The organism is Flavitalea flava (assembly GCF_054461575.1).
Genome location: NZ_JBTLQH010000011.1, coordinates 1 through 55,999 on the forward strand (window position 1 = coordinate 1; position 55,999 = coordinate 55,999).

The 55,999-nt window shown below is 44.2% G+C and carries 59 protein-coding genes and 1 pseudogene (1 of these 60 cut by a window edge); 22 read left to right on the top strand and 38 right to left on the bottom strand.

Going from position 1 to position 55,999, the window contains the following annotated elements; all coding sequences use genetic code 11:
- Window positions 1-13: 13 nt before the first annotated feature.
- Together ACX0G9_RS12315 and ACX0G9_RS12320 are read right to left on the bottom strand one after the other, a co-directional pair.
- Window positions 14-643, bottom strand: a complete 630-nt coding sequence (locus tag ACX0G9_RS12315; protein ID WP_459065210.1) for a hypothetical protein — start codon at window positions 641-643, stop codon at window positions 14-16.
- A 645-nt stretch (window positions 644-1,288) separates the two neighbouring features.
- A complete protein-coding gene (locus tag ACX0G9_RS12320; RefSeq protein WP_459065211.1) occupies window positions 1,289-2,452 on the bottom strand; it encodes an ATP-binding protein in 1,164 nt (387 codons plus the stop codon).
- Between the two features lie 281 nt (window positions 2,453-2,733).
- On the opposite strand from ACX0G9_RS12320, the gene ACX0G9_RS12325 reads away from it, so the two are divergent.
- Complete coding sequence (locus ACX0G9_RS12325) at window positions 2,734-2,871, top strand: hypothetical protein (protein ID WP_459065212.1); 138 nt, start codon at window positions 2,734-2,736, stop codon at window positions 2,869-2,871.
- A gap of 164 nt (window positions 2,872-3,035) precedes the next feature.
- Here ACX0G9_RS12325 and ACX0G9_RS12330 read toward each other — a convergent pair whose 3' ends face one another.
- The 7 genes from ACX0G9_RS12330 to ACX0G9_RS12360 all read right to left on the bottom strand — a co-directional run bounded on the left by ACX0G9_RS12330 (window position 3,036) and on the right by ACX0G9_RS12360 (window position 8,241).
- Window positions 3,036-3,734: a hypothetical protein gene (locus ACX0G9_RS12330; protein WP_459065213.1), complete on the bottom strand. Its 699-nt coding sequence runs from the start codon at window positions 3,732-3,734 to the stop codon at window positions 3,036-3,038.
- 758 nt (window positions 3,735-4,492) lie between these two features.
- Window positions 4,493-4,924 (bottom strand): VOC family protein, encoded by a 432-nt coding sequence (locus tag ACX0G9_RS12335; protein WP_459065214.1) that lies wholly within the window; start codon window positions 4,922-4,924, stop codon window positions 4,493-4,495.
- Window positions 4,925-4,975: 51 nt separating this feature from the next.
- On the bottom strand, window positions 4,976-5,176 hold the full coding sequence (locus ACX0G9_RS12340; protein ID WP_459065215.1) for a helix-turn-helix transcriptional regulator: 201 nt from the start codon (window positions 5,174-5,176) through the stop codon (window positions 4,976-4,978).
- Between the two features lie 2 nt (window positions 5,177-5,178).
- Window positions 5,179-5,613 (bottom strand): hypothetical protein, encoded by a 435-nt coding sequence (locus tag ACX0G9_RS12345; protein ID WP_459065216.1) that lies wholly within the window; start codon window positions 5,611-5,613, stop codon window positions 5,179-5,181.
- An 83-nt stretch (window positions 5,614-5,696) separates the two neighbouring features.
- Window positions 5,697-6,251 carry a dihydrofolate reductase family protein gene (locus tag ACX0G9_RS12350; RefSeq protein ID WP_459065217.1) on the bottom strand — a complete coding sequence of 185 codons (555 nt, stop codon included), beginning with the start codon at window positions 6,249-6,251 and terminating at the stop codon, window positions 5,697-5,699.
- Window positions 6,252-6,606: 355 nt separating this feature from the next.
- Complete coding sequence (locus tag ACX0G9_RS12355; RefSeq protein WP_459065218.1) at window positions 6,607-7,365, bottom strand: SDR family NAD(P)-dependent oxidoreductase; 759 nt, start codon at window positions 7,363-7,365, stop codon at window positions 6,607-6,609.
- 105 nt (window positions 7,366-7,470) lie between these two features.
- Window positions 7,471-8,241 carry an SDR family oxidoreductase gene (locus ACX0G9_RS12360; RefSeq protein ID WP_459065219.1) on the bottom strand — a complete coding sequence of 257 codons (771 nt, stop codon included), beginning with the start codon at window positions 8,239-8,241 and terminating at the stop codon, window positions 7,471-7,473.
- 152 nt (window positions 8,242-8,393) lie between these two features.
- Between ACX0G9_RS12360 and ACX0G9_RS12365 the strand changes: the two genes are divergently transcribed.
- On the top strand, window positions 8,394-8,705 hold the full coding sequence (locus tag ACX0G9_RS12365) for a winged helix-turn-helix transcriptional regulator (protein WP_459065220.1): 312 nt from the start codon (window positions 8,394-8,396) through the stop codon (window positions 8,703-8,705).
- 8 nt (window positions 8,706-8,713) lie between these two features.
- Here the strand turns inward: ACX0G9_RS12365 and ACX0G9_RS12370 are convergent, their stop codons facing one another.
- Complete coding sequence (locus ACX0G9_RS12370) at window positions 8,714-9,598, bottom strand: NmrA family NAD(P)-binding protein (RefSeq protein ID WP_459065221.1); 885 nt, start codon at window positions 9,596-9,598, stop codon at window positions 8,714-8,716.
- A 96-nt stretch (window positions 9,599-9,694) separates the two neighbouring features.
- On the opposite strand from ACX0G9_RS12370, the gene ACX0G9_RS12375 reads away from it, so the two are divergent.
- Complete coding sequence (locus tag ACX0G9_RS12375) at window positions 9,695-10,666, top strand: GlxA family transcriptional regulator (RefSeq protein WP_459065222.1); 972 nt, start codon at window positions 9,695-9,697, stop codon at window positions 10,664-10,666.
- Between the two features lie 96 nt (window positions 10,667-10,762).
- Here the strand turns inward: ACX0G9_RS12375 and ACX0G9_RS12380 are convergent, their stop codons facing one another.
- The 3 genes from ACX0G9_RS12380 to ACX0G9_RS12390 form a co-directional block, all read right to left on the bottom strand.
- Window positions 10,763-11,059 (bottom strand): DUF416 family protein, encoded by a 297-nt coding sequence (locus ACX0G9_RS12380; RefSeq protein ID WP_459065380.1) that lies wholly within the window; start codon window positions 11,057-11,059, stop codon window positions 10,763-10,765.
- Window positions 11,060-11,447: 388 nt separating this feature from the next.
- A complete protein-coding gene (locus tag ACX0G9_RS12385; RefSeq protein ID WP_459065223.1) occupies window positions 11,448-12,044 on the bottom strand; it encodes a UPF0158 family protein in 597 nt (198 codons plus the stop codon).
- 33 nt (window positions 12,045-12,077) lie between these two features.
- Window positions 12,078-12,278 carry a DUF4241 domain-containing protein gene (locus ACX0G9_RS12390; RefSeq protein WP_459065224.1) on the bottom strand — a complete coding sequence of 67 codons (201 nt, stop codon included), beginning with the start codon at window positions 12,276-12,278 and terminating at the stop codon, window positions 12,078-12,080.
- Window positions 12,279-12,576: 298 nt separating this feature from the next.
- On the opposite strand from ACX0G9_RS12390, the gene ACX0G9_RS12395 reads away from it, so the two are divergent.
- On the top strand, window positions 12,577-13,527 hold the full coding sequence (locus ACX0G9_RS12395) for a T9SS type A sorting domain-containing protein (RefSeq protein ID WP_459065225.1): 951 nt from the start codon (window positions 12,577-12,579) through the stop codon (window positions 13,525-13,527).
- Window positions 13,528-13,608: 81 nt separating this feature from the next.
- Entirely contained in the window at window positions 13,609-15,156 is a 1,548-nt protein-coding gene (locus ACX0G9_RS12400) for a c-type cytochrome (RefSeq protein ID WP_459065226.1), read from the top strand.
- A 47-nt stretch (window positions 15,157-15,203) separates the two neighbouring features.
- Here ACX0G9_RS12400 and ACX0G9_RS12405 read toward each other — a convergent pair whose 3' ends face one another.
- From ACX0G9_RS12405 to ACX0G9_RS12430, 6 genes and pseudogenes are all read right to left on the bottom strand, one after another.
- Entirely contained in the window at window positions 15,204-15,419 is a 216-nt protein-coding gene (locus tag ACX0G9_RS12405) for a hypothetical protein (protein ID WP_459065227.1), read from the bottom strand.
- Between the two features lie 153 nt (window positions 15,420-15,572).
- On the bottom strand, window positions 15,573-15,737 hold the full coding sequence (locus tag ACX0G9_RS12410) for a hypothetical protein (protein WP_459065228.1): 165 nt from the start codon (window positions 15,735-15,737) through the stop codon (window positions 15,573-15,575).
- A 253-nt stretch (window positions 15,738-15,990) separates the two neighbouring features.
- A complete protein-coding gene (locus ACX0G9_RS12415) occupies window positions 15,991-17,319 on the bottom strand; it encodes a vanadium-dependent haloperoxidase (protein ID WP_459065229.1) in 1,329 nt (442 codons plus the stop codon).
- Window positions 17,320-17,466: 147 nt separating this feature from the next.
- A complete protein-coding gene (locus tag ACX0G9_RS12420; RefSeq protein ID WP_459065230.1) occupies window positions 17,467-18,363 on the bottom strand; it encodes a helix-turn-helix domain-containing protein in 897 nt (298 codons plus the stop codon).
- A 63-nt stretch (window positions 18,364-18,426) separates the two neighbouring features.
- Window positions 18,427-18,858 (bottom strand): annotated as a pseudogene (locus ACX0G9_RS12425) (3-keto-disaccharide hydrolase); the annotation flags it as partial.
- Window positions 18,859-18,903: 45 nt separating this feature from the next.
- On the bottom strand, window positions 18,904-19,785 hold the full coding sequence (locus tag ACX0G9_RS12430) for a LysR family transcriptional regulator (RefSeq protein ID WP_459065231.1): 882 nt from the start codon (window positions 19,783-19,785) through the stop codon (window positions 18,904-18,906).
- A gap of 87 nt (window positions 19,786-19,872) precedes the next feature.
- Here ACX0G9_RS12430 and ACX0G9_RS12435 point away from each other — a divergent pair, with 87 nt between their 5' ends.
- The 4 genes from ACX0G9_RS12435 (at window position 19,873) to ACX0G9_RS12450 (ending at window position 24,556) form a co-directional block, all read left to right on the top strand.
- Window positions 19,873-20,592 (top strand): M24 family metallopeptidase, encoded by a 720-nt coding sequence (locus tag ACX0G9_RS12435; protein ID WP_459065232.1) that lies wholly within the window; start codon window positions 19,873-19,875, stop codon window positions 20,590-20,592.
- Between the two features lie 257 nt (window positions 20,593-20,849).
- Window positions 20,850-22,376 carry an alpha-L-arabinofuranosidase C-terminal domain-containing protein gene (locus ACX0G9_RS12440; RefSeq protein WP_459065233.1) on the top strand — a complete coding sequence of 509 codons (1,527 nt, stop codon included), beginning with the start codon at window positions 20,850-20,852 and terminating at the stop codon, window positions 22,374-22,376.
- A 48-nt stretch (window positions 22,377-22,424) separates the two neighbouring features.
- A complete protein-coding gene (locus ACX0G9_RS12445) occupies window positions 22,425-23,543 on the top strand; it encodes an alpha/beta hydrolase-fold protein (protein ID WP_459065234.1) in 1,119 nt (372 codons plus the stop codon).
- A gap of 50 nt (window positions 23,544-23,593) precedes the next feature.
- The gene (locus ACX0G9_RS12450) at window positions 23,594-24,556 is read left to right on the top strand and encodes a glycoside hydrolase family 43 protein (protein ID WP_459065235.1); all 963 of its coding nucleotides are present in this window, start codon (window positions 23,594-23,596) and stop codon (window positions 24,554-24,556) included.
- Window positions 24,557-24,643: 87 nt separating this feature from the next.
- On the opposite strand, the gene ACX0G9_RS12455 is transcribed toward ACX0G9_RS12450, so the two are convergent.
- Entirely contained in the window at window positions 24,644-25,066 is a 423-nt protein-coding gene (locus ACX0G9_RS12455; protein ID WP_459065236.1) for a VOC family protein, read from the bottom strand.
- A gap of 299 nt (window positions 25,067-25,365) precedes the next feature.
- Here ACX0G9_RS12455 and ACX0G9_RS12460 point away from each other — a divergent pair, with 299 nt between their 5' ends.
- Window positions 25,366-26,268 carry a GlxA family transcriptional regulator gene (locus ACX0G9_RS12460; protein ID WP_459065237.1) on the top strand — a complete coding sequence of 301 codons (903 nt, stop codon included), beginning with the start codon at window positions 25,366-25,368 and terminating at the stop codon, window positions 26,266-26,268.
- A gap of 36 nt (window positions 26,269-26,304) precedes the next feature.
- Here ACX0G9_RS12460 and ACX0G9_RS12465 read toward each other — a convergent pair whose 3' ends face one another.
- The 8 genes from ACX0G9_RS12465 to ACX0G9_RS12500 form a co-directional block, all read right to left on the bottom strand.
- Window positions 26,305-28,794 (bottom strand): T9SS type B sorting domain-containing protein, encoded by a 2,490-nt coding sequence (locus ACX0G9_RS12465; protein WP_459065238.1) that lies wholly within the window; start codon window positions 28,792-28,794, stop codon window positions 26,305-26,307.
- Between the two features lie 192 nt (window positions 28,795-28,986).
- Complete coding sequence (locus ACX0G9_RS12470; protein ID WP_459065239.1) at window positions 28,987-29,529, bottom strand: hypothetical protein; 543 nt, start codon at window positions 29,527-29,529, stop codon at window positions 28,987-28,989.
- A 68-nt stretch (window positions 29,530-29,597) separates the two neighbouring features.
- Complete coding sequence (locus ACX0G9_RS12475) at window positions 29,598-30,239, bottom strand: beta-xylosidase family glycoside hydrolase (protein ID WP_459065240.1); 642 nt, start codon at window positions 30,237-30,239, stop codon at window positions 29,598-29,600.
- Window positions 30,240-30,278: 39 nt separating this feature from the next.
- A complete protein-coding gene (locus ACX0G9_RS12480; protein ID WP_459065241.1) occupies window positions 30,279-31,247 on the bottom strand; it encodes a glycoside hydrolase 43 family protein in 969 nt (322 codons plus the stop codon).
- Entirely contained in the window at window positions 31,244-32,443 is a 1,200-nt protein-coding gene (locus ACX0G9_RS12485) for an FG-GAP repeat domain-containing protein (protein WP_459065242.1), read from the bottom strand. The genes ACX0G9_RS12480 and ACX0G9_RS12485 overlap by 4 nt, the downstream gene beginning before the upstream one ends.
- A gap of 107 nt (window positions 32,444-32,550) precedes the next feature.
- Window positions 32,551-33,009 (bottom strand): ABC transporter permease, encoded by a 459-nt coding sequence (locus ACX0G9_RS12490; protein ID WP_459065243.1) that lies wholly within the window; start codon window positions 33,007-33,009, stop codon window positions 32,551-32,553.
- Window positions 33,010-33,029: 20 nt separating this feature from the next.
- A complete protein-coding gene (locus ACX0G9_RS12495; protein WP_459065244.1) occupies window positions 33,030-33,608 on the bottom strand; it encodes an alpha/beta hydrolase in 579 nt (192 codons plus the stop codon).
- Window positions 33,609-33,629: 21 nt separating this feature from the next.
- Window positions 33,630-34,319, bottom strand: coding sequence for a 3-keto-disaccharide hydrolase (locus ACX0G9_RS12500; RefSeq protein ID WP_459065245.1), 690 nt, complete (start codon window positions 34,317-34,319; stop codon window positions 33,630-33,632).
- A gap of 93 nt (window positions 34,320-34,412) precedes the next feature.
- Here ACX0G9_RS12500 and ACX0G9_RS12505 point away from each other — a divergent pair, with 93 nt between their 5' ends.
- From ACX0G9_RS12505 to ACX0G9_RS12515, 3 genes are all read left to right on the top strand, one after another.
- Window positions 34,413-35,960, top strand: a complete 1,548-nt coding sequence (locus ACX0G9_RS12505) for a carboxylesterase/lipase family protein (protein WP_459065246.1) — start codon at window positions 34,413-34,415, stop codon at window positions 35,958-35,960.
- 553 nt (window positions 35,961-36,513) lie between these two features.
- Window positions 36,514-37,008 (top strand): glycine zipper 2TM domain-containing protein, encoded by a 495-nt coding sequence (locus tag ACX0G9_RS12510; protein ID WP_459065247.1) that lies wholly within the window; start codon window positions 36,514-36,516, stop codon window positions 37,006-37,008.
- A 58-nt stretch (window positions 37,009-37,066) separates the two neighbouring features.
- Window positions 37,067-37,513, top strand: coding sequence for a PepSY-like domain-containing protein (locus tag ACX0G9_RS12515; RefSeq protein ID WP_459065248.1), 447 nt, complete (start codon window positions 37,067-37,069; stop codon window positions 37,511-37,513).
- A gap of 62 nt (window positions 37,514-37,575) precedes the next feature.
- Here the strand turns inward: ACX0G9_RS12515 and ACX0G9_RS12520 are convergent, their stop codons facing one another.
- Window positions 37,576-38,391 (bottom strand): CPBP family intramembrane glutamic endopeptidase, encoded by an 816-nt coding sequence (locus tag ACX0G9_RS12520; protein WP_459065249.1) that lies wholly within the window; start codon window positions 38,389-38,391, stop codon window positions 37,576-37,578.
- Between the two features lie 355 nt (window positions 38,392-38,746).
- On the opposite strand from ACX0G9_RS12520, the gene ACX0G9_RS12525 reads away from it, so the two are divergent.
- From ACX0G9_RS12525 to ACX0G9_RS12535, 3 genes are all read left to right on the top strand, one after another.
- Window positions 38,747-40,858 (top strand): T9SS type A sorting domain-containing protein, encoded by a 2,112-nt coding sequence (locus tag ACX0G9_RS12525; RefSeq protein ID WP_459065250.1) that lies wholly within the window; start codon window positions 38,747-38,749, stop codon window positions 40,856-40,858.
- Between the two features lie 42 nt (window positions 40,859-40,900).
- The gene (locus ACX0G9_RS12530; protein WP_459065251.1) at window positions 40,901-43,945 is read left to right on the top strand and encodes a ligand-binding sensor domain-containing protein; all 3,045 of its coding nucleotides are present in this window, start codon (window positions 40,901-40,903) and stop codon (window positions 43,943-43,945) included.
- 165 nt (window positions 43,946-44,110) lie between these two features.
- The gene (locus ACX0G9_RS12535) at window positions 44,111-44,731 is read left to right on the top strand and encodes a response regulator (protein ID WP_459065252.1); all 621 of its coding nucleotides are present in this window, start codon (window positions 44,111-44,113) and stop codon (window positions 44,729-44,731) included.
- A gap of 124 nt (window positions 44,732-44,855) precedes the next feature.
- Here ACX0G9_RS12535 and ACX0G9_RS12540 read toward each other — a convergent pair whose 3' ends face one another.
- The 4 genes from ACX0G9_RS12540 to ACX0G9_RS12555 all read right to left on the bottom strand — a co-directional run bounded on the left by ACX0G9_RS12540 (window position 44,856) and on the right by ACX0G9_RS12555 (window position 48,070).
- Window positions 44,856-45,245: a nuclear transport factor 2 family protein gene (locus ACX0G9_RS12540; protein WP_459065253.1), complete on the bottom strand. Its 390-nt coding sequence runs from the start codon at window positions 45,243-45,245 to the stop codon at window positions 44,856-44,858.
- Window positions 45,246-45,311: 66 nt separating this feature from the next.
- Entirely contained in the window at window positions 45,312-46,202 is an 891-nt protein-coding gene (locus ACX0G9_RS12545; RefSeq protein WP_459065254.1) for an MBL fold metallo-hydrolase, read from the bottom strand.
- Window positions 46,203-46,288: 86 nt separating this feature from the next.
- Window positions 46,289-46,870: a Crp/Fnr family transcriptional regulator gene (locus tag ACX0G9_RS12550; RefSeq protein WP_459065255.1), complete on the bottom strand. Its 582-nt coding sequence runs from the start codon at window positions 46,868-46,870 to the stop codon at window positions 46,289-46,291.
- Window positions 46,871-47,092: 222 nt separating this feature from the next.
- Window positions 47,093-48,070 carry an energy transducer TonB gene (locus ACX0G9_RS12555; protein WP_459065256.1) on the bottom strand — a complete coding sequence of 326 codons (978 nt, stop codon included), beginning with the start codon at window positions 48,068-48,070 and terminating at the stop codon, window positions 47,093-47,095.
- Window positions 48,071-48,207: 137 nt separating this feature from the next.
- Here ACX0G9_RS12555 and ACX0G9_RS12560 point away from each other — a divergent pair, with 137 nt between their 5' ends.
- Window positions 48,208-48,855, top strand: coding sequence for a hypothetical protein (locus ACX0G9_RS12560; protein ID WP_459065257.1), 648 nt, complete (start codon window positions 48,208-48,210; stop codon window positions 48,853-48,855).
- Window positions 48,856-48,963: 108 nt separating this feature from the next.
- Here the strand turns inward: ACX0G9_RS12560 and ACX0G9_RS12565 are convergent, their stop codons facing one another.
- The gene (locus ACX0G9_RS12565) at window positions 48,964-49,476 is read right to left on the bottom strand and encodes a GNAT family N-acetyltransferase (protein WP_459065258.1); all 513 of its coding nucleotides are present in this window, start codon (window positions 49,474-49,476) and stop codon (window positions 48,964-48,966) included.
- A 44-nt stretch (window positions 49,477-49,520) separates the two neighbouring features.
- Entirely contained in the window at window positions 49,521-49,961 is a 441-nt protein-coding gene (locus ACX0G9_RS12570) for a MarR family winged helix-turn-helix transcriptional regulator (RefSeq protein ID WP_459065259.1), read from the bottom strand.
- 261 nt (window positions 49,962-50,222) lie between these two features.
- On the opposite strand from ACX0G9_RS12570, the gene ACX0G9_RS12575 reads away from it, so the two are divergent.
- Entirely contained in the window at window positions 50,223-50,672 is a 450-nt protein-coding gene (locus ACX0G9_RS12575; protein ID WP_459065260.1) for an SRPBCC family protein, read from the top strand.
- A 6-nt stretch (window positions 50,673-50,678) separates the two neighbouring features.
- Here ACX0G9_RS12575 and ACX0G9_RS12580 read toward each other — a convergent pair whose 3' ends face one another.
- Complete coding sequence (locus tag ACX0G9_RS12580; protein ID WP_459065261.1) at window positions 50,679-52,175, bottom strand: flavin monoamine oxidase family protein; 1,497 nt, start codon at window positions 52,173-52,175, stop codon at window positions 50,679-50,681.
- Between the two features lie 141 nt (window positions 52,176-52,316).
- On the opposite strand from ACX0G9_RS12580, the gene ACX0G9_RS12585 reads away from it, so the two are divergent.
- Together ACX0G9_RS12585 and ACX0G9_RS12590 are read left to right on the top strand one after the other, a co-directional pair.
- Window positions 52,317-52,610, top strand: coding sequence for a helix-turn-helix domain-containing protein (locus ACX0G9_RS12585; protein ID WP_459065262.1), 294 nt, complete (start codon window positions 52,317-52,319; stop codon window positions 52,608-52,610).
- Between the two features lie 5 nt (window positions 52,611-52,615).
- The gene (locus ACX0G9_RS12590) at window positions 52,616-53,887 is read left to right on the top strand and encodes a type II toxin-antitoxin system HipA family toxin (RefSeq protein WP_459065263.1); all 1,272 of its coding nucleotides are present in this window, start codon (window positions 52,616-52,618) and stop codon (window positions 53,885-53,887) included.
- 99 nt (window positions 53,888-53,986) lie between these two features.
- Here the strand turns inward: ACX0G9_RS12590 and ACX0G9_RS12595 are convergent, their stop codons facing one another.
- Entirely contained in the window at window positions 53,987-54,460 is a 474-nt protein-coding gene (locus ACX0G9_RS12595) for a CYTH domain-containing protein (RefSeq protein WP_459065264.1), read from the bottom strand.
- A 377-nt stretch (window positions 54,461-54,837) separates the two neighbouring features.
- Between ACX0G9_RS12595 and ACX0G9_RS12600 the strand changes: the two genes are divergently transcribed.
- On the top strand, window positions 54,838-55,239 hold the full coding sequence (locus tag ACX0G9_RS12600; protein ID WP_459065265.1) for a RidA family protein: 402 nt from the start codon (window positions 54,838-54,840) through the stop codon (window positions 55,237-55,239).
- Between the two features lie 9 nt (window positions 55,240-55,248).
- Here the strand turns inward: ACX0G9_RS12600 and ACX0G9_RS12605 are convergent, their stop codons facing one another.
- A complete protein-coding gene (locus ACX0G9_RS12605; RefSeq protein ID WP_459065266.1) occupies window positions 55,249-55,629 on the bottom strand; it encodes a winged helix-turn-helix transcriptional regulator in 381 nt (126 codons plus the stop codon).
- A 122-nt stretch (window positions 55,630-55,751) separates the two neighbouring features.
- Here ACX0G9_RS12605 and ACX0G9_RS12610 point away from each other — a divergent pair, with 122 nt between their 5' ends.
- Window positions 55,752-55,999: the 5' portion of an NADP-dependent oxidoreductase gene (locus ACX0G9_RS12610; protein ID WP_459065267.1), read on the top strand. The gene runs 709 nt beyond the window's last position; 248 of the gene's 957 nt are visible here — the first part of the coding sequence; the start codon lies at window positions 55,752-55,754; its stop codon lies beyond the right edge, outside the window.

Genomic DNA, 55,999 nt, shown 5'->3' on the forward strand with positions numbered 1-55,999 from the left:
TTTCTTACCTCACTTACTGTCCTGAGGCAAATGTAAGCCCTCCAACGTTCCATTCAAAGATGCTCCGGATCGTATGCCTACGCGGATAGATACCCAGTCCGTCGAAGGATTTTGCCCAGGCGATACTGCCCTGCTGAGTATATTTTACGAGATAGGGGAAGGTATAAGGGGGAGTACCGGAACTCCAGCGATAGCCGGGAGCAAGGACGCCGCCGTCACGGGTCTTGGTGATATAGTCGACTCCCAGCCCGGTGTTATTTGTCTCGCTGGTCAATATGTGTCCCATGGTGTCGATGCAAGCCGATGCCCCGAGCGGGCGAGCCGATCTCCCGGTCACCAGTTTCCCCGCCACCGCTTTACCGACTGCCACGGCCTTTCCCATTGCGAAGGCGCCAGTTTGTGCAGGCTTTGGCCGTCTTAGTGCGGAAGCCGCATTTTGAGCAGGCATCGGCTGCCGTCCGGCAGCAGGTTGCACCGGCCGGCCGCCGTTCTCGTTAGCTCCCATCGTCTTCTGGAAATAGGCGGCACTATCTCCTCGAATAGGTGAAAAGAAAGGTCTTGGCCTATTGACAGGTGGCGCCTGTGCAAGACAGGACAGGGTAAGCAACAAAATGGCACCAAGGATAAGCCAGGGTTTGGTCATTGTACGATTGGTTCAGGGTAACAGCGCCCAAAATAGTATAAATCAATGAAAGTTCGACATTTGTCCATCTTTCCCGATCATATTTTACCTTTTTTTACGAAACCGGCTACCAGAGCGGTTTTTACGGTTCGAAAAGTTAATTTCCTTCGCAGAGGCTTCCGTTCAACGCAGGCTGTGAAGTCTTCTTCTACAAATCGTTTTTTAGCTCGGTCTATCATTCGCATGCTCACTTTTAATACCCGGCAGATCTCCTTATAAGATATCTTTTCCCCATACTTCCCCTCGCCGATAATTAACCAAAGAAATGTGGGGTATCTATTAAATGATGTATGTCTGGGTCTGACCCTGATGCGCCTACTTTCTTCATTTAAAATAAGGTACTTACGCTAGCATAGGGCATTAAGAAGTCATCTATGACGACGTTTGAAAAGTCGGTTGACTCTTTACAAATCGCACGTAACTGGGTGAAATTTGGCATGGAACTTATTCTTATTTGGGTGCCAAGTTAAGGATAACGAATAACTTATATTCTAATTATTTAATCTGCTGTTGTTTATAGTAGGAAGGCGAGAAAAAAACGCCACCAACTTATCTAGTTCGGTAATAAAATGGTTCGATGTGATCGGCAATTACGACTCAGTTATTTTAATCTGAAATATTTTTCCAGCTAACTATATTGTACTGTGACCTTTTCTCATTTTCTGTTCCGCCATAGATCAGTGTTTTACTTACATTAGCGGGCTCAGCGAGTTTTTCAAAGTGGTTCAGTTGTTTAAACAAAGCTGTACTTATGGTCTGAGTCGACTTTATTTCGAAAATCGAAAAGCCTGGTGTCTCTTTTATCAATAGATCAACTTCATGAGCACTGCTATCTTGCCAGAAATAATAATCCTGGTGAAGGTATAAATGATGATTCTTTTTCTGGTATTCAGCCACGATCATGTTTTCAAATACATGGCCTTTCAGACTGGTTTCTTCTAATTCAGCAGATGTTCTTATTCCCAGTAAATAATTCAGTAGGCCTGTATCATAGAAGTAAAGCTTGGGAGTTTTGATTAACCGCTTGTTGAAATTTTGATGATAGGGCTGTAAAAAGAAAATAATGTAACTGCTTTCCAAAAGCGATAACCATGCTTTTGCTGTATTGTGAGAAATATCGCATTCATTGGCCAACGCACTATAATTTACTAATTGGCCAGCTCTGCCAGCACATAAGCCTACGAATGTCCTGAATAATTTCAAATCCCGTATATTCAATAATTCAGTTACATCCTTTTCAATGTAGGTTTGAATATAGTTGGAATAGAAAACCACGGGGTCTATATCCCTGTCAAAAATGGCCGGATAAAAGCCCTTAAGGCTGGCTAACGTAGGTGTAGCCTGCAACAAATCGACAGATTTTAGTTCAGTGAAATCTAAAGGAAGCAGCTTGAACAATGCGACCCTTCCTGCCAGGGTTTGAGTGATGTTATTGAGCAGGTGGAAGTTTTGTGAACCTGATAATATAAATTGTCCCATCTGTCCGGATTCATCCACTCTGCTCTGTATATATGAAAACAGTTCCGGTACCCGCTGAACTTCATCGAAAATAACTTGTCTATCATACAGGTTTAGAAAACCAATGGGGTCTTCGGATGCGAATGAACGAGTGTTGGGGTTTTCAAGTGAAACGTATCTGTAATCCTTAAAGAGCGTTTTTAACAAAGTTGTTTTCCCGGATTGCCTGGGTCCGGTAACGGCAAGCACCGGAAACTTTGATTGCTGAGCTTCAATGATGGGGGCTATCCGTCTGTGAATAAATCTGCTCATTTGGGACCAAATTGTATGTGAAATCCGATTAAAAATTGCCAATTTGCATATAAAATATATGCAATTTACACATAAAAAATTGCCAATTTACATGAATTTTATTGCCAATTTACATACAATTCAACGCGACATTATTATTCTTTAATAATCAATCAGTTATGATACAAAATTTGAAAAACTCGGCCACCCCATTTTAGGATCACTGGAGGCTTGAGGCTGGAAGTAATCTTTCTTTCTTTCAAAAAATTACGGACGTACTTGATCAAGACGAGATACCCTACATGCTCTCGGGCAGTATAGCATTGGGTATATACACTGTTCCGAGAATGATCAGGGATATCGATTTTGTCATTCACCTGGAAGCGAAAAACCTCGATCTTTTTGTGGATAGTTTCAAGGAAGCTTCGATGGCTGCTTAGACCATACCATAGGGGCTCCCGATAAGGAATTATTTGATTTTTATATCAACAGTAGAATATAAAAGAAAATGGTCACTCTATTTTTTACTCTGTTTTTTGAAACCCGCTTTCACAGCGGGTTTATTTAGTTCGAAATACATCCCTTACATGTCAAAGTTTGGTGGTCAACAGATCATCAACAACCTATTCTGTCCGGATTTTTCCTTTGGTGCACGGTGAAGACAAGGAGAAACTTGACTTTCAGGATGATCAACCGCCAACCTCCATAGGTGACCAAGGCCTAAGCTTATTGGACGTGCATCAGGTTTAGCTTGATAGTGTAGATCAAAGAAATGTTCACTTAAGAATGATTCAAAACCTTCATCTGCTCCATGATATAGTTTTTTAAGTTCATCACGTATCTCTGGAATAAGTACTTTTTTTTTGCCTTGTGAATTTGGCAATATTTCACTCGACTCGCCATAGTAGGTGCATAAAAAGGTATCAATTGGTATGGGGGAGCGATCTACATGAAAAGAATAAACATCTGTTGGAAAAAATGGGTAGGTGTCATCCCGATCATAGTAGTTAATCACATTAAGGATTGGCGATGCGCCATGATCTTTCAATACTTTAAAGTCATTTAAAAGAATTTCACGTGCAAGTTGCCCTTGTACACTTAACTGAAGTTCACGAAGTTCCTCTTGTTCAATTGCTGTTATATTTCCGCTTAGCTTTACCTTTTTAACAATCTCAGAAAAATCACCTATCAGTTTACGAGTCCAACAAATCGCATTTATTTTTCCATTAAAAGGCGTAGAAACAAGGTCTTGAAAATTCGTGACATAGTAAATTTGTTTCTCAGCATGAGATAAATCCATCATAATAGTTAATGTAAACTCATTTGATAACGAAGTATGGGAATTGAAGCCGGTCAAGCATTTTTTCTCTCACTGTTTAACGTAGTGAAGAACAACACATCCTGACTTGAGAGTCTTTGACTCAACAAGTTTCAATGGTAATTTCGCCTGAATTACGCGAAATCGTCGATCTTTTGTCTTCAACCTTATCCAGCGAACGGGAAAAACACTTATCGGTGGAGGCAAATACCTGCGCAAATTCGATTTCCTCTGCATCTCCGGACTTATTTTTTGCGATATCAGGCCAATAGGGAACCATCAATTGATAGGTGGTGATGCGGGTTCCGACGAAGTCGGGACGAGGCTTTTTGGGTAACCGAGCGAAGCGATGGTTACGACCGAGATGGGCCGTGGCAAAGCAGGCCCACTGAAGGTCAGCAGAGCTACAGGATCACAGGAGGCCGGGGGCCGGAAGTAATCCTCTCTTCCCGACACATAGATTGGCAAAGCCTCCGCGACAGCGGAGGTTTTTGCTTTTTGAGAAGGGCGCGTCGCTTGCTCGAAAGGGGACGGCGAAAAAAAGCAAGACATCCCGAAAGACGCTAAATCGTATGGCTCTAAAGGATAAATCGGTACTGGTTGAATGTAGTTAAGTATATGCATTGTCTAAAACTATAAAGAAAGGTCCTGGGAAATTGAATGTGTGTTTTTCTCCCAATGATCCTGTAGGTTTTTCGTGACACATTGTAAAGTGCCATATTTCAATTACTTATGGCCTTTTATTATTTCTGTTTTTTAGTCAAAAAATTATCCAAAGCTTCCTTGCTTAATAGCTTTTCAATAAGCCAATGATGTCCAAACGGGTCTTTGATCTCTCCCTGCCGATAACCATACTCATAATCGGTAACCGTCGACAACAACGTGGCCCCAGCAGTCACCGCTTCAGCAACTACCGCATGTACATCCTGTACGCTCAAGCCGATTGTCACCGTGGTACAGCCTGCTTTATCCGGGCTTAAATGTCGGCCGTCTTTACTTTCTTCATGCAGACGAAACACAAGGTCGTTAATAGTAAATGCTGCCACATGCACAGAGCCATCCGGGTTGTCAAGCCGCCACAATTGAATGGCCCCAAAAGCTGTTTTATAAAATTCAATATCCGTTACGCCACTGCCAATTGATAGCACTGGCACAAATTTGGTTTTTGATTCCATTTGGATTATCCTCCATTTTTAGTGATTCGCTGTTTTAAAATCAGGACTGCTTTAATCTCCTTCTTCCAATATAAAAATTGTTTCCAAAGGCTTGCTGAATATCCTTGCTATTTTTAACGCCAGCACGGTTGAGGGTATATATTTATTGCTTTCAATCGAATTGATAGTTTGCCGGGATACTCCAACCTGGTCGGCAAGCTCTGCTTGTGTTATGTTTTTTACAGCACGTTCTATGCGAATAGTATTCTTCATTTCTACTCCTCCTGGCTTAATGATCGATTCAGACGAAAAATAGCCCACCTGAAGCAAATGATAAAAAAGATAAGCGGAACCCATAAGTTGAGCTCCAGAATATGCGCGGTATCATTGAAAAAAACAAGACTAATGATTAGGATCAGGTAATTGATACAGATGGCCCAACGCAGGCAATAAAGCCGTATATATCCTATTTGTTCGTCTTCAATCCTATCCCTGGCAAAGGCAACAAAAAATAAGCCCAGTGTCATTAGTAGGGTGGTACCTGTAAAAAAGAGATGTTCGCCGCTAAAAAGGCCGCTGCTTCCTGCAGGATTGTCAAGTGGGTTGATCATTCCATTCTTTCTGCCGATTATCGTTATAGGAACATGGGCAATGACCATCCCCCAACCCAGATAACGACACCAGTAGGGAAATAAGATATGCCGTTTCATTTTATGTAAAGTTTAGTTTACTAAATGTAAAACAAACTTTACATAGCACCAAATATAATATCCTCCTGTCCCAGATTTTTCTTTTACTGTTTCACGTAGTGGAGCACCACAGACCCTGACTTGAGAGTCTTTGACTCAACAAGTTTCAATGGTAATTTAACCTGCAGGCTTATGCCATCCAACAAGCGTCTCCCTTCGCCTGCAATGACCGGCTGAACCACAAAAATAAACTCATCAACCAGACCAAGCTCTATAAGTTGCGACGGAAGGTCTACACCGCCGAGCAGGATATATTTACCCTGTTGCTGTTTCAATTTCAGTATTTCGCCCTGAAGTGAATTTCGCGCAATCGTCGATCTTTTGTCTTCAACCTTATCCAGCGAACGGGAAAAAACAAGCTTATTGGCGGAGTCAAATACCTGGGCAAATTCGATTTCATCTGCATCTCCTGACTTGTTTTTTGCGATATCAGGCCAATAGGGAACCATCAATTGATAGGTTATCCGCCCATAGACAAGCAGGTCAGCGCCCCGAATGAGGTCTGCAAAGAATTCAAGTATGTCTTCACTTCCAGTCCCTTTAGTGTGGTCGACGCAGCCATCAATGGTAAGGTTGATGGAGTAGATTAAATTCCTCATTCGATTGAGTTTAGTTTTAATTTCTTTCAGCCCTGGTAATGCTGATCATTTTTTAAGGATTTATGAATATAAAGATAAAAACCGCTTCGCTTCAATATAAGGCTAGAATAGGACATTGTTAGGGTGTGGTTGCGCCAAAATCGCCATCGCTTTCTGACTTTTCTATGAATTGGGCTAATGGGTATATAACAAAAAAGGGGTGCCTTGGCTAAAACTCTTAATAAAAAAATCCCTGCTTCCGGAAGAAACAGGGATTTGAAAGAAACTTATCCTTTTGAAACAATTGTTTTAGTGCGTAGTTGGTGAAACCACCGTCAACCAATAATTCCGCCCCATTGTCTTTCATTTTTTTTGACTAAAAACCATACATACCACCCGAAACGGAAATTTGCTCTCCCGTAATCCAAGCTGCATCATCGGAAGCAAGAAATACAGCAGCTTTCGCAATATCTTCGGGCTGACCTCTACGACCAAGCGGTGTTTTGGAAATAAACATTGTTTCATACTCACTGCCAGTGGTGACGCCCGCACTACGTGCACCTTCTGTTTCCGTAGCGCCCGGCAAAATAGAATTGATACGAATGTTTTTTGCACCCAGTTCTTTGGACAAAGAAATTGTTATAGCATCTAATGCCGCTTTAGATGCAGAATATAACGAGGCTGCCGGAAGAGGCATTTTGCTTGCAGCCGAACTGATATTAATGATATTCCCACCCTTATCGCTAAACAGTTTCAAAGATGCCTGCGTAGTAAGTATAGGCCCCAAAACATTGACGTTGAAAGACTGATGAAAAATTTCTTCTGATATCTGTTCAATAGGTGCGTATCCTTGAAAGACCGCGTTGTTTACTAAAATATCCAACCTGCCGAAAGCCTTCTTTGTTTCTTCAAACAGCCTGGTTACATCGGCTTCTTTCGAAACGTCGGCCTGTACCGAAATGGCTGTGCCTCCATTATCGGTTATGGCTTTCACCACTTTATCCGCTCCTTCTTTGCTTGAAGCATAATTTACTACAACCTTTGCGCCTTCAGCGGCAAAGTGTTTTGCGATAGATGCGCCTATTCCTTTTGAAGCACCTGTTACAATCGCTACTTTGTTTTTTAATTTATTCATGAGTTCTTTTATTTAAGATTTGAGCGACCAAGTTAGATAGCTTGCTCGCTGATATAATAATCGCGGGAATATTCTATTGCCGGTTTAATGCAGTTGGTGATAAGTTTATTTCACGGAGAAGGAATTAGCCATACCGCCGTCCACTAAGATATCGGCGCCTACGATGAAAGATGAATCGTCGGAGGCTAAAAATACAGCCGTTTTTCCGATCTCAGCCGGAGTACCTTGCCTGCCAAGCGGCGTAAGATCTATATAAATTTGCTTCACCTGGTCCACCAGATCCTGCGGTACCATCTTTCCAAAAACCGGCGTATCAATTGAGCCAGGCGAAATGGTATTCACCCTTATTCTCCTTGATAATAAATCGAGCGATAAGCCTCTGGCCAATGAAATAACGGCCGCTTTTGCAGCGGCATATATCGTCGCTCCGGGTGCAGCCCGATGTGCGGCGTTCGACGCGATCAGTATAATGGAAGCGCCGTCATTTAAATAAGGAAGCGATTTTTTTACGGTGAAATAGGCGCTTTTTAAATTCAGGTCCATATAGCGATCGTAACCTTCTTCCGTTACATCGGTTATCGCCATCAAGGGAATCCCGTCCACAACGCCACCTGCATTCACTACCAATGCGTCTATCTTCCCAAACTTATCGGCCGTAGTCCTAAACAGGTTCTCCAGGTCATCAAGATTTGTTACGTCTCCTTTTATACCTATAAAATTACCACCCAGGGTTTCAACAGTGCTGTTCAACGTAGTCTTATTTCTTCCGGCGATGGCACCGACTGCGCCTTCGTTTTTAAATGCTTCAGCAATACCAAACCCGATACCGCTATTGCCGCCTGTAATCACGGCAACCTTGTTTTTCAGTTTACTCATTTTGAAATCATTTAATTATTTAATGACACAAAAGTAGACTTGAAAAGTTATTATTAGTAACTTAGTGCTGTAAAATAACAGTAACACAGATGTAACAAAGTAACATTATGAGGTGTAAAATAGAAGAGTTTCAACAGGAACAAAAGAAAAGAATGAGAGCCGTTCAAGATTCAATGGATGTGCTGAACGGGAAATGGAAGATCTCTATTATTTCGTCTATTTGCTGTTACGGTAAAAGGCGATTTACCGATATTTTGAATGATGTGGATGGAGTTTCCAACAGAATGTTGAGCAAAGAATTAAAGGAATTAGAAATAAACCGGTTGGTAAAACGAACCGTTTTAGATACACAACCCATAACGGTTCAATATGAGCTTACGGAACACGGCAATACACTACAAACCATAATCACGAATCTTACAGATTGGGGAATGGCACACCGAAAAAAGATAGTCGGGAAATAAGATACTTTTCATACTTGCCTAAATCTACTGGCATATTGATTGGCAAATTGCTTAAAGGTGGTTGGCGATAGCTTGAAAACCTGGTGTGCGGCGATATCAACGATGGCTTCCGGGTGCCTGCAACGCTCAGCAGCCTGTTCCGCCAGTGCTTCAATAAAATAGGACGGCAAACCGGCCCCTTTCAGCATTTCGCATCGTTCCTCCCAACTGACCGGCACATAACGCAGCGACTTGCCAACTACAATAGAAATGATGGCCGCTATGTCTGCCATTCCCAGCGCTTCCGGTCCCGTGATCCGAAACGATTCACCTTCATGCCCGCCTTCTATTAGCAGTGCAGCTATAACCTGTGCCACATCCTGCAGATCCACCGGTGACATCCTGATCTGTTCCAGTGGCAGACGAAGCTCTCCCGTACGAAGGATGCCGGCCGCTTCGCGCAGGTATACCTGCATAAACTGACTGGGCCGAACATGGGTCCACTCCAGCCCGGAATTCTCCAGGTAGTCTTCAATCTGCTCATGCTCCCGGGTAAAGCGGAATCGTTGCGGGTCATAGCCTAGCTGTGACTCCTCGCCCGAAAATTTAATAACGTGGCGCACACCCGCTTCTTTACAGGCATCAATAAAGCTATGCTGGGTTTCCACCATCTGGTCATTGGCGGATGAGATGAGCACCGCCCGATCTATTCCTTCCAGTGCTGTTTTCAGGCTTTCTTTCCGAAGCATGTCCCCCTGGAAGATCTCAATACCAGGATAATGATTAAGAAAGGTTGCTTTGGCCGCATCACGCACCAGCGCCCGTACGGGTTGACGTCTGTCGCTTAGCGCCTGTAAGATAAGGGAGCCGCTAAGGCCGGCAGCACCACTGATCAGTATGTTCGTATTTTTCATAAAGGCAAAATTATAACGTTGGTCAATTAATCATAGGGGGTACATTTAGCATTCTAAGGGGTTGTTTGTACAGTGTCTTCCTGTTACCTTAGCCAAATGAAGGAAGTAACATTTTTAGTCGTAGACGGAGTGCTTAAACCGAGTTCTCTGTTCGGCGCTATCGAAGTGTTTGAGAAAGCCAATGAGTTTCACCGGAGCAAAGGAGAACAAGCTTATTTCCAGATACGGATTGCCGGTACGAACCTGCGGCAGCCGCTGCTCAACGGGTTCTTCAGCCTGCAGGTAGCGCAACTCAACGATACCGACAAGCCCGGTCTGATCATTCTGCCGGGTTTTGGCGAGCGGGACGATTATGCGATTTGCAAAAGTCGCGAGGCCCTTGATTGGGTAGTCCGGCAATACCATGCCGGCGCGGAAGTAGCCAGTCTGTGCACCGGCGCCTTTTTGCTGGCAGCGACCGGCTTGCTGGAAGGGAAGTCCTGTGCCACACACTGGAAGGCGGAGGGTAATTTCCGTCGGCTGTTTCCTGAACTGGATCTTCATACCAATAAGATCCTTACTGACCAGCAAGGGATATATACAGCCGGCGGTGCGGTTTCGAGCCTGAACCTGGCGCTTTACCTCGTTGAAAAGTACAATGGCCGGGAGGCGGCACTCTATTGCGCAAAGGTGCTGGAGATCGATATCGACCGCAACTCGCAGTCGCCATTTATGCTCTTCGAGGGCTTGAAGGATCACAAAGATGACACTATCCGTACCGTACAGGATTATATTGAATTGCATCTTGGCGACCGGCTGACGGTGGATGAACTCGCTGGCCGTTGTGCGATGGACCGGATCAATTTTTCACGTCGTTTTAAGAGGGCGACCCAATTATCACCCGCAGATTATATTCAGCGTATAAAAATGGAAGCCGCCAAGCGGCAGTTTGAATCTACGCTGAAACAAATCACCGAAGTGATGTATGAGGTGGGATATGCCGATGTGAAAGCTTTCCGCAGCACTTTCAAAAGGATAGCAGGTATTACACCTGCCGGGTACCGGAATAAGTTTAACAAAGTCACTTAATGCCACCTGGATTTCAAAAGAGCGGGCATTCGACGGAAATCCTGATTGATTGTCAATTGATTAAAAGCAGTTCAACCATATTTCGGGCAGTTATTTTTATAGAGTCTCATTTATCAAATAATTCCTGGTTTCGATTATGCCAGGATGATTGTCTATTTGCTCTTCGGTTAAATTATCGTTTTCCTCTTGAATCTTAAAATCAATTGTGTCTGTCAGGCAGGTACCAACATGATAAATATCAATTGGATCCTTATCAATTAAGAACTGCAATGAATAGGATATTGCTACGCACGCATTCAATGCATATGAACCCATGTATTCGCCATAATCATCCGTATCAGGGGTTATAGCTTCAATTCTTAGAAGCATATCCTCGATTTTAGCCTTGTCAATTTAAATATTCCGCGATTGTTCGCATAATTTAATCGCCTCTTTCAATAAATCGGGATTGCCCCACTTGTAGCGCGAAAAAAATGCCTCGTAATCAGGAAACAATCTCTTGCAGATTGTTATTGCTAATTCTATTTGCCTCTCATAAGACAGTATATAAACCTGATTTTTAAACGTGGAAATAAAGTCTTGATATTTTAATAGCATTCTAAAAGTTTTGTCCTTCTCGTGGATGCAAATATTTCTTCGGCTAAATATTTGTCAATAGGCAATGTGTTTATATATTCTCTTGAAGAGTCCATGTTTAATGCTTGCTTGTATTATAAACTTTCTAACTCGCTAAAATATTCTATTCGATTGTTATTAGTAAAATTTGTATTACCTCTATCGATTACCAGAACTTCCACCACGACTTTTTTGCTGGCTTGTTATCGATTCCATTAGGTTTCCTAACATCTAAGGTCATTTTCAGCATCTTCTTGTCAGTCCAAAGAGTACATGTTTCCCAATCTATATTATGGAGGTTGAAGAATAAGTCAATTTTAGTTTGAATAAAATCGTATTTGAATTCCTGCCAGCTAATACTTTCTTCTGGTGAAAGCATGCCATTAAAGTCCAAATTTGTTCTTCCATTTTCAGCATCGATGATTTTTAGCAATTCAGAGTTATTCGAATAAGTATGACTGCCCAAGAATGTTTGCATTACCTCTTTTCTTTCTTCTATTGTTAATCTCGGGATTGATAAAATGAAATTCGAGTTATCCTCTTGCCTATCAATTCTTTCAGATAGACTGTCAAGTTCTTCCTTTGAATAAGGAGAATTTGAATAAACTTCAGTTGAGTTTTTGTCTGTCAGAAAATAATCGGTTATAAAGACAGAGTAGAACTCGCCGTTTCGACTATCAAAATAATAACTCTCGTTGATTCGGTCAACTGGTTCTGCAAATGCGATTTGCAGCCAACTCTTGATTTCATTTAAACTGTTCATAAAAAGGTAAAAATACATATTCTGGTAGCTGCATCAATTTATTACTGCGAAATCGGTTACTAACCTACAAATGCTTCCCGTTAAATCAGTACCAACATATGTTACATAATTTTCATCTCCCCATCCAGATTTGAACGTTGCGACGTTCATCGTATTTCTTTCCCCAAGAAGCCAATCCCAGATATGTTTTATTGTTCTCCATTTTCGTAACAGACCAGTGGATCGCCCCGCCATCCCATCGTATGAGGCTGAACGGGCAATTGTATGGTTTCTCTAAAAAATTTCATCTGGTTTTAAAATTAATACCTTAACGTTTCCTGGTATAAAGAAAATGTGTAAAGTGATGAGATGCAAATGTATTTTCATTCAAAATAATGGGAAAAGTTCATTTTATATCAGATAGATTGGCAAAACGCCTTAATTCAACTTCAAATCGGTTTCAGCTTCAATTTTGGCATTAACCCTCCCATAGAATTCTTTCAATCCCTTATGCAATCTTCCTTTCCCCGCATCTTATAACAAACCTCTATGTATGCCCAAATCCGTGCAGATCCACATTCCAACTCCCTGCCAGGAGCAGTGGGCGACCATGCAGCCGGCCAAGAAAGGCCGGCATTGCGCGGCCTGCCAAAAGACCGTCGTGGATTTCACGGCAATGAGTGACCCGGAAATTTTGCGCTACCTGGCCAAGGCCGGCTCCCATGTCTGTGGTCGGTTGACACCGGATCAGGTGAACCGAAAGCTAATGCCGTTTTCTCCTCCGAAAATGAACCGGTTGCCGGGATGGCCCTGGTTGTTGGCAGGACTATTGCTGAGGCCCGATGAGTCGGGACTTCACTGTCCCACTAAGCCAGGGACCCAGGAGTACCGGCCGAGGCCAAAAGCAGTGGATGCCGGTGACGCTATTTTCGGAAACCTGGTCCTGGCAGACTCCGGGCATGTTCCGAAGCCGGTAGATTCGGTTTCACAAGAACGTACCCTAATCGAGGTTGCCACGATTCAGGAAACCATGGGCGCCATTGGCGTGACCGTCATGGATTCCGTTTGTGAACCGGAAGATCCTCGCCTGGACACCACGTTGTTGCCGAAGGCCAGCTCTTTAGGCGAGCCTGAAGATAGTCCGGGCATGCAGGGAGGTATAGTTGCTACGCGCATCGGTCTGGTAGATTCATTCAAGCAATTCTTGGCCGATACGCTGATCACCTTGCAGCTTTTGCCGAGAACAGTACTTTACATTTACCCCAATCCGGTAACCCGGGGAACCAATTTTCACCTCTCCTGGCAGACGGGGCCGGGGATCTATCAGGTTGCCCTGTTTAATATCACGGGGACGCTCATCCAGGAGCGGGTGGTGGTAGTGAGTAGCTCGTCACAAGTGGACAGCTGGGAGATGCCGGGTGGGATAGCTGCCGGTGTTTATATCCTCCGGGCAGTGCGGTCGGGGAATGGGAGGGAATATACGCAAAAATTGGTAGTGGATTAAACCGTCACAAAGGACTTAACGAGCACCTAGCCGTCTTTTTTTATGTAACTTTATTGGCTATTAACCTAAACGATCTCCCCTATGCGAAAATATGTTCTATTTCTATTACCAGTAGCTATCCTAATGTATAGTTGCACGCAACAGCCTGCCCGAAAAAACGGTATCGGCGAGGACAAACTTCCCGCTACCATCTATACCATTGATCTTTCCAGGGATACCCTGCTGCGGACGGCCCAGGGAGCATTCCTGAACATTCCCCAAGGCGCCATCGATGCCGATAGCGCCTCGATTATCCAGCTGGAAATTAAAGAGGCGTATTCCATGGCCGACATGCTGAGGGGAGGATTGATAACGCGTAGCGATGGGCAGCCGCTGAGCAGTGGGGGTATGATCTACATCAATGTAGCGGGAGGAGCAACCGTCCGCTTGAAAAAAGCAATAGTGGTATCCATCCCTACCGACAGGCTTCAAGAGGGTATGCAGGTATTCAAAGGGAATAAGGACAGTAAGGGGGTTATCAACTGGACGAACCCGGTTCCGCTAACCGATAGCCGGGAGTCCAAAGCGATAGCCGAAGGCAAAACGATCTTTATCTCTAATTGCGCAAGCTGCCATAGCATGGGCAATTCGATAACGGGGCCGGCTCTGGCTTTTTTACCCGAAAAGCGCAACCGGCAATGGCTGGTCAATTTTATCCGTGATAATAGGAGTATGCTAGTCTCGGGAGACCCATACAGCCGCTGCTTGTTTGAGCATTATAATAAAACAGCGATGCCGCTATACCCGAACCTGGACGATGGTGCAATGAACCGGCTTTTCCGTTATATCGATAACGAAAGCAAAGGGCTCGACAGGAGTACGGTTCGGGATTATAAAAGCGCTTTCGACAGCTGTATCCTGTATAACAGGCTAAAGGATTCATTGCAAGGTATAAGACGGGCGTTGATATCGGGCAACGGTGCCCAGGTGGAGTTGAAAAGGGTCGATCCCGCCGGTACAAGTACTGTCGTTGAGGGACCTGCGGGGCCCGGAAGAGCTCTTCCCCCGGATAGGGTTGAGCCGGTAACCCATTCTGCGGTATACTACCAGTTCAGGATCGAAACCGTCGGATGGTATAATATCGATATCCTGATGAAAGGATTGCCGGGTTACGAGGATAGCGAACTCATGGTAAGACTACGGGGATCCTATAAAGAAAGCGTGACTTTGTTCCTGGCGATCCCCGCTGCAAAGATATTGCTCGAAGGAGGACCCCTGGACAGTCAGGATACCTATGGATTTTGGAAGAAGGACGGTAGGCTACCGCTGCCTCAGGGCACAAGGGCATATATTATCGCCATGGGGGAATACAAAGAACAGGTCGTTTTCGGGATAACAAATTTTATCACGGGCCGGCAGCAGTCTCCGGACCTGACCCTTTCCCTGGTAACGAAAGCACAAATGAATGAAGCCCTACTGGGGCTTTCCATGGATAAATTGTCTGTCACGGCCACAGACTCGAAGAATGCGGTGCAGATTCGCGAGGCAGATAAGAAACTCGCAGGTCTCGAACGGTATAAGCCTCTGGACTGGGATTGTGGATGTGGAATGCCTGTACAAGTAGAAAGAGATACTACGGACCATTACTGAAGGCCATGGCTTGCTCGCAACATAATGACAAATTATCTCCCTATTCATTACAGGCTGTTTTCCTTTTCTTCCAGTTCGTCAATGTGTTGTTTGGCACCTTCCAGCCCCTCTTTATCGTATATGGATCCTTCGTAGTGCTCATCCATCTCAGCGTTGTAGTCGACCGGATCCTCTCCCAGATAAATTTTAATGATGTCTTTTCCAGGCGATGAAAATGTTTTTATCGTATAGCCTTTATAAGTTACTGTGGATTTTAATTCCATATGCTGTGGTTATGAAATAAAGGTAATATTTTCTAAACCGCCGGCCGCGTCGTAAAGGGCATTTGAATAGCGACAAATGAAGCGAAATCATGAACTTCTGCAAGTGAGAAAAAGGCCAATGCTATTAATTGAAATTGTATAAGGGAGAAGAATTCACGCTGGACGAAAACCCGCTTTTGTCAAAACTTCTTTGACCTTTTTTATCTTGTCAGGAAAATTCGCCTCCGTTGCAGGATGATAGGTCTTTGTGACCATCACAACAGTAGGAGGATTTTTTTTAGCCCTTTTACGGGTAGTATTTTTCTTTATAACTGACATAATGCGAAGTTAAATAATTCTTTTCACTAGAAAAACCTCATAATCAGCCTTCTCCTCCGGATTGAATTCGACTTCAGTATCCAATCTGGGGTTTGTCTTCCGGAATAAAGGGATGAATTTTAAGGTTTTTGCGTTTGGAGCGGAGTCGCCGAACTTGTTCGGGCGGCGGTTAAAGCTAATGCCAGACAATATAGTTTTTCAACAAAAAAGTGCCCCTGAAAATTTCAGGAGCGCTTTGCCTGCAATTTTGCATTCAATAGTTTTTCGGTGCCGGTCTTCTATTACATAACGCATTTACCAGGGCGCCAATCTGTCTTCCCTGGGCTATTCCCAGCATGATGGAAGGGCCATAATGTATCCCTCCCAGCAATCGTGAACGACCTGCTTCCCTGGCATACGCATCAAAGGAATCAAATGAGCGAGTTCCAAGTGTCGTTTCATAGGTATGATCTGAGAACGCATAGTTTTTACCAAAGATATTTTCCAGCACGGTTGCGCTTGCTCCCGACACAACCGCATGGGCCGCGGTATACTCAGGATGAGGAGGCGTGGGGATCACGCTATTCCATAAGGGATGTAACAGCACACTTCTGATATAGGTGATGGGCCGCAACAGATTATATTGATACTTGGTACTAAATACAGAAATACTGGCATCATACATGGCAATCCCATGTAAGGCATACGCTTTTGCAGCACTTTGCAGATCCAGCCGGTTCAAGGTGATCAACTGAGTGATAATATTGGTAGCATGTGCAGGTACGTTAAGACTGCCTGGGACATCTGCCCAGAACTTTACAATGACTGTATCTTCGTGCGTAAGGGATAACGAGATGGTGTACAGTTCATTGACCATATTGTAGAAGGGGGAGCCGGTCTCAGTGGAGTAGGCTAAAGGTGGCGGCGGTTGGGTTAGTGCGGCGATATTGGGTACAAAGGAGCGGTTCTTTCCCCAATAAGGATGTACCGGCGGACCAAAAAGAGGGGGCGTGGGAACCCATTTACCTTCACCCGTTGGCGGTAGATAATCGGGGAACGTAATGTGATGGTAAGCCTGATCACCGCCATCCGTTTTGGACCATTCGAAAATGGCCTCGGCTGTTGCACGTCCAAAGTCCACGGACTTTTTTACCAGCACCGGGTCGACTAAGGATTGAAATTGTCCGGCAAAGAGTTGTTCCAAAGAATCGATGGATGCCAGGCCGGCCGGTGTGGCATTGCCAAAAAGATCTCTTGCGATGGCAGCCATCGCAGCGTTGGCAGAAGCGGGCCAGAAAAGAGATTTGTCGGCAGATGTATTCAGCACCGGGGCGTTGCTTAACAGTGGAAGCAAAGAGGCCTCTTTTCCGATACCAGGTGCAATTGACTCATAAAGTGTGAGTCCGGTGTATCCAAACAACCGGTCGGACACAATAGAATTAAAACCCGGTGTTGTCAGGGTCAGCCGGATATTTAATTTCATCCAGGCGACAGCTACCTCATTGGGGTATCTATCAGGCTGTGGCGCCTGATAACCGGGTTTGCTACAACTCATTGACAAAAGCACGCCTATGGAAATTAATCCGATCATGAACTTTTTCATAATATAAGTAATTATACGGTGAAGGAAAAATGAAATGCCGTGAAGCAACACGTCACCGTAAAAATAAAGGCAGGCAAAAAAAAGGAGCTGTCTGTATGGGTCTTAAATCTGTCTAAATGGTTCAAACTTTAGTAGCTAGTATTAGAATTAGACCAGCGGTGGCTGTGGCGAGAGCCATACAGTCGCCTGCTTGCGGTATTGAAGGGGGGGAGCACCGAACTGTTTCTTGAAAACCCTGCTGAAATGGGTGCTATTTTCAAAGCCGCTCTCAAAGGAAATATCGTTTATCGCTTTATCGGAAGTATGCAGCAGTTTCTGGGCATAGATCAGTCGTTTATTAAGCAGCCATTGACTGGGTGGGAGACGGTATACCTTTTGGAAATCCCGTTTAAATGAGGAGAGGCTCCGGTTGCACAATTTTGCATAATCGTTCAGCGTCAGATTATAGTAACAATTGGCCTCAATGATTTTTTCGAGGTTGTCCGGATCGCCTGTCAGCAGTGTCTGCAGATAAGCATTTAATTCGTCATTAGCCGGATTTGAAACAATGTTGAGCAATAACTCGCGAAATTTCAGTTCCAGCAAGTCCTCGGGAGGTCGGATACCTGACGTAAAATAAGGCAATACTGAGTTATAATAGGCCTTCATCACCTGATTTACTTCGATTGGGATCACCGTCTCAGTCGGACCATCAACGAGTTGCATATTATGACGAAGGGAGGGAACACCTGAAAGGAATGATCTCAGATAAGAGTCAGGTACAAAAAATGCCATCAGGCAAAGAAGATCTTCGGAAAAACGTTCTATAATGCAGGCCCCTTTTTTTACAAATACAGCAGAACCTTCTTCAAGGATCCAGGAACGGCCCGGTGTATGAAATCCCTTATTACCCGTTACCGCGTATAGCAGATAATTGTGTTGCGACCAGCAGTCCTGCTTGCATACCAGTAAAGGACAGTCATAGTATATAAACAATAACTCTTTATAAGCAAATTGTTTAAATATCTCAGGTTCGGCAATTACCTTTTCATAGTAGTTGTTCATGTTCAGCTGGGAATAACTAAATATATCGAAAATATCAAACAACCATCGTTTAAATTGCCAACTTTAAAGTTCTTTTACATACTTCGCTTTCACGTCGATAACCGTATATCTCTGCCTGCCGTGGCAAAGCTGGAGGCCTATATTGCCCTCTAAAAAGCCTTCGCTATGAAGAATGTCGATAGTTTTAATGCCGTTCAGCCATGCCTGTATATGGTGGCCTTTTGCGATGATATAATAGTGGTTCCATTCATTGGCTTTTACAACTTTTGCAGCCAGTGAATCGGGGTATTTTAGAACCATTTCTGCGCGGCCCTCTTCCCAAAGCGAGCCCCAGTAACCTTTACCCATGTCTATTTGGTAGCCGGGTACAATATCGAAACTGGCCGGATGTAGCCGGATACAAACACCAGAGTTTGCTTCTTCGTTACCCGTCATTTTAATCAGCACGTTCAGTTCAAAATCCGTATAGATTTTTTTGGTATAGCCATAGTGATGCTGATCCTGCCCCTTACTTTCGCCATGTCCAAACCGCCTGGGCCGTCAACCATTTATAATTTTCCGGATCAACTTCAGGATTTGGATATGTTCGAGTTCGGTGTTGTCATTCCACAGGCAGACCGACTGGGCTTTTTGGGGAATCTTGTTCATTTCAATAAATTTTATGGCGAGGTTTTGGCCGGACAGCGATGCCTTTGGTTCTATGGTGATCCCCAAGCCGGCTTCTACTAACCGAAACGCCGAATTTACGGAGGAGGTGTGGTGGACTACATTCGGGAAAAAGCCCGCGTCAAGACAAATGGACTTCACCGTGTGCAGGTAGCCGCTGCCCTCGACTTCATGAGGAAGGATGAATTTTTCATGGGCAAATGCGGCGATGTTCCTGAATTTTTCTTTTGGGAGCGGGTAAGTTTTTGGGAGAACAAGGACAAAGAGGTCTTCAAAGAAGACTTCGCTCTTGAGGTTATCCGGGACGATGGGATTGGTTGCGAAACCGATGTCTATCTTTTGTTCAGTGAGATCTTTGTACTGCTCGTTGTTGCTCATTTCTCTCAGGATCGTTTGTACGTCGGGGAATTCGGCATGGATGGCCTTGATTATTTTGGGGAGGATCATTTGTACGATGGAATGAGTATAGCCTATCCGGATCTCGCCGGCCAGGCCGTTGTGGATCTGGCGGGTTCGATCAATGGCGTGTTCGAGTTGGTCGATGGCTTGTTGAGCAGCCTTCTTAAAGAAGACGCCCGCGGGAGTGAGAGCGACGTTCCGTTTGTTGCGTTTGAAGAGGGGCGCGCCGATGGACCGCTCCAGGTCTTTTATTTTGCGGCTGAGCGCGGGCTGTGCTATTGGAATCTGTTCCGAGGTCTTTGTGAAGTGTAAGGTTTCGGAAAGTCGTATAAATGTCTTTAGTGTTTGAATATCCATTTATGTATATTTTGTTATTAATAGATACAAATTAAGTATTTATTGGTATTAATTGATTTTGTTTATTTTGTATTAAAATGAAGTCATATGAATCTGCCCAATACGTTAAGTGTAGAAGACGATACGAAATACAAGTTGACCTTTGCTCAGGGAAAGGCGAAAGAATTGTTTGAAGCGATCGGGGAAGGAGGGTTTGTGGTAGCGGGAAAATCCGAGAGTGAGTTGATCGGGGAGATCGTTGGGCTTGCGCGGGAGGGTTTCGGCATCGAAGCGTTCTGGCACAAGAAGATCGTGCGGGCCGGTATCAATACACTGCAGCCATACAGCGGTAATCCGCCGGATCTTGTGATACAGGAAGATGATATCGTGATCGTGGATTTTGGGCCGATAGTTTACGGACATGAGGCAGATGTGGCAAGGACGTTTGTGCTTGGGCATGATCCTTTGAAATTGAAGATCAAACGGGATACGGAGGCTGCATGGCAACAGGCCAATGCATGGTTTGGGGAAAGAAGGGGGGAAGACTGTGAACGCGGGTTAACAGGCGCGGCCTTTTATGAGTATATTATCGGGCTTGCGGCGCGATACGGTTATGAGTACGGCGGGGAGATAGCCGGGCATATCGTCGGGCCATTCCCGCACGAGCAGCTGGGCCCCGGAAATTGGGGGCTGGACATCCATCCGGAGAATCGCCAGGATATGTTTGGGAAAGACTCAGCCGGCAACAGCCGGCACTGGATACTGGAGATGCATTTTATCGACCGCGCGAATGGGGTCGGGGCTTTTTTCGAGCAGTTGTTGACATGAGGGTATTTTTCACTGTCGATATGAACGAGCGAGTCACATTTACGTTCGAACCCATCAAATCAGGGGATTTGATGGGTTTTTTTGTGCCCGCGACGCCGGTCTCCCACCACCAACAACAGCTACAGCCGGACGTTCGTTTCTATCCATAGCAGCATGTTTAAAAATCACCATTGTTGTATTTTGGTAGTTTAGTAGGATCCGCCAGCTTATTTTCAGGACACTTTACTTATAACGATTATCGGACATAAAATATCTATATGAAAAAGCTGGTTACCTTTTTTTTGCTTATTCTTCCCTTTGGCCTGATAGCCCAAACGGCAACAATCAAAGTTGATATTGACAGAACGATTGGGGAAATTGATCCTAAAATATATGGCGTTTTTATGGAACCGATTCAAATTAGCGGAAGGAGAGGCTTGCCTGATTCGCCAGTGATTAATACACTTTATGGTACACTTTACGACCCCTTATCTCCTCTTTCAGATGAAAATGGCTTCAAAAAAAATTATATAGAAGCTATGAGGGAGCTCAAAGTAACAAATATGCGTTGGCCTGGTGGCAATTTTCTGATGGGATATAACTGGCAGGATGGAATTGGTCCAAAAAACCAGCGTCCGGCAAGAATAAACATGGCATGGGGGGGGATTGACAATAACCAGGTAGGGACTGACGAATGGTTTAAGCTTAATAAATCGATAGGTAGTGAAAATATTCTGTGTGCAAACCTGGGGTTGGGTACTATTATGGATGCAGCATACTGGGTGGAATATTGCAATTACAAAAGCGGTACTTTTTATTCGGATTTAAGAATAAAAAATGGGCAGAAAGAACCCTACCATGTAAAAATTTGGGACCTTGGAAATGAAGTTGACGGTAAGCCATGGGAGTTAGGTCATAAAAATGCGGAAGATTATGTTGAAGCAGCAAGGGAGGCCGCAAAAGCAATGAAAGCAATTGACAATTCTATTGAATTTGTAGGTTGCGGTTCTTCCTGGTACAGTCAAAGTGAATGGGATGAATGGAACCGCAAAGTACTTAAAGGGATCGGTGATAAAATTAAATATCTTTCCATTCACAGTTATTGGGAAAACTCCACCGACTATTACAGTTATATTGGCGCCAGTGCCAGGATCTTTGAGGAACGGATTAATATAACTGCAGGAGAAATCAAGGCGGTTTCTGCAACCGAGGGGCTTAAAAATCCCATTTACCTGTCAGTAGATGAGTGGGGAGCTTTTGGCAGAAGTTTTTTGAATGTATTGCCTGTTGCACAATCATTTAATTCTTTTGTCCGTCATGCAGATGTGGTAAAAATGGCCAACTTTACCATGATGACATCCCTGCTGGCAAACGATCCCCAAAAAGGCACTTACAGGTCTCCCTTATTCCATACATTCAAACTTTTTTCAAATAACTGCCTTGGTAAATCTGTTGATACCTACGTGCAATGTGATACTTTCAATACAGAAAAATACAACGGTATCCCTTACCTGGATGTTACTACCACTTTTTCAAAGGAAACCAATACGGTTTTCATTAATGTGGTTAACAGGCATAAAGACAAAGATATCACCGCTGAGATTTTAAGCACTTCAGGTATGTTTTCAGGAAAAGCAGAGTCTACGCTTGTTAGCGAAACAGATTTGGTGAAACCATTTGAATTTGATAAGCAAGATCAATATGTCCCTGTAAAAAAGGTGATTGACATTAGGGATAATAAACTGTCCTGTACATTTCCTTCACATTCCTTCACACAGATTAAGGTAACCATTATCCGAAAATAAATCCGGTGCAATCTATTATTGAAAAAATACAACTCAAAAAATTAAAAAATGAAGGCCAAATTGTTAGCCATAGTTTTATCAATCGCGTTCATAAGCGGCAATAGCGTTGCTCAAACTCAGCCCGCTGTAACCGAAGATTTTAAACCTTCCACGCTTAATCAACCCGGACAGGAATATCCGAAGGTAAATTCGCAGGGCTATGCAAGATTTAAGATTATTGCTCCTTCTGCTGATAGTGTCAGGGTAAGCCTTGGTTTGGGCGGAAGAGGCGGCACCAAACTTGAAAAAGCAGAAGATGGTTCATGGATGGGCACTACCGAAGGGCCGATGGATGAAGGTTTTCACTATTATAACCTAAAAATTGACGGCGGAAAATTTAATGATCCAGGGGCAAAAAATTACTACGGCTCTATTCGTTGGGAAAGCGGTATTGAGATACCTGCGCATGACCAGGATTTTTATGCGTTAAAAAATGTTCCTCATGGAAATGTGCAGCAAATACTTTTTCCTTCTCCAAGTACTAATACCTCACGCCGGGCTTTTGTCTACACACCACCTGGTTATGAAAAAGATATATCAATAAAATACCCGGTATTATACCTGCAGCATGGCTGGGGAGAGGATGAAACTGCATGGAGCAACCAGGGTCATGCCAATCTTATTATTGATAACATGATTGCAGAAGGCACAATAAAACCGTTCATTATTGTGATGACGTATGGAATGACAAACGACGTTAAAATGGGAGGAATAAGGAATTTTAAAATTGATTCCTTTCAAACTGTACTTGTGGATCAACTTATTCCTTACGTTGATGCAAACTTCCGAACAATTGCAAACCAATCACATCGTGCCATGGCCGGCCTTTCGATGGGAGGTATGGAAACGCATACCATAACACTCAACAAACCAGATGTGTTTTCATACTATGCTCTATTAAGTGGTGGCATTTATAGTCCTGAGGAAATAAAAGACAAATCGAAAGTAAAACTTATTTTTCTGAGTTGTGGAAGTAAAGAAAGACCCGATGGCGTCAGGAATGCAGCTGCTGCATTAAAAGCTGCCGGATATAATGCTGTTTCTTATGTTTCTGAAAACACAGCTCATGAGTTTCTTACATGGCGCCGTAGTTTACACGAGTTAGCACCCCTGCTGTTTAAAGATTAAAAGCTATTCTGAATGGATGGAATGAAATTTAACAGAACTAAATTAAAAAAATGAAACTCAAATTTGTAATACTAATTGCATTCACCGGTTGTGTAGCAATTAATAAACTTAAGGCGCAAAACCCTATTATCAGGCATATTTTTACGGCCGATCCTGCGCCTATTGTGTATAATGACACGTTATTTTTATACACGGGCCACGATACAGCCTCTGTTTCGGCAACTAATTACAAAATGCCTGATTGGCATGTGTTTTCAACCACAGATATGGTAACCTGGAAAGATTATGGTGCATTACTTTCTCCGCAAACTTTTTCGTGGGGGACAGGAGATGCTTATGCAGCACAGTGTATAGAAAGAAATGGAAAGTTTTACTGGTTTGTTGCCACTTTTCATAAAAAAGACAGTATCAGTAATGGAGGAGCTGCAATTGGAGTGGCTGTTTCAGACAGGCCAACAGGCCCTTTTAAAGATGCTATCGGGAAAGCACTTATTATCAATGAAATGACCACTGATATGAAGTATGGATGGGATGATATAGATCCAACCGAGTTTATAGATGACGATGGACAGGCCTACCTGTTCTGGGGCAACGGCAGCTGCAAATGGGTAAAACTGAAAGAGAACATGATCGAAATGGATGGACCGATCACAACGTTTAAGCCATTGCATTATATCGAGGGCCCCTGGGTTTATAAACGTAACGGTATCTACTACCTTGTTTATGCAAGCGCTGGTACAAAGCCCGAAATGATTGAATACTGTACCTCTTCCAGCCCGACTGGCCCTTGGTATTATAAAGGTATCATACAGGAAAACGTGCCCAACAGCTTTACCACCCATCCGGGAATAATTGACTACAAAGGGAAATCCTATTTCTTTTATCACAATGGATCATTGCCTACCGGAGGCAGCTACAGGCGGTCTATCTGTGTAGATTATATGAACTATAATCCTGATGGAACTATTCAAAAAATAATTCAAACTACTGCAGGAGTGGGCCCGGTTCATTAATCATCTTTCCGGTATTCACTGGGCGGATTCCGCACACCGGGCGTGGGGATGTTATTTTTACTGTTTAAATTCCGGGGGCGGGGCTTCCTAATCAACAGGCATCATTTGTGGGTTCCAGGCTATTTCCCATAAGTGTCCGTCAGGATCCTGAAAGTACCCGGCGTAGCCCCCCCAAAATGTTTTTTGTGCTTCTTTGGATATTTTCGCCCCGGCCTTTTTCGCCAGTTCCATAACGGAATCTACCTCTGCACTGCTGCTGACGTTATAGCCGATAGAAATTTCTGTTGCGCAGGGTGGGGTCCCGGTAAGCCCGGTATCCCATGCAAGGTCCTTGCGTGGCCAGAGAGCCAGCTTCATTCCGTATTGCAAGTCAAAAAAAGCGACCGCTCCATGTTCAAATTCCTTGCCTATAATCCCTGCGCTTGGTAATCCGAGGCCGTTGTGATAAAATTTATAAGCCTTTTCCAGGTCATCGACTCCCAATGTTAGAATGGTTATGCGTGGTTTCATCTTTGTATTTGTTTTGTGAGAAGGAAGGTTGTAAGAAAAAATGGCCATTATGGCTAAGGAGCCAAATAATATTTTTGCATTCATTTTTTGATTACAAACTTACAACTGTGTTTGCCATCAAACTTTGGAAAAATGCGACAATTTACAATTCTGATGGGATAGAACCTGTATACTTTCTGATTTCGTTGGATAGGTGTGCGTGATCATAATACCCTGTTTCAAAAGCGATCTCAAGCAAACTTTTATTGGAATAATTATTTCTGATCCTTTCAAGGGCAGACTGGTAACGAACTATCGAAGTGTTTGAGAAAGCCAATGAGTATCACAAAACCAAAGGAAATCAACCTTATTTCCAGATGCGAATTGCCGGTACGAATCTGCGGCAGCCGCTGCTCAACGGGTTCTTCAGCCTGCAGGTAGCGCAGCTCCACGATGCCGACAAGCCCGGGCTGATCATCCTGCCGGGTTTTGGCGGGCGGGACGATTTTGCGATCGGCAAAAGTCGCGAGGCCCTTGATTGGGTAGTCCGGCAATACCATGCCGGCGCGGAAGTAGCCAGTCTGTGCACCGGAGCCTTTTTGCTGGCAGCGACCGGCTTGCTGGAAGGTAAGTCCTGTGCCACGCACTGGAAGGCGGAGGGTACTTTCCGTCGGCTGTTTCCTGATCTGGATCTGCATACCAATAAGATCCTTACTGACCAGCAAGGGATATATACAGCCGGCGGCGCGGTTTCGAGCCTGAACCTGGCGCTTTACCTCGTTGAAAAGTACAATGGCCGGGAGGCGGCACTTTATTGCGCAAAGGTGCTCGAGATCGATATTGACCGAAACTCGCAGTCGCCATTTATGCTCTTCGAGGGCTTGAAGGATCACAAAGATGACACTATCCGTACCATACAGGATTACATTGAATTGCATATTGGCGACCGGCTGACGGTGGATGAACTCGCAGGCCGTTTTGCGATGGACCGGATCAATTTTTCACGACGTTTTAAGAGGGCGACCCAATTATCACCCGCAGATTATATTCAGCGTATAAAAATGGAAGCCGCCAAGCGGCAGTTTGAATCTACGATGAAACAGATCACCGAAGTGATGTATGAAGTGGGCTACGCCGATGTGAGAGCTTTCCGCAGCACTTTCAAGAGGATAGCAGGTATTACACCTGCCGGTTATCGGAATAAGTTTAACAAAGTCACTTAATGCACCTGGATTTCAAGCGCTGCCATTTCCTGGCTATCACCGTATAAGTACTACCGTTCCTTTTGCATATTTCGGCTCTGTGCCCTCGAACTGATAATAACAGGTCCAGATAAAAGTTCCATTTGGCTGTGAGATTCCTGCGATATTGCCATTCCACCCTTTTTGCGGGTCAGTCGTTTGAAACACCTGCACTCCCCAGCGGTTATAAACTACAAAACGATATTGTTTAGTAGCACGAAAGATCGCAGGTTTGAAAACATCATTATGCCCGTCGTTATTAGGCGTAAATGCTGATGGAACATAAATATCCGTTATGCACTTTTTTTCGAAGACGGTGATGCTTTCGGTCCCTGGACATCCATCCGTATTTGTTACCATGAGCCAATAAGTACCCGGTTGCTGGACATATATTTTACCGGCAGTTTCACCAGTCGACCATTGATAGCTGCTGTACGGAATCAAAGGCAAAATTTCAAGGCCGTCATTAATACAAACACTATCAGTTGCCTTCAGGAAGTTGGATGGTGTTTCTGATATTCCCGGGACTACGATCGTATCGGTAGCGGTACAACCGAAGCTGTTGGAAACCTCAACCCAATAGGTGCCTGGCGCAGTAATGATATAATTACTGGAATTGCTGAGGTTCTGCCAGGAGTAGGAAGTAAATGACCCGGGAGTAACCTTTAGCTGACTGTTGCTGCACAAATATTTATCGGGGCCAAGATCAGGCGAAGGCTTTGGATTTACCGATAATATGGTGGTAACAATCGAATCACAACCCATCCAGGTTTGCAGTGTATCGATGTATGTTCCTGGGTTGTTCTGTTTTTCGCCGCCCGCAAAAAAGGATTCACCGCCGCAAATAGTTTTTGTTTGCTGAGTGAACTTTTTGTTAAGGGTAAGGTTCAGGGTTACAATCGTATAACAACCATTCTTATTAGGAACGGTTTGGGTATAGGTCCCGGATCGATCGTATGTTTGATTGTTTAATGTGTAGCTGTTGCAGTCCGTTATGTCCAATATAGACTGGATTACATTACTGCAAGGCCCCAATTTTAAAACAAACGGGCTTTCCTCGTACGTTGTCAGTGTGTACACACCTGGCCCGGGGTCAAAATCTTCTGAACCGGACAGGAAGCCCACGCTATAAATGTTCAGCGCATTATCTACAGCCATACGCCTGAATAAAGTGCTGCTGTTTCCACTTTCAAAAAGCGCGGCATATATAAAATCTCCATTGGATTGCAGTTTTACGATGGCGCTTGGACCATAACCGGGCGAATTGACCGTATGATCGCCTGGACCGGGGTCATAATCAACCGTAGGTCCAAAGGACCCGCATATGTAAATGTTATTGTCATTGTCCAAGGCCAGGTCATTGCCTGTATCGGAGAGGGTGCCCCCGATCCTTTCTACCCATATAAAACCTCCATCTGCAGTAATTTTAAGGATATAACAGTCATCACTGCCTGCGCTGGTAACAGCACTGACGCCTGAGCCCGGGTCAAAATCAAAGGTGCCGTTAAACCATCCGGTAGCAACGATATTACCCATTCCGTCAATTGAAATCGCTCTTGGCGTTATCATGTCATAGGAATCATTTGTCGTATTAGCAAGTCTGTCGGCCCATACAAGGGCGCCGCCGGGGGATAGTTTGGCAATAAAACCATTCTTGAGGCTGTTCGCCGTCACCGTATAGACCCCGGATCCCGGGTCAAAATCGCAAGCGCCCGTAAAGTAGCCAGTAGTATAAATATTCCCCTGTCCGTCACATTTTACATCTAATATACACGATCCACTGTACACCACCGGAGAGGTACCAAATTGCGTTGCCCAGATAAGATCGCCACTGCTATTTAGTTTGACGATAAATGTCTGGATGTGGGCAGTAGATGTAAGATTGAAGGTGCCGGGGCCGGGGTCGAAATCTACAGTATTATTAAACAAGCCGCATAAGATCACATTATTATCTTTGTCAATCTCTATTTTTGTCGATTCGGCTCCTGTATCTCCCGGGCCTCCGAACTTCTTTACCCATAACATATCACCGTTGGTATTAAGTTTAATAACAAAAGCGTCTTTAAAACCGGTGGGACTCATCATTAGAACACCTGGACCCGGATCCATATCGGCCGGGCTCATAATTTGAGATGCAACATATACATTGCCCTCTTTGTCGACTTTAAGATCGATCTCTGCAAACTCAACGTTTGTTGGAACTTGCTTTCCCCAAACAAAATTGCCGTTAGCATCCAGCTTGGAAATGAAGATGCCAAATTTATTGGGGTCGCCACCGGTCATGTCATACACGCCGGCACCTGGATCCATGTCAACAGTATTGGAAAAAAGACCGGCGGAGTAAACGTTTCCTTGTTTGTCTACTCCTATCGCCCGGCCATTGTTATAAACGTTGAGGTTGTAATTATTGTCAGGCTGAAAAGCTTTGGCCCATTGAAGAACAGGCAGTTGTGCTGACCCTGTTAGTGCGAGAAGCAATAACGAAACTATGATGCTTATTTTGGGCATAGGGGGTTAGGGCGTGAAATCGGTAACAGGGATAATAATACTATGAAATTTCGGGATTGCAAAAATTTAGCAAAGATAAGTGATGCGAATGCAAAAAAGAGGAACAATATGATTGATTTTCTTATAGTAATTTCAGAAAATTCGGAAACATACTACTAAATTTATTTATATTGGTTTCAAATCCTGTGTTCGTCAGTCCGTTTTTTGAAATAAGCCGTGTAAATATTGCTCTCCTATATTATGATTTTCATCTTTTAGATTCGCTGCGATTTCCTTTGGCAAACGTCGACTGGCAAATTCCTGGTCAATCATCTTAAGGCCGCCTGTTTCCATAATCTCATATATCTCTTTTTCAATGCCCTTCAGTTGTTCGTCTGAAACTTTCCCCACCATGTCTGGACTAAACAACCCCCAACCTAAACTGTCAGGTGTTTTGTAAAATTCGATTTGACCATATGCAGCGATAGGTGAACATAAGTTAACACAAACCAAGATGGCGTTCCCTTCATATTCGTTATGTCCTTGTGGATAACAAATGAATTCCAGATAATTGCCAAGGCCTCCATCTTCGGAATAATACGTATCGAATAAGTTGTTTTGCGTTAAATCTTTAATAAGTCCGCCATAATAGGTGGTTATATTGTCTTCCTTATGATTCCGGTCAACCGGCCAATCTTGTCTAAATGGAAGCCATGAAAAAATCCGATGAAGTTCTTGTTCTGTCAATTCCTCCATATGAGATGATTTAATTAACTGTAGAGGGTATTATAGTTTATGATCTTTCTTTTGCCATTTCAATATTATCACTTCCCATAATCATATCGAAACCAGTCTACATCCACATATCCCCTATCTTCTTTACTGTTGAAATTAAAAATCCCGATACGGTCTCCGCGGTAACTGCCCCAGGTTAATGGATAAGTATCCCCAAAAGGTTGATACGATTTACCATCCATACTAAATGCATAACGATTAATTCCGTTGGCATCCCATGTTGACCGGAGCCAGATAGATTTCCCTTTAATCCTTATCCCTGAAGTATCTTTTCCATTGCTTAGATATACTATATTACGAATCTCATTTTCTTGTCTGATACCAAATAAACTATAGCCAGTGGTTGAAAAATGTGTCAATCCGGCAAATTGGCCATAAGCCATATGGCTAATGTCTATTTTTACGGTTGCAACATTGGAAGATGTACGCATACTGCGTTGCGTGATGGTGTTTCCCGCCTGAAGTATAACGGGGCTTTTAGTGTCTGAACGAATGGGCGTAAAAGCATAAAGCCGAAGAAAACCGTTGTGTTTGGTTATCGACCATTTATCGGCTCGTGGTTGATAGTTCCATTCCCATTGAACGTTCAACCGGTTCGAATTGAATTCATCACTGCTTTTAATGGAAAGCTTCCTTTTATAGGTTATTGGTTTGGAACCAGTCCAAACCATACGGCCTATTGTATCAGCACCGGGTTCACCAATGATCGGCTACCCGTTTATCCAGTGAACAGGCAAAAGACTGGCTGCGCGTCCTTCCCAATCTCCGCTGCCATGGTGGGTGAGAAAATACCACTTGTCTGTTGGCGTCTGTAATAATCCACCCTGGTTCGGTTCTTTATCAAGCTTCTTATCCACGTGGTTTAATTGCCTGATTTCCCAGGGACCATAAATGTTTTTCGAACGCTCCATCATGATCACCCGCCCTTCTGGTTTCACTTCGCTGAAACAGTGGTAATATTGTCCATTGATCTTATATAGCTTATTGGCTTCACTTCCCTCCGATTGATGAATAATGGAGTCGGATTCCGGGACCAGGCTTCTTCCATCGGGCGCCATTTTAAATAGATGAATGTTGTACTTTTTATTGTTTTTCGGATCAGGCGCAAAATTGGTCGCCATAAAATATAACTGGCCATCGTCATCACAAAACGTACAGCAGTCGTCCCATCCGTTTACCTTCCATAATTGATGAAGAGGTTCCCAGGGGCCTGTGGGATTTGTGGCAGAACTCATAAAAAAACCATCATCCGGTGTCCCGAAATATACCCAAAACTTATTCTTATAATACCTTATCGAGCCTGCCCAAATACCTTTGCCGTAACAGTTCATCCGGTCCCAATTCAATTCCGGGCTTATTCGGGGAAGGTCGTCAACCACATGGCCGGTAATTTCCCAGTTTACGAGATCTTTGGAATGAAGTACCACCATGCCAGGCGAAAATTGCATAGTAGAAGATATGGCGTAATAATCAACACCCACACGTATGGCATCAAGATCGCTGTAATCTGCCGGAAGAACAGGGTTAACATAGGTTCCATTTCCCTGATCTCCCCAGTTTCCGTTCATTTGTGCCTGTAAACCAAAACCTGCCAATTGAAAATAAAACAAGAACGATAATAATCTGGGATAAATCATCTGAAAATAAAATCGTAAGGTTAAACTCACATTTCCTTTCATTTACGGTTTTTTGATTTGATATTGCCAAAGTACAAAATATTTGGAGCATCCGAGCGGGCAGCAGCGATGTCAGGAATTCCGTCTTCATTAAAATCTCCAACTGAAAAGGCATACACAGTACCCTTTGAATCACCAAAAGCAACAGATTTAAAGTTGCCCCCTTCCCCGGTATTAAAAAATACTGTTGAGGGTGCTTCTATGTGGCCTACAATGATATCCATTTTTTTATCATTATTCAGATCCGCTATTGCCAGTGCGTATGGGACTATCTTTGAATCGGCTAAAGATATACCTGCAGAAAAGCTTTGATCTTTTTGCCCAAAATAGAGATTTACTCCTTTGTATTCGTCTATTGTAACAATGTCAGGTAAGCCATCTCCATTGAAATCTGCCACTGCCGCCATACGAATCGTAGCGTTAGATGGACCGAATGGAATGCGATGCGCATCCGGGAAAGACATATCTGAACTGCCAAGGTATACATAACTCTGGCCACCGTCACGATGCGGCACAACAAGGTCAATAAAACCATCTTTATTCATATCCGCAGGGTATATTGTTGTGGCAGGGTATGGAGCGAATGCGATGCAATTAGCAGTAAACTGTCCTTTTCCCCCGTTCAAGCAGATATAATTCGATGTTTTTCCCGAATCACCTCTATTCGCCAAAATGAGATCCGGTAACCCGTCGCCGTTAATATCCGCGATGGACAAATTCCGTGTCGGCCATTCAGGAAGCCCAAATTCAGACCCAACTGTAAAATTGCCCTTCCCGTCATTAAAATAAACCAGTTTCCGGTCCGGGGCATCATTGCTAACGGCAATATCAAGGAAGCCATCTCCATTAAAATCAGCCAACCCGCCTGTATAGGAACGGTCAGAGATCTTCCCGAGGTTATAAGCCTTTTGTATTCCGCCCGAGCCATCTCCGAGCAGGACCCGGTCAACAATTGGCCAATGTCTTCCTTTCACTAACAGAATATCAAGATGGCCATCACCATCGAAATCGCCAAAACTTACATTTGCTGTTGTATCAGATTTCGCTTCAAGCAGTAAACTATGATCGAAGTCGGGAAGATCAATTATATACTTTCCTTTTTTTTCCTGCCTTTGATTAGAAGTATAAATGTTCTTCTGAGCGATAATTTTCTGGGTCATAGCACCTATAAGCCACAGAATGAAAAAGTAGATTTTCATGACATCGATTAATAGTTATATTTAATTTTTTCAGGATAGGCTGAACGTTCGCTTTCAGTGCTTTATATACTGCTATTTTTTTGAAGATCTGCATGGAGTATGGCCGTTCACTCCGTCTTGAGGCTTGCCGCCGGATTGGCAACGGCTGCTTTGATAGCCTGCATCCCGACAGTAACCATTGCGATTACCAGGGTTGTCAAACCGGCAACTATAAAAATCCACCATTCGACCGGGGTTCTGTAGGCAAAGCTTTGGAGCCATTTTTGCATAACCCACCAGGCAACGGGGAAACCGATCAGCATTCCTATCGATACCAGGCCGAGGTATTCTTTGGAGAGCATCGCCACAATCCTGCTTACGCTTGCGCCCAACACTTTCCGGACGCCGATCTCCCTTGTCCGCTGTTGTGCTGCATAGTTGATCATTCCAAAAAGCCCAAGACAGGCAATGAAAATTGCGAAAATCGAAAATGTCATAAAGAGCTTACCCGTTCGCTGATCCGCAAAGTACATATTATTGAAATCATCGTCCATGAATGTATAACTAAAAGGCAAGCCGGCAGTCATCTTCTGCCATTCACCGCCGATCATACCCAGCAGCGCAGTGGCATTGCTGGGTGAGTAAGCAAACAGTTAATTGAGGAAATACCCCCAAATGAATGACCGGCCAATATTTTATAAGGTAGTGTTTTATATTTTGAATCAATGTACGGTATTAGCTCCTCGTGAATAAATTGTAAAAACTCCTCATTTCCGCCGCTTGGCTTCATCCATGATGTCGAACTTGTATCAGGTAGTCCAAAATAATTAATTATGCTCACTGTTGGTGTAAGATCCCTTGTGCGTTTGGTATTGGGAATACCTACCACTATCATCTGTGGTATTACTTTAACGTCCCATCGGCCTAGGTAATCAGCGTACTGGGCAAGCATATCAAAATGGCTTTCTCCATCCATTAAATACAAAACAGGAAACCGTTTATTTATGTTACTGCTTTCCGGCTTTGGATAATGTATATATACCGTTCGGCTTTCATTTAATATTTTCGATGCAATTATTACTACATCACCCGGCATTGTTTTTTGGGCTTTTGCCTGCATTGAAAAAAACAAAAACAATATTGCCAGGGTTTTAATAAAAAGGTTACGCAAATGTTTGTTAGCCATATATTGTTTAATTTACCAACCTTAAAGTTCTTTTACATACATAGCTTTCACGTCGATAACCGTATGTCTCTGTTTGCCATGGCAAAGCTGGAGACCTATATTGCCATCTAAAAAGCCTTCGCCATGAACAATGTCGACAGTTTTAACACCGTTCAGCCATGCCTGTATATGATGGTCTTTTGCGATAATGTAATAGTGGTTCCAGTCATTGGCTTTTACAACTTTTTCAGCCAGTGAATCGGGGTATTTTTGAACCATTTCTGCGCGGCGCTCTTCCCAAAGCGAGCCCCAGTAGCCTTTACCCATGTCTATTTGGTAGCCAGGTACAATATCGAAACTGGCCGGATGCAGACGGATACAAACACCAGAGTTCGCTTCATCGTTGCCGGTCATTTTAATCAGCACGTTCAATTCAAAATTCGTATAGATTTTTTTGGTATAGCCATAGTGATGCTGATCCTGTTCCTTACTTTCGCCATGCAGAACGCCATTATTCAACTGCCAATATTGATTTTCGGTATTCCATAGTGAAGTATCCAGCAAATTCATCCAGTCTTTGCCCGCAGGTTTGCCATTTTGGAATTTACCTGCAGCCGGCATGCTTATTTTTAAAGCTGTATCCTTTTGGGCGGAGGCTGTAGTGTAAAGGGCGGAGGTTAAAAGGCTTATGGCAAACAATTTTGCAACAGCAGTTTTGGTTGATTTATACATATTAATGTTTAAATTTAACGTACCCTTTATTGAATATCAGTAAAATTACTTTTTTCGGCTGTACATCCGGAATCATTATCGAAAATAATTTTTATGAGACATTTGATTTTTATGCTTGTTATAGTGCTTGTTGTTGTAGTTGCTAAAGCACAACCTGCTCCCGTTAAGGTGAATGAAGGGTTACTACAGGGGACTTTGGAAAATAGCCTTACAGTTTATAAAGGCATTCCATTTGCCGCACCCCCGGTTGGTGAATTGCGCTGGCGCGCCCCGCAGCGCGCTGCAAAATGGGAGGGCGTACGCCAGGCCAATAAATTTGCGCCGGAACCAATGCAGGGTGGCAACTCTGTTTCAGGAAAAAGTGAAGATTGCCTGTATCTGAACGTTTGGACACCGGCTAAGACGCCGAATGACAAAGTTCCGGTACTTGTATGGATCTATGGCGGCGCATTCAATTTTGGCGGCACTGCTGAACCGACTTATAACGGCGAAAAGCTGGCAAAAAAGGGTGTCGTGCTCGTAAGCATCGCCTATCGCCTGGGCCAGCTTGGGTTTTTGGTGCACCCTGAATTAAGTGGCGAAAGCCCAAACCATGTCTCAGGAAACTATGGCCTGATGGATATGATAGCAGCACTTAAATGGATTAAAGACAATATAGCGGCCTTTGGGGGCGATCCAGGCAAGATAACTATTTTCGGTGAGTCGGCAGGTGGTATCGCGGTTAGTATGTTATGCGCAAGCCCCCTGGCTAAAGGGCTGTTCCAAGGGGCCATCTCCGAAAGCGGTGGCTCATTCGGCCCCAAACGTACCACGACCTTTCCGGGTGAAAATATGAAAAGCCTGCATGTTGCTGAAGCTGCCGGTGAAGCCTACGTTAAAGATGCCGGGTTTTCGTCGATTGCCAGTTTGCGAAAGGTAGACGCTGATAAACTTCCGGCGGTGCAGGGACTCGCATGGCCTATTGTTGATGGCTGGGTGATACCTGATGACCAGTATAAACTTTATGAAGCCGGAAAATATAACGAAACACCTATACTGGTTGGCTACAATTCCGATGAGGGCGCAAGCTTTTCACCACCCCAATCCCCTGAAGATTACATTGCCGCCGTAAAGAACCGCTATGGGAAGTTTGCTGATGAACTTATTAAGGCTTACCCACCCGGCACAGGTACAGTTGCAAAAACCGCCCGTGATTTGTCCCGTGACGCGGCATTTGGCTGGCATACCTGGAGTTGGGCAACGTTACAGGCAAGTAAAGGCAAATCGAAGGTTTTTTATTATTATTTTGATCAGCACCCTGAATATCCTGTGGGCTCGACTCATGCGGGCTATGGATCACCTCATGGGCAGGAAGTCGCTTATGTATTCGGCAGGCTTGATACCTCAAATCTACAAACAAGCAGAACGGACCTGGATATTTCGGATGCGATGGGCACGTATTGGACAAACTTTGCAAAGTATAGTGATCCCAATGGTCCTGCAGCACCTGCATGGCCTGCGTTCAGCGCTGCTCACCCCGTGGTGATGTACTTTTCCCAAACTGCGCATACTGGTCCTGTTCCAAGCGCTGCTTCGTTAAAGGTGTTGGATGCTTATTTCAAATGGAGGCGCACGCCCGATGGCGAAACAGGTGTTAAGTAAAGGTTGTAGTATAAAATCAAAATGATACCTTTAGCAACAATATGACTGATCCCCGATAACCCGCATTCAAAAGCAGCGACCGATCTACCAGCTGGACACACTACACAAAACGATCTTTCTTCGGTGGTTTTGTTCCAACACCAGGATACCTGTATTATACCGAAAGCCACAATCCCGACAGCTCCTGGTCCTTTTCGACGCTAGATATCATTGATCAGCGCAACGGCTATTTATGGAAACAATACCCAGTGTTTACAAACATCGGCTTTACCCCTGTAGTGCTGGATAGCTTAAATAACGTCTACTATGAACCATACTAATAGACATTGGGCCATTTTGGGGAAGTTTGGCCCCATTTTGGGTCGCATGTACCAGAACAACTTTTGTGCGTCTATCAGTGGACAGCAAGGAATACCCTCTATGTAATTTTGGCACAAATTTAGTTTATATATAATTACTTTTCATCCAGCTTGTTGTGCATTTTTTTGAACTTCCAAATCATGAGGCGGCATAATCTTTGAATTGCCTCCATTTAATACTTAAAAAAAATATAATGAAATTAGTATTGTATGTTTTGACACTATCGACCATTTTTTTAGGTTGCAACTCCAATCCCGCCAATAGCGTGGCTGGCAAAAAGGATACTGTTGTGATAAAAGATACAGTCATTGTCCTTTCAAAACACTCAACTTCGCACGTTGCAAGTAGAGGTAAACAGGATAATCAGAATACCCCAAGCAATGAACCGGCTAATAATGCAAGTAATTCCCCTATCGCGAATCAGCCTGCAACTAATGTGTCTCAGCAGGAGAATCCACCAAAAAAGGGATGGAGCGCTGCCGCTAAAGACGCTACTATTGGTGGGGCCGCAGGAGCTGCAGCAGGTGCGCTTTTAGATAAGAATAATCGATGGGTAGGGGGAGGTATTGGAGCTGCCTTAGGCGCCGGTGCCGGTTATTTAATTGGTCGTGCCAGGGATAGGAAAACGGGGAGAGTCGTAAAACATAAGCCAAGCGATACCAATTATAATTACGCCAACCAACAATAGGGTGTATGACCATGCAGGTAAAGAAAGAAAACCTTTTTAAATATTTCAATATTATAATATGAGAAACTTATTTTTGATTATTGCTTTTATTCATGTTGCCGCGGTTAGTGTAAACGCGCAGGAAAAGCTTAAAGAATCATCTATTCCGGAAACAGTAAAATCAAAATTTAAAGCGCTTTATCCTAACACAAAAGCGGAGTATTGGACAAAAGAAGAAGGCAATTACGTTGCGGAATTCGATCAACAGAAAAAGGAAATGATAATCTATATTACGCCGGATGGGAAAGCTCTTAAAACAGAAACAAGAATTCATCCATCCGGGTTACCCAAGGAAGCTAAAGACTACATTGTTATGCACTATCCCGGGAAAAAAATAACAGATGCTGTTACTTCCACCGATCTGAACGGCAATCGAATTTATGAAGCAGAAGTAAATGAATTCGACCTGATTTTTGATGTAAAAGGCAAATTCATTAAATCAGTAAAGGAAAGGCCGGTTGAATAGTTATCCGCGCTCTCTTCAAGGGTACCATAAAACCCGCATTCAAAAGCAGTCTTCCATGATATTCAGTATTTGAATACCGGCCCCCACCATTTAATCCGGTACATCAGCCAGGTTAAAAGCAGGTAAAATAAACAAAACAACGACAAATAGATCACAAAGCCTCCCCAATGAGGATCGGCATCGGCCTTACCGGAATCCGTAAACGATACATATTGAGTAGCCCAGTTGTTCCCCCAATGCAAACCTATCGAAAGATATAAGGTGCGGGATTTCAGAAGGGCAGTTGCAAACAGCAGGTGCCCCACAGGGATCGCCGCGATCAGGAAGATCATTTGCCCCGGATTTTTTAAGACGTCCCGGTCCAGTACATGCACCAGCATAAAGAGAATGGCAAAAATGATATTGGCGGCAACAACATTGGTCTGTTTTATCGTCCGGGTAAACAAATAACCCCTGAACATCAACTCCTGCACGACAACCGTAGGCAGTATAAAGTATAGGTTTTTTAAAGATCCTTTGCTGAACGCATCAGTACTGAAATGAGCCCATTGGCCACTCTGTAGAAGGCCGATCAACCCTCTGAATGTGTACCATGCCAGGACGCCGCACAGCAGGCCGCCGGCCAAAAATACCATATGCCGGAAAGTGATATTCAGTCCGATGGTTCTCAGAGACTCTCCATCCAGCCTGTACATCAGCCATGTCGACAACAAGAGCAGTATACAGCTTTCAAAAGGGAAATAAAGTCTAAAGAAATGCGGGCTGGGAATCAATCCGCTTCCTATCAGCGATGCCGCACCTAAAAAGATAGCGAGGAGCATACTGATAACAAAGCGCCATCTGCTCCCCAGGGAAGTCTGTAAAAGAGTTGTTTTCATTTTCATAAATTGATTGATGATCCATCAAATTAGGGTATAGTAAGAAAGGGTCGCAATCATATCGACCAATCCAATATAAATTCCAACCAGGGGGCTCGTTATAGGAATCAAGAAAAAACATCCGTTGGTTATGATCATTCTTATGTCGGAATATTATTTGAATTGAACGGGAAGGTCATGCAATGGGAGACAGCCGCAGATGAAAAGAGGGGCTGTAAAATTCAACCCTCGTAATAGTTGGAGTAACGCATAGGGTCTTACCCTTAAGTCTTTCCATTGCCCGAAGAGGCGGTTATCTTTACTATAAATACCCTTGGAATATAGTATTCATTACCCCTAAAATCCGAACCGTACAATGAAAAAGCCTTCTTTGTTAAAATGCGGCAACGTCTGTGTACCTGCCTGCATCCTGATAACGATAACAGTCCTGGCCCATTTGGCCGCGGAAGGACAAAGTTGTCCGAGCTCTTCGACTACTACTATCAATTCCTATGCCAATACCTACTACCCCGGTACAGCAGGTGCAAACGCAGGCACTACATCCATTACCTTAGGTAATGCAGTCGGCTCCGCTCCGATCGCCGCATTGGATATCTTATTAGTTATCCAGATGCAGGGCGCGCAGATTACCTCCAGTAACACGTTTGCTTATGGTAACGGATCTACCGGGAGTGGTTATCTGAGCAACGCCAATTTATTAGCAGGCAAAATGGAATACGTTGTGGCTGCGAGTGCAGTGGCGCTGACGGGGGGAGTAAGAACGCTTACGCTTCAATCCGCCCTCGTCAATAGTTATCAAAGTTCCGCTTATGGTGCGAATGGTCAATATACCTTCCAGGTCATCCGGGTGCCCGTATATTACAATTTAACCTTGGGGGCGACGATAACACCACCTGCGTGGAATGGAGCAACAGGAGGCGTCGTCGTGTTGCATGCCACCCAAACGCTTAATATGAATGGAAAGACGATCGATGCGTCGGGAGCAGGATTCCGGGGAGGCGGGGGCAAGCAGTTCAAAAACGGCGGAGGGTCGGGTGTATATACAGATTATATGGCCCTGACTACGGCAAAAGCCAACGGATCCAAAGGAGAGGGCATCGCGGGCACTCCCCGGTATATTAATAATAATTGGGCAAGTTCCGCCCTCGATAATATCGTGGAAGGCTATCCGGGCGGTAGTATGAACATGGGCGCCCCGGCTAATGCGGGTGGGGGAGCGACGGACGGAACTCCTACCGGCAATAGCAACAACGCAGGAGGCGGAGGCGGAGGTAATGGTGGCGCCGGTGGAATCGGCGGTCATGGTTGGAGTACAAATACCCGTGCTACAGGCGGGCTACCAGGCGCTATATTTGCGCAAGCCGGCCCTTCCCGGTTAGTCATGGGAGGTGGTGGCGGCGCGGGCAGCACGGATGGCGGCACCGGTATTTATGGTCCTCCTGTCGGAGGCACACCCGGCAGTGGCATATCCAGCAGCGGTATGCCCGGCGGCGGGATCGTCATGGTCACAGCAGGAAATATCACCGGTACAGGTACTATTAATGCGAGCGGCCTTTATACGAATACCCAGCTGGCCAATGATGGCTCAGGTGGAGGTGGTGGCGGCGGGAGCGTGGTGGTCCTTACAGGAAGCGGTCTTTCGGGAGTCACCGTGTATGCTGATGGTTCAGATGGTTCGTCCAATACAGGAGGTGGCGCGCAGCATGGCCCCGGCGGAGGCGGTGGCGGTGGCTTCATCTATAGCAATGGCGCCTTAGCGGCCTCTTCCGTCAATGGGGGAGATGCGGGCACTACGGCCAATGCCAACTTTGGGGGAATCACGTACTACGCTGCGGCAGGCGCCTCCGGCACCCAAAATCTGGCTATTACACAGAGCCAGACCCCGGTATTCCCGATCAATTGTGCCGTACTGGCAACGGCGTTCCTGTCGGCTTCAGCCCTATATCAGAATGGAGATTGTACCCTTAGCTGGCAGGTGTCGAACGAAGAGGCTATTCAGAATTATGTCATAGAAAGAAGTTTCGACGGTAACAATTTTGCCACTGCCGGCGTGGTAGCGTATAAACGGGCTTCCGGCAGCATTAATGACTATAGCTATTCAGATCCCGGAACCGGTAGCATTCATCCTCTTGTCTATTACCGGATCAGGCAGGTCAGTTTAGACGGGCATTCTGTATTCAGCCGTGTCGTCCTGGTAAAGCTGCTCATGTACGCGGCATTAATGGTAAGGCCTAATCCTGTCGCGGAATCGGCCACTCTTAGTTTTATAAGTGATCGTATCGCCGATGTATCCATCCGACTGATCAATATGAGCGGCAATTCCGTCTGGCACAAACAATACATGGCCGGAACCGGGATGAACTCCTTGCAACTGGATCATTTGCAGGAGCTGCCCAATGGGATTTATGTGGTGCAGTTGTATGATGGCGAAAATTATGAAAAGGTAAAAATGGTTATCCGTCATTAAATGCCTTAAAGCTCATATTATTGCTAATAAAAGTATTTTTGCATGCCGGGCTGCTTAAAATCACGTGTACTGCTTTTCTTTTGCCTTTTTCAATTCCTGGTCTCGAAAGAACAAACGAGGCTGCCCGATTATAGCGTCATCAATTATAATAGCGATAAAGGCCTTCCTCAAAACAGTATCAATGATATGGCCTTTGACAGGAACGGCTTTCTCTGGATGACTACGGAAATGGGCATAGTCCGTTTTGACGGCAGGAACTTCCGGGAATACAATATGGGAAATTCCCCCACCTTGCTGTCCAACAGGTGTTTCCTGATCGGTTTAGCGGAAGGATCGGGGAAGATACTCATCGAGCCGCTGTTCGGCAGTCACCGTATCCTGACGGTGACTGCCGATTACCAGTTGGAGGAAGACAGCCTCCTTTCCGCCAATCCTTACCAATCCAACCGATTGAACAACCGGATATTTTCTTTTACCAATATCTATAAAAAGTGGGGAGGTGGGGCCGGCCCTGCTGATTACGGGCGTCTGCTCGATGATCTGGGCCACAAAGGAGACCTATTTACTGTAAGTGAAAAACAAGCATATATAAGAAAGGATTCCACCTGCTATTATCTTGACGAGAACACAGCAGGCATCCGTCTTCTTCCTGAAATTTCCGGTTCTGCGCCAAAGCTTCAATTCATGGTGGGAGATCTTTTTTTTTCCGTAGACAGGCTGAACCGCCTCTATGCCTATAAGGAAGGCCGGCTGCAAAAAAACATCAGCATCAGCATCCCCCTGCAGCAAATCCTCGGACAGGCCAGGGTGGCGGGCCCCTATCCGATACAAGCCACGTTTGAAGCGATAAGGGACACGAGGCACAGCTTCCTCGTCTACAAAGGGAATATCCTGCTGTTACATTTACGGAACGGACTGTTGGATTTCGAGACATTGGCTGGCAATACATCCATCAGGGACATCAGCAGCCTGATTTATGACGATGGGTATGGGATATTATATATTGGTACAGCGACCAGTGGATTGTATATTCTCAAAAAGCACCAATTCGAGCGTTTGGCTTTCACCAGCGACAACTATGCGATCAATAGCCTTTATGCGCAGGTAGAGTTACCGGATGGCAGGATATTGACCTCCTCCGGCATCCTGAACCGCCATAGCCCGGTAAATAAGCCGTCGCCGGGAGTCTATGACCCGTATTCCTTTCTCCAGTCATCTGACGGTTATATCTGGTATTCTTCCTATTCTTCCTTAAGAAGGACCGACACCGGGCTGCATGCGCCCGTCACCGTTGCATACCTGGGCGGCTGGCTCTCCTCGATCATCGAGGCCACCAATAAAGATATCCTGTACAGCAGTCAGCATGCCTTATTCAGGCTTCGGGGAAAAGACGTAACCACTTTACTGGATCATCCCGCATTGCTGCAGGATGCTGATATACTGGTCATCCGTGAGATGAGCCCGGGTGAGCTATGGATCGGGACTGCATCAGGATTATTTTCGTACGACCTGGTCCTCGGAACACTCAGACGTCAGCCGGGACTGGAAAAAACTTCCGTAAGGGTGATCTATAAAGACCCGGATGGAAGCATTTGGATCGGTACGTACGGGCAGGGTTTTTATAAGTACGAAAAGGGGCGCTTTTTAAAAATGCCGATGGATCGTATGAACAACCTATCGACCGTCCATTGTTTTAAGAAAGACAAACACGGTTATTTCTGGCTGCCCACGAACAAGGGACTGTTCAGGGTGGCGAAAAAGGAACTGGATAGTTATGCATCCGGCAATAAGGAGAATGTCTTTTATTATTATTTCGACAAGTCCTCAGGATTTTCCATTAATGAATTCAATGGGGGATGCACTGCCTGCGGTATTGTCACCCGGGACGGTCATTTTTCCCTGCCCTCTTTGGATGGGTTGATACAATTCGATCCGGACAGCATACCTATTGTGCCAGCCAATCACCCCATATTTATAGACCGCATTATCATGGACGATAAGAAGGTGTCGGCCAGTGATCGCTTCGAGCAGGATCAGGACTCCGGCCCGCTGGTCTTTGCCATTGCTTCTCCCTATTTTGGCAACCCGGCCAACCTGCACCTGGAATATTCCATACCGGAACTGGACAGCAAATGGCAACCGGTAAATGATGATGAAAAGTTGGTGCTGACGGGGTTGCACAGTGGCCACTACACGTTAACGGTACGGAAGCAGGAGAGTTATGGCCGGTATAGTTATAAGAAGGTCCGATGGACCATTCTCCCTTACTGGTATGAGACGATCTGGTTCCGGCTCCTTACCGCCGTGGTGGCCATCGGTATGTTCTTCCTTATTTTTTGGTTGCGGTATGCCCGCCAGGTAAAAAGAGCAGAGCAACTCGAACAAAAAGTCGCAGAAAGGACGCAGGCTCTCTCCGAAAGCAACGATGTAAAAGAAAAAATGATTGCTATTATCCTGCATGATCTGCGTTCGCCTCTTCGCTTTCTGAACATCCTGGCCATTCATATTGCTGAGAACTATGAAAAAGTTTCCAGGACGGAACTGGCTGAAATGCTGCTAAAGTTCAGGAATGCTACACATGACCTGTACGAATTTACGCAGGATTTCCTGGTCTGGACAAATGCGCAGAAAGAGGGGTTTGTCGTAAGGCAGGAAAGAATAGTCCTGCGGGAGATTGTCGGGGAAATCGTCTCCTTGTATGAGCCGGGCGCTGATATCCGTAACAATATTGTGTTTAACCTGATACCTCCGGCTATTACGCTGGTTTCCGATACTCATATCTTAAAGCTGATCATCCGCAATTTGGCGGATAATGCCAATAAATACACGTTGAACGGTGAAATAAAGATCGAAGCAGCACAGGATGCTGCAACTGTCCGCATCACCATAACCGATACGGGCAGGAGCATGGAAAAAGACCTGATCACTCAGATCCTTAACTATACTTATCAGTCGGAGATTGACAATGGTGGCTTTGGTTACAAGATTATTTTAGAATTATTAGCCAGGATACAGGGAGAACTGAATATAGATACCCCGGGCGGCACAGGCAACCGGATAACCCTGCTTTTCAATAACTGCGTCTAGTAATAGTTGTACGGTCTATAAGGGTTTATATTTAGACCGGGCGGGAAAAGGGCAAAAAATTGTTCTTTTGACTACATTCAAAATTATTCAAATCAGCTATATTTATATTATAACTGTTAATTAAACAGTTATACTTATCTTTTGATCAATATGCCCTTAAGCTTCATGAAAAGAATTTTAATTGCCGATGACCACTTAATTGTAAGAACCGGACTGATTTTTCTTATAAAGGAAGAATTCATGGAGGTGGAAATAGATGAATGCCGGGATGGAGACTGTGTCTGGAAGAAAATACAAGCCAACGAATATGATCTGGCGATCCTGGATATATCCATGCCCTCGACTGATTCCTTCGGTTTGTTGAAAAATATATTTATCCTGAAACCGGATCAGAAAATCCTGATCCTGACTATGAGCAGTGAAGATGTATATGCAAAAAAATACCTGCAGCTGGGCGTGAAAGGGTTTATCAATAAAGAAGCTGATCCATTCGAAATCCGTAGAGCCATTGTAAGTATTCTGAACAACAAAAGATACCTGAGTTCCAGGATGCAGGATGTCCTGACCCAAGAGGTCCTTGAAGGAAAGACGGAAAACCCATTCGAGACCTTGTCCATCAGGGAACTGGAAATCATGAACTATTTAGTTGATGGAAAAAATGTTTCAGAAATTGCTGGCCTCCTGTCCTTACATATCTCCACAATAAGCACACATAAGGCAAAGCTCATGCAAAAGCTGGGAGTTTCCAATGTGATTGAATTAAGTAGAATGGTACAGATGTTTTAACTTTCTCTTACTATGAATTATTTATGGGCTTGTTTTCTTATTCTGCTTAGTGTCTCTTTGGTAATGCCCAAATAAGAAGCAATGATGTGTTGCGGAAATCGTTGAATAAATTGAGGATGTAATATTAGTTCATTGCCTCGTTCACCATCTTGCTATCAACAAACTGCTCAAAGCTGATTATTTTCCTGTCCTTCAATTTCCAAACATGGGCCACCCTAGCTGTAAAGGCCTTGCCTGTCAGTTTGTACGTGCCTGTATATGTGCCATAGGCAACTACTTTGTCATCGGCAGCAACATAATCTTCAGGTGTAAATTTATAATCTATCCATTCACTTCCCAATCGGCTAAAAACGTTCTTGCTAATGTTTTCCAAACCGATATAAGTTCCGGCATAAGGGAAGCCTTTGGCTTCTGTCCAAGAGATATTTTCGGATATATATTTGGCCAAATTTTTACCGTTTTCTTCCGAAGTTTTTCCTTCGTAGGTGCTTTTTATTATTTCAAGATTTGTCATTTCATTTTTATTTAAAGAGCAACCTGACAATACAAGGAACGTTGTCAAGTTAAAGATTATTTTTTTTTACCATTTCATTTCCCCTGTGTTTACTTTGGCGCCAATTTGTAAAGCTGTTTCAAAGGTTAGTGTCGGGTATTTTGCTTTTAACGCTTCAATTAACGCTTCCGAAGTTTTGTTGGTTTTTAATGCTTCTTCATAGAACTGGATATAACTTTTGGTATGCTTTACTGCACTAATATCGAATGAACTATTATTGTTAGCGTGTGCAGGAATTACAATTGTTGGGTGTAATGATTCGATTTTGTCCAAAACATTTATCCATTGTTTACGGGCTTCCGCAGTTTGTGCATCCGCCATCCAAGGATTGAAAGTAGTTCCAAAAACATTGATGCCGCCAACCACTGCTTTTATTGATGGTATCCATACAAATGTTTGGTTAGGGAATTCACCTAAGCCAATTATTTCTAATTTCTGCCCTTCTAAATCAATGCTGCTGCCTTTTAGAACTTGTGGTAAAATAATATTTGACGTAATGTTTTTCCCCAATCTTTCTCCCCATACTTCTAATTTCTTTTGTGCAGTTTCTTTTATGTGTTCTACTGTTGCAGGAGAAGCAAAAGCCGTAACTTCAGGGAAATATTTTTTAAAAACTTCAATCCCAAAATAAAAATCAGGGTCGCCGTGGGAAACATAAATTGTGGTTAGTTTTTTGCCACTTGTTTTGATTTCTTGTGCCACTTTTTCAGCATCTGCCAAAGTGAATTGAGCATCAATTAAGACAGCATCACTTTTGCCCGAAACGATTACCGATGCTACTCCAAAACTATTCTCCGGTGCATTGTAAACTTGAAGTTTAAAATGGTTTGTTTCAATGGTTTTGAAACTTTGTGCTTGTACATCCATTTTGAGTAAAATTAAAATTGTTAATAATACGGGTGGGATAATTTGCTTCATTTTTGTCTGGTATTAAATTGGTGATATAAAGATACCATCATCCAACTCCTAAAAACATTGAACAAGTTCAATAAATGAAATTTACCTTATCTCCTGGTGGCTATTTTATTCCTTATTTTGCTCAAAAATTCGTGACTGATGCCTAAGTAAGCAGCTATTTGGAGATTAGAAAGCCGTTGTTGGAGTTGAGGATATTTTTCGATAAAGTCAAGATACCGTCGGTCGGCAGTTCTACCCAAATTATCTATCATCCTTCTTTGCAGAGCAACATGTGTTTTTTGGGTCATAACCCTAAATAACTTCTCTATTTTAGGCAAATTTGAATAAGCAAACTCTTTATCTTTTTTTGAAATCAAAAGAACCTCACTATCTTCAAGTGCTTCAATAAAAAGTTGCGATGGAGTTTCGCTGGTAAAACTATCAATATCAGTAATCCACCAATCTTCAATAGCAAAATAGAGTATTTGCTCAAACCCATTTTGATCAATATGATAGACTCGAAAAAGACCTTTGGTAACAAAACCTTCAAATTTGCAAACTTCTCCTTCCCGCAACAAAAAGCTTTTTTTCTTAATTGTTTGGTGTTCGAATAAATTGCAAAATGCTTCTGTTTCATTTTCAGAAAGAGAAACATGTGTTGCGATATTCTTTTTGAGAGGATCGGTCATGATTTTTCCTATAAAACATAAATATACTCAATATTAATCCTGAGTCGGCCACCTATACGATCAGGGTAATCGACGGCTCCGGCTTAGTACATTATACGGCCAGGAAGACGGGGAATAACTTCACCATTCCCGTGAACAACCTGAAAGCAAGCAATTACGTGTTGGAATTGAGCGATGGTAAAACGGTGTCGGGGAAGCCGTTGCTGATCGTACATTAGGCCTTTATTCGCGTCGTACTATAAAAATGACCGGCTGCTGCATGATAGCTGTGAGCTTCTCCCCGAAGAAGTTGGCGGGTACCCACCGGGGAGAATCCCGGATTACCCGCATGGCCTCTTCCTCCAGGTGGGCATTAAATTCGCCTTTATTGGTTATGTGGAGGTTGGAGATGGAGCCATCCTCCGCAACGGCGAACTCCACGATCACCTTCTGCGAGGCCTCTTGTTGGTTCCTGGCGATTTTGACGTATTTGAAGGCAAACTTCGAATCGAGATTATTCTGAAGATAGGTCAGCCATGCGGAGGGTTTACCGGGAAAATGCGCCTGAAAGAGTAATTCGGACGCCACAAATTTTTTAACCGGAAGGATGGGAAGATCAAAGAGGTGGTCATCCACTTTTTTTTGCTCTACCTTGATGCAACTGTCGGTCTCGAAAGTATAGCCATACTCTAAGCGGGACCAAAGGAAAATACCTCCATTTGTCTCCTGGTTGTACAGGTTCCAATGGTCGATAGTCATATCCTTGGAAAGATCAGGATTTGACCGCAGGGAAGAAGTGTAATAATATCGTCTGGAGCCGGAGCCGGTCTGGATGGTCAACACCTTACAGGGGTAACCGCTGATACTGAAGCTGGAGTCCGTCTTGCTATGGCTGATCACCTGGCTGGTGTCAGCGGAGAAATCCATATAATATAAGGTGTCCAGCTTCCGGAATTTAAAATAGATCTTTTTATCCTTTTGAATGGTATAGGCATCCATAAATCCTGTGGTTTCCAGGGAGTTGCCGTCCCTGGTGGTTACGGTATACAGGTCTCCTTTCATTATCATTTTACGAACATCCTTCTCCTTTAGATTCTCGCGTTTAGGCTGTACCGAGACTTTATAAACGAGGGTTCCTTCGAAGTAGTTTGGGGTGGGTTGTGAGCGGCCGATGAACGAAACTAAGATCAACGTCAACAGCGGGGCTAAAGATTTCATCATTCAAATCAGTATTGATAGTGGTGACCAAGATAGACAATTTTGCAGCTTTTGCAAACCCTGGCAAATTCACCTATATGGGGGATAGTTCGTGGTTGTATATGAACTTAGGTTTGCGGTATAAAAAAAATCGGAAGTTCATGAAACAGCAATTGATGTATACGTCAATCACCCTGCTACTTGCGGCCTTTTCTTTCAGCGCATGCAAAAAGGATAATAAGGACAATACCAACAACGAAACATTGTTTAAAAACACCAGCTGGACGGGCGCATTTAACTATGCCGGCAAGGGGCCCGAGCCGGTGAACATCGAGTTTATCGAAGGCGGCCAGCTGGTCTGGCGTGAATTATTGGCTGACCATACCGGCAGCTGGAAGGTGACTGCCAACAAGGTCGCCATAAGCCTTGATGGCTCTCCGTCCTTTACGGGGGATATTTCAGGGAATAGTCTGACGAATATACACAGTACGGATATGAGCGGCAGGAGCTTGAAAAGTGCCGTATTTAATACGGACCCGATCCCTGCATTGGATGGTACCGTGTGGGGGGCGACGAATGTTTCTTTAAAATTCAAGCCCGGATCAGTGGTGGACCTGATATTCGGTCCACCGTCGGGCCTGCCGACATATACTGATCTACCCTACTTACGTACGGGAAGGGCTATACATTTTGCGCCTCTCCCCGGTTATAACTGGTTTACCGTCATCACAAGCGCCTCCACCATGCAGGGCACCAATCATGCGCCCAGCGATCCGACGGTGTATGGCTTTCAGGTGACGAAGCAATAAAATTGGGATTTGACATCATAAGGGTGGGTAATGAAAACTCCTGGAAGCCTACGGCCGAGTTGTTTGTGTCTCTAAAAAAGTAGATAGGCGGTTAAGAACTGATTTATCTTAAATGATTCTTTGAACCAGGTCATATCGTTGTTCATATAAGGGCTTGCCGAATGCGTCAGAATGCTTCTCCTCTGTCAGCCGGAAGCCATGTCTTATATAAAGTGCTGCTGCCGTCACCTGCTCATTCGTAGTCCATAAGTAAGCATGCTGGTATCCTTCATTACGTAAATGATCCATATATAATGCCATCAACCGCTTGCCAAGCCCAATGCCCCGGTATTCGGGTTCAAGGATAAAATACCGCAGTTGGGCTGTATTTTCCCCCCGGTGCATCAGGAGCAGAAAGCCGACGATCCTTTTACCATCCTCGCAGATCCATACCCTGTCCTTCTGCGAATCATACTGCTGGTAAAACTCATGAATACCTTGTGCGACGTAGGTTTCGAAAATTATTCCAAATTGATATTCGTTGCCGTACAAATGACCGTGAAGGTAAATCAGATAACCGAGGTCACCAGGACGGAGCTCTGTCCGGATCGTTATGTTCTGAGGATCGATTGTAGCGTTCATCTTTTTTATTTTATGGCTGATAGCATCAAATTTGCCCTGCCTTGTTAATGGCCGACCGTAGATGCGCTCAGTATCTTCTGTATTTCCTGCATATAATGAACCAATTGCTTCGTTTGTATTTCCGAAATGCCTCCCAGGATATCTGCTATCTGTTTAGTTGATGCCCGGCCAAGCGCTTCCGCTTCTTTTTTTCCCTTTGCGGTGAGGAAAATATGGACTGCACGTGCATCAGTAGCTGACCGGCTCCTGGTGATCAATTGTTTCCGGGTGAATTGATCCAGCATCCGGCTGAGATAACTTTTGTCCATCTTTAAATTCGAAACGATATCGCCTGCCAGGAGCCCTTCCTGATGATACAGCTCATAGAGTACACGGGCTTCCGAAAGACTGAACGGACTATCCAACAGATGCCGGTCAAGTAGTCCGATTATGTTGGTATAGAATCGGTTAAAGCTCCTGATGGCATTGACTGGATTTTGTACCATCCCACCAAAATAAAACAATTAGTTGATTTTGTCAACTAATTGTTGATAAACTTCCGTTAAAGAAGAAACTTTCGCGGGTTTGGTCGCAAATACCCCGTTAGAGAGTCACATTTTGCCGCTGTCAAAATCAAATTTTCCTACCATCTTTGTATTGCTGTAGTTAACAGGTAAACAATTAACAACGCAAGTGGAGCAGAGGCCACTATAAAAACGGGCGAAACCGAAAAGCCAGACGAGTAGGTAACGAAAAAAAAAGATTTTATGTCAGACAACACTGTTTCATTACACAGGGTTCTTAAAGCGTCTCCGGAAAAGGTATTCCGCGCATTCACTGAAGCCCTGGCAATTGCTTCCTGGATACCCCCATATGGGTTCCTTTGTACCGTCCATGAAATGACCGTAAAGCCCGGAGGCTCCCATAAAATGTCGTTTCAGAATTTTACCACCGGTAACAGCCATTCATTCGGCGGAAAATACCTGGAGATCAAACCCAATGAGTTGCTGAAGTACACCGATAAATTTGATGACCCAAATCTTCCGGGTGAGATGACCACTACTGTTTGGCTTAAGAAAACTTTAGTAGGTACGGATATAAAAATCACACAGGAAGGAATTCCTTCTGTTATACCCGTTGAAATGTGCTATTTAGGCTGGCAGGAATCGCTGGAAAAGTTGGCTAAGCTGGTAGAGCCAGAGATACCAGATGCCTGAGTCTGCTTACAATTTATCGATCTCTCCGGCAATACGCCGGGCGCTGCGAAGACAGGACTCCATGCCGCGGCTCATATTGTCTGCATAAGTACCGGCAAAATATATGCGTCCATCAGGCTGGAGTACCTGGGGCCAGAATTTATGCATTTCGCCGATGGCAAACGGTTCCATTTCACAGACGGGGGCATATTTATCTTTTGACCAATCCAGGGTCAAGGCCTGTTCGATGGTATCCTTTTTACCGGGATATACCTCGCGGAATGCGGCCAGTATCTGCTGCGGCGGGAATCCGCTGGGTCCAAAGGCTTTCAGAAGGATGCGTTGGGTGTCGACCTGATTAGAGCTTCGGCCAGCAACACTGTTGCTGCCCTCGCTCGCATCCTTCGCTGATTGCTCGGATGCTACCCAAATAGAACTGATCAGCGGATGTTCGAATTCCATATTGATACTGGGAATACCGTCCTCGAGCCAGAATTTCGATGCGGCTTCAAATACGTAAAAGGGGTGGGAAGAGTATTTAAGATGATTGACGACATATTGTTTAGCCGGGGAAAGTGCTGGTGTAATGGGAATAGACTGAAAAACGGGCAAACTGATACAGTTGACCAGCATATCGGCCGAAAGTGCTAGCTCCTGCTTCCTGCCAAAAGGGCGGCAGCTGACCGTCACGCCGGTGGCGCTGTGCCGGATCGCCGTTACGGGATGGTTGAGTTTGACCCGATTACCCAGTCGTTTGGCAAACGCTATGGGCAGCTGTTCGTTACCGTCTTTGAGGTGAAAGGTCTCGCCTTCGGATGGCGGGATGCCACGCGAATACATGATGGAAAGCCGCCAGAGAAAATAAAGGGCATTTGTATATTTTCCACCCAGGAATCGCAGGGCGATTGGCGAAGCGCCCTCTTTTTTATAGACCTCGGCGATGGCAATTTTGTCATAGTCATCATAACCAACTCCAAAGGGCTGCCAGGGATCGGTAAACTTATCGAGGTATTTTTTTACGAAGAAATCGGGCAGCTCATACATAGGATGCTGCGACAGGAACTCAACTTCCCGGTCGTTGAACCCAAGGCCTTTCAGCACGGCAGGCTCTTTCAATTTATCCGCGCTATAGATCTTCCCGTCGATGACCTTCAGTTTATCTTTGTCATAGCTATGCTCTGAGCCTTCCGCGTTTGGGTAGGGAATCGCTGTCAAATTGAACTCCTCGATATATTCAAAAAAATGCTCATAGCCTGGTTGGGTGATATGGTCGGCGCCGTAATCTGCGTAAAGCCCATCGGATAGCCCATCGCGGCCGGTGAATACATGACCTCCATACCGGCCCGAAGCCTCGAGTACCGTTACGGTATGCCCGGCTTTCATTAATTCGTAGGCACAGCACAACCCGCTGATGCCCGCGCCCAGAACTATCACCTTTTTCGTTGCAGCCGTCTTAATATAAGGAGATAACACCAGGCCCGCGCCGGCAGTCAATGTGTTTTGTAGAAATATGCGTCGCTTCATCTTACAATTTAAGAAATTCGGCAAAAAAATAAGGAAATGTAAACTGGGATGGTATTAAAGGGGTTTCAAAATAAAATACAACAAATGACCGTTATTTCGGTCATTTATGTATATATTTGACTGAAATATCGGTCAAATTATATGCGTAGCAAGAAAACGATATTATTACCCACAGCGGACAAAATCCTGAAAGGATTGGGTGAGAACGTAAAACTAGCCCGTAAACGTCGAAGGCTATCTGAAATACAGGTAGCAGAAAGAGCGGGTATTGCCCGGTCTACTCTTCAGCTAATAGAAAAAGGAGATCCGGGGGTATCCATGAGCGCCTACCTGCAGGTGCTTTTTATTCTTGGATTGGAAAAGGACTTATTGGATGTCGCGGCTAATGATCCCTTGGGGAGGAAATTGCAGGATGCAGGACTGCTCAAAAAATGATACTAATGGCCAAGACAGCTTCTACTTTAAAGCAAATATGGGTATATGCAGACTGGGCTGGTTTAGGCGCATCCCAACTAATGGGAATCCTCCAGACAGAACAGGTCAGGGGAAAGGAAATCTTTTCCTTTACTTATGATAAAGCTTGGTTGGCAGATCGGAATGCGGTGGTGTTAGATCCCGACCTTGGATTATTTGCCGGGCCACAATATATACGGGCAGAAAAATCAAACTTTGGACTATTCACCGATTCGGCACCTGACCGGTGGGGAAGAGTATTAATGGAGCGTCGGGAGGCATTTGCAGCCCGAAAGGAGGGTCGAAAACCCGGGAAATTAATGGAAAGTAATTACCTGCTCGGTGTATTTGATCTTTACCGTATGGGCGCCCTTCGATTCAAAATGAATCCGGAAGGTCTGTTCCTGGATGCTAACGCGGCTATGGCTGCCCCCCCAATGACTTCACTCCGAACTTTGGAAGAAGCTAGTTTGCATTTGGAAGATGCAGATGGTATGGAAGATCCGGCATTTTCGCAATGGTTGAATTTGTTAATGGCTCCTGGTTCTTCGCTTGGTGGGGCAAGGCCCAAGGCAAGCGTAATAAGCCCGGAAGGGGAGCTCTGGATAGCGAAGTTTCCAAGTCGTAAAGATGACTGGGATATCGGAGCTTGGGAGGCTGTTGTCAATAATCTGGCTATTAAAGGAGGAATGCAGGTTGCCGAAGGTGTGGCACGCCGATTCACGCAAAGCTTTCACACTTATCTGACAAAACGATTTGACAGAGTAGATGGGGGACGCCTTCATTTCGCGTCGGCGATGACATTACTCGGACAGACAGACGGCGCTGATGCTGGTGCTAATGTCTCCTATCTGCACCTGGCAGAGCTCCTTATGCGAAATGGGGCAAGACCTGATAATGATCTGGAAGAGCTTTGGCGACGAATCGTCTTTAATATATGTGTGAGTAATAGTGACGATCATCTCCGTAATCATGGCTTTATATTGACATCCAAAGGATGGGTTTTATCACCAGCTTACGATCTTAATCCCATTCCCTTTTCTACCGGATTGAGCCTGAATATTTCTGAGCAGAGCAATGCCCTGGATCTGGACCTGGCAAGGGAGGTTGCCGGCCAATTTCGTTTACAGGAAGGAAAAAGGGAAGCCATCATCAAACAGGTAACAGATTCTGTCGGTAAATGGCGAACCGTTGCGGAGAAAATTGGATTATCACGAAGCGAGATGCAAAGAATGGAGCCTGCATTTTTGGCGGATTAAAATTCATGATAACAGAATTTTATTTAATAATCCTTCTGTTTTTTGGAGAGTAAACGCTTGAAATTATCCAATTTTTAAAAAACCTCCAGACCATTTGAGTTACGAACCCCAATTTTTGTATGGAGTAATTGTTAAATTCGAATTGTAATATTTTTCGTCTCCGGTAACCTCTTTATCGATCCAATCCGGACATATAAAATGTTCATCTTCGCTTTTCAGTTCTATTTCTGCAATAATTAACCCAGTGTTATCTCCAAGGAACTCATCCACTTCCCATACTTTATTTTCAAATGAGACTCGATATCTAACTTTTGAAAGCTCAGAAGTTGAAAAATTGTCTAACAATTCTGCGGCATCAGAAATTGGTATTTCATATTCATATTCAGGCCTGGTTGCACCAACTGAAAGCCCTTTTATCGTTAAATATCCGCTTGTTTTCGTTAGTCTTACACGGATTGTTTTTTTTGGGTCTGTTAATATATAGCCTTGGCGATAAATTTGCCCCAAAGGCTTTTCAACCTTTTGCCACTTTTCAAAATTGAGTAAATATTTTCTTTCTATTTCTGTTCCCATACCGTGTTAATTATTGAAAGTATTAATATTAAAATGAATGTTACTCAACGCCAATGAAACTGTTTTTTGAACGGCCACATTAAATAGTATGGTTTGATACGCGTATTAATGAAAATAGTAAATTGTCTTTCCAGGGTGGCGAATTCTGCTATGAAAATAAGGGAAAATGCACATTTTCAAACAAAGCAAAATGGAGATCATAAAACTAATTTAACCCCATTTATTAAAATAGTTTAACGTCGATCAGCGGGCGCGAAATACTTTTGTATCCATAATTAATAATAATTGACAAACAAGCCGGCAACTCAAATGGGGATAATACCAATCATAAAATAAAAACAACCACAATAAAAACAACTCAAATAAAAGCCACTAAAATGAAGATCGCTCCCATCCATATTAACCCGGACCCCTATAAGCCCTTTCGCCTTGCCCAAGGCTATCGCGCTGGTGATCTCTTATTCATATCCGGCCAAACGGCTATCGATGATAATGGTCACCTGGTAGGCATTGGGGATTTTGATCAACAGGCCGACAAGGCTTTTGGAAACCTGGAGAAGGTATTAAAAGCTGGCGGCTCGAGTTTTCGAAACGTCATAAAGGTCACGATCCTGCTCAAGGATATGCGTAATTTCGATAAGATCGTTGTCTTACGCGGTAAGTATTTTAAGGCTCCTTATCCGGCGGATACCATATTGGAGGTATCCTCGCTTTATTCCCCGGATGCCCTGATCGAGATCGAAGCTGTTGCCGTAGCCGATGAGGTAGCCGAATGGTAACATCTTTGCTCACTCATTTTCTACGGAGCAGACAGTATCATACAGGATAGCTATCTTCTCTTTTTCCATTTGTGCTTCCGCCCATTGTTTGAGATGAAGGATAAATGGGATCAGTTCCTTCGCAGATGCTGTGAGCGAATACTCGACCCTGGGAGGTACTTCGTGATAAACTTTTCGAAAGATAAGATGGTCGTCTTCCAGTTCCCGGAGCGTTTGCGTTAACATTTTCGGAGTGATTCCCTGGATCTGTTTGCGAAGCTGACCGTAACGAAGTACCCCATTTCCGAACAGATGAATATAAGCGATAATACGCCCCTTGTATTTCCCTCCGATATGCCGGAAAGCATAATCGATAGAGCAAGTCGGAGCAGGTTCAGTTTTTTTAGCCATTTTTTATAAAAATATTATGTTGATTATCAACAATACTATCCTTTTGGTATCTAGGATACAAATTAGTGCATAATTGTTATAAAGATACTTTAAAAATACATTTGCCTTCTAAATAAATAATCATGAAAGCATTTGTTTTAAAACAGCCGGGGGGGATAGAAAATCTGGTAAAAGAAGAATTGCCGACGCCAGTCATAAAAGACAACGAAGTGTTGATAAAGGTAGCGGCGATCAGCATAAATCCGGCCGATGCGTATGTTCGCGGAGATGCAGCAAGGATCTTATCCATTTTGGGGGTAAAAGAGGGAGAGCAGCCCGTGATCCTTGGATGGGATGTTGCGGGTACCGTAACGGAAGTGGGCAAACTGGT

Excerpts from the sequence above, each read along its gene's own strand:
- ACX0G9_RS12315 (WP_459065210.1), bottom strand. The coding sequence starts at position 643 with ATGACCAAACCCTGGCTTATCCTTGGTGCCATTTTGTTGCTTACCCTG.
- ACX0G9_RS12320 (WP_459065211.1), bottom strand. The coding sequence starts at position 2,452 with ATGAGCAGATTTATTCACAGACGGATAGCCCCCATCATTGAAGCTCAG.
- ACX0G9_RS12325 (WP_459065212.1), top strand. The coding sequence starts at position 2,734 with ATGCTCTCGGGCAGTATAGCATTGGGTATATACACTGTTCCGAGAATG.
- ACX0G9_RS12330 (WP_459065213.1), bottom strand. The coding sequence starts at position 3,734 with ATGATGGATTTATCTCATGCTGAGAAACAAATTTACTATGTCACGAAT.
- ACX0G9_RS12335 (WP_459065214.1), bottom strand. The coding sequence starts at position 4,924 with ATGGAATCAAAAACCAAATTTGTGCCAGTGCTATCAATTGGCAGTGGC.
- ACX0G9_RS12340 (WP_459065215.1), bottom strand. The coding sequence starts at position 5,176 with ATGAAGAATACTATTCGCATAGAACGTGCTGTAAAAAACATAACACAA.
- ACX0G9_RS12345 (WP_459065216.1), bottom strand. The coding sequence starts at position 5,613 with ATGAAACGGCATATCTTATTTCCCTACTGGTGTCGTTATCTGGGTTGG.
- ACX0G9_RS12350 (WP_459065217.1), bottom strand. The coding sequence starts at position 6,251 with ATGAGGAATTTAATCTACTCCATCAACCTTACCATTGATGGCTGCGTC.
- ACX0G9_RS12355 (WP_459065218.1), bottom strand. The coding sequence starts at position 7,365 with ATGAATAAATTAAAAAACAAAGTAGCGATTGTAACAGGTGCTTCAAAA.
- ACX0G9_RS12360 (WP_459065219.1), bottom strand. The coding sequence starts at position 8,241 with ATGAGTAAACTGAAAAACAAGGTTGCCGTGATTACAGGCGGCAATAGC.
- ACX0G9_RS12365 (WP_459065220.1), top strand. The coding sequence starts at position 8,394 with ATGAGAGCCGTTCAAGATTCAATGGATGTGCTGAACGGGAAATGGAAG.
- ACX0G9_RS12370 (WP_459065221.1), bottom strand. The coding sequence starts at position 9,598 with ATGAAAAATACGAACATACTGATCAGTGGTGCTGCCGGCCTTAGCGGC.
- ACX0G9_RS12375 (WP_459065222.1), top strand. The coding sequence starts at position 9,695 with ATGAAGGAAGTAACATTTTTAGTCGTAGACGGAGTGCTTAAACCGAGT.
- ACX0G9_RS12385 (WP_459065223.1), bottom strand. The coding sequence starts at position 12,044 with ATGAACAGTTTAAATGAAATCAAGAGTTGGCTGCAAATCGCATTTGCA.
- ACX0G9_RS12390 (WP_459065224.1), bottom strand. The coding sequence starts at position 12,278 with ATGGCGGGGCGATCCACTGGTCTGTTACGAAAATGGAGAACAATAAAA.
- ACX0G9_RS12395 (WP_459065225.1), top strand. The coding sequence starts at position 12,577 with ATGCCCAAATCCGTGCAGATCCACATTCCAACTCCCTGCCAGGAGCAG.
- ACX0G9_RS12400 (WP_459065226.1), top strand. The coding sequence starts at position 13,609 with ATGCGAAAATATGTTCTATTTCTATTACCAGTAGCTATCCTAATGTAT.
- ACX0G9_RS12405 (WP_459065227.1), bottom strand. The coding sequence starts at position 15,419 with ATGGAATTAAAATCCACAGTAACTTATAAAGGCTATACGATAAAAACA.
- ACX0G9_RS12410 (WP_459065228.1), bottom strand. The coding sequence starts at position 15,737 with ATGTCAGTTATAAAGAAAAATACTACCCGTAAAAGGGCTAAAAAAAAT.
- ACX0G9_RS12415 (WP_459065229.1), bottom strand. The coding sequence starts at position 17,319 with ATGAAAAAGTTCATGATCGGATTAATTTCCATAGGCGTGCTTTTGTCA.
- ACX0G9_RS12420 (WP_459065230.1), bottom strand. The coding sequence starts at position 18,363 with ATGAACAACTACTATGAAAAGGTAATTGCCGAACCTGAGATATTTAAA.
- ACX0G9_RS12430 (WP_459065231.1), bottom strand. The coding sequence starts at position 19,785 with ATGGATATTCAAACACTAAAGACATTTATACGACTTTCCGAAACCTTA.
- ACX0G9_RS12435 (WP_459065232.1), top strand. The coding sequence starts at position 19,873 with ATGAATCTGCCCAATACGTTAAGTGTAGAAGACGATACGAAATACAAG.
- ACX0G9_RS12440 (WP_459065233.1), top strand. The coding sequence starts at position 20,850 with ATGAAAAAGCTGGTTACCTTTTTTTTGCTTATTCTTCCCTTTGGCCTG.
- ACX0G9_RS12445 (WP_459065234.1), top strand. The coding sequence starts at position 22,425 with ATGAAGGCCAAATTGTTAGCCATAGTTTTATCAATCGCGTTCATAAGC.
- ACX0G9_RS12450 (WP_459065235.1), top strand. The coding sequence starts at position 23,594 with ATGAAACTCAAATTTGTAATACTAATTGCATTCACCGGTTGTGTAGCA.
- ACX0G9_RS12455 (WP_459065236.1), bottom strand. The coding sequence starts at position 25,066 with ATGAAACCACGCATAACCATTCTAACATTGGGAGTCGATGACCTGGAA.
- ACX0G9_RS12465 (WP_459065238.1), bottom strand. The coding sequence starts at position 28,794 with ATGCCCAAAATAAGCATCATAGTTTCGTTATTGCTTCTCGCACTAACA.
- ACX0G9_RS12470 (WP_459065239.1), bottom strand. The coding sequence starts at position 29,529 with ATGGAGGAATTGACAGAACAAGAACTTCATCGGATTTTTTCATGGCTT.
- ACX0G9_RS12475 (WP_459065240.1), bottom strand. The coding sequence starts at position 30,239 with ATGGTTTGGACTGGTTCCAAACCAATAACCTATAAAAGGAAGCTTTCC.
- ACX0G9_RS12480 (WP_459065241.1), bottom strand. The coding sequence starts at position 31,247 with ATGAAAGGAAATGTGAGTTTAACCTTACGATTTTATTTTCAGATGATT.
- ACX0G9_RS12485 (WP_459065242.1), bottom strand. The coding sequence starts at position 32,443 with ATGAAAATCTACTTTTTCATTCTGTGGCTTATAGGTGCTATGACCCAG.
- ACX0G9_RS12490 (WP_459065243.1), bottom strand. The coding sequence starts at position 33,009 with ATGACTGCCGGCTTGCCTTTTAGTTATACATTCATGGACGATGATTTC.
- ACX0G9_RS12495 (WP_459065244.1), bottom strand. The coding sequence starts at position 33,608 with ATGGCTAACAAACATTTGCGTAACCTTTTTATTAAAACCCTGGCAATA.
- ACX0G9_RS12500 (WP_459065245.1), bottom strand. The coding sequence starts at position 34,319 with ATGTATAAATCAACCAAAACTGCTGTTGCAAAATTGTTTGCCATAAGC.
- ACX0G9_RS12505 (WP_459065246.1), top strand. The coding sequence starts at position 34,413 with ATGAGACATTTGATTTTTATGCTTGTTATAGTGCTTGTTGTTGTAGTT.
- ACX0G9_RS12510 (WP_459065247.1), top strand. The coding sequence starts at position 36,514 with ATGAAATTAGTATTGTATGTTTTGACACTATCGACCATTTTTTTAGGT.
- ACX0G9_RS12515 (WP_459065248.1), top strand. The coding sequence starts at position 37,067 with ATGAGAAACTTATTTTTGATTATTGCTTTTATTCATGTTGCCGCGGTT.
- ACX0G9_RS12520 (WP_459065249.1), bottom strand. The coding sequence starts at position 38,391 with ATGAAAACAACTCTTTTACAGACTTCCCTGGGGAGCAGATGGCGCTTT.
- ACX0G9_RS12525 (WP_459065250.1), top strand. The coding sequence starts at position 38,747 with ATGAAAAAGCCTTCTTTGTTAAAATGCGGCAACGTCTGTGTACCTGCC.
- ACX0G9_RS12530 (WP_459065251.1), top strand. The coding sequence starts at position 40,901 with ATGCCGGGCTGCTTAAAATCACGTGTACTGCTTTTCTTTTGCCTTTTT.
- ACX0G9_RS12535 (WP_459065252.1), top strand. The coding sequence starts at position 44,111 with ATGAAAAGAATTTTAATTGCCGATGACCACTTAATTGTAAGAACCGGA.
- ACX0G9_RS12540 (WP_459065253.1), bottom strand. The coding sequence starts at position 45,245 with ATGACAAATCTTGAAATAATAAAAAGCACCTACGAAGGAAAAACTTCG.
- ACX0G9_RS12545 (WP_459065254.1), bottom strand. The coding sequence starts at position 46,202 with ATGAAGCAAATTATCCCACCCGTATTATTAACAATTTTAATTTTACTC.
- ACX0G9_RS12550 (WP_459065255.1), bottom strand. The coding sequence starts at position 46,870 with ATGACCGATCCTCTCAAAAAGAATATCGCAACACATGTTTCTCTTTCT.
- ACX0G9_RS12555 (WP_459065256.1), bottom strand. The coding sequence starts at position 48,070 with ATGATGAAATCTTTAGCCCCGCTGTTGACGTTGATCTTAGTTTCGTTC.
- ACX0G9_RS12560 (WP_459065257.1), top strand. The coding sequence starts at position 48,208 with ATGAAACAGCAATTGATGTATACGTCAATCACCCTGCTACTTGCGGCC.
- ACX0G9_RS12565 (WP_459065258.1), bottom strand. The coding sequence starts at position 49,476 with ATGAACGCTACAATCGATCCTCAGAACATAACGATCCGGACAGAGCTC.
- ACX0G9_RS12570 (WP_459065259.1), bottom strand. The coding sequence starts at position 49,961 with ATGGTACAAAATCCAGTCAATGCCATCAGGAGCTTTAACCGATTCTAT.
- ACX0G9_RS12575 (WP_459065260.1), top strand. The coding sequence starts at position 50,223 with ATGTCAGACAACACTGTTTCATTACACAGGGTTCTTAAAGCGTCTCCG.
- ACX0G9_RS12580 (WP_459065261.1), bottom strand. The coding sequence starts at position 52,175 with ATGAAGCGACGCATATTTCTACAAAACACATTGACTGCCGGCGCGGGC.
- ACX0G9_RS12585 (WP_459065262.1), top strand. The coding sequence starts at position 52,317 with ATGCGTAGCAAGAAAACGATATTATTACCCACAGCGGACAAAATCCTG.
- ACX0G9_RS12590 (WP_459065263.1), top strand. The coding sequence starts at position 52,616 with ATGGCCAAGACAGCTTCTACTTTAAAGCAAATATGGGTATATGCAGAC.
- ACX0G9_RS12595 (WP_459065264.1), bottom strand. The coding sequence starts at position 54,460 with ATGGGAACAGAAATAGAAAGAAAATATTTACTCAATTTTGAAAAGTGG.
- ACX0G9_RS12600 (WP_459065265.1), top strand. The coding sequence starts at position 54,838 with ATGAAGATCGCTCCCATCCATATTAACCCGGACCCCTATAAGCCCTTT.
- ACX0G9_RS12605 (WP_459065266.1), bottom strand. The coding sequence starts at position 55,629 with ATGGCTAAAAAAACTGAACCTGCTCCGACTTGCTCTATCGATTATGCT.